The organism is Phycisphaerae bacterium, assembly GCA_028714855.1.
Lineage (GTDB): Bacteria > Planctomycetota > Phycisphaerae > Sedimentisphaerales > Anaerobacaceae > CAIYOL01.
This window is the reverse complement of the sequence record JAQTLP010000001.1, coordinates 1-57671: the sequence shown is the minus strand read 5'-3', so window position 1 is coordinate 57671 and position 57671 is coordinate 1. Positions and strand designations below refer to the sequence as shown.

Genomic DNA, 57671 nt, shown 5'->3' with positions numbered 1-57671 from the left:
CGAGGTTAACACCTATGACCGGCACATTGACCTGACTGAGCTGCCTGGCAGCAGAGGTAATACTCCCATCTCCGCCGAAGACAACCGCAAAATCAACTTCTTTCAAAATATCAACGGTGCACTGGTCTATACCGCAGGTGGCAACGATATCGGCTTTACCTTTGGCGAAATCGAGAAATTCCGCAACCACTTCGGTAACATGGCCCTTCTTCGGGTCGCTGAAAATCACCAATTTTGGCAAGCCGCTCTTCGCCATTTTAAGATTATCCTTTCCCACGTTATTGCCGAGGCTATTATCGGGCCGAGCGCAATATTTCTTTCGCCGTCAGCACTATTTTATCGGCATTTATCCCCCCCTGCATAAGTTGAGTATTGCGGGAATCATGCCTTAAAAATGCCCTGGGCATACCAAGAGTCACAATCGGTTTTTTAATCGGACATGGCAAAGAAGCAACAGCCGCCTCAAGCACGGCTGAGCCGAAGCCGCAGGCAAGACCGTGGTCTTCCAGCGTTATTATACCTTTGTGGCGTTTGAGCAAGGAAATAATTTTATCATCGAGCGGGGCGGCGAACCGTGCGTTTATCACATCGACACCAATGCCATCCTGCCCAAGCAGCTGAGCCGCCTGGAGGGCATTGGTAAGGACGCTTCCGTATGCGACAATTGCAATAGCCGATTTGGCGCTGCTTTTGACAACGACGCTCCTACCCAATTCAAAGGGCACGGCACAAGCAGACAAATCAAACTCGCTCGACGGAACAAGGTCTCTAGGGTACCTCAAACAGACCGGTTTATTTTCCGCCAGAGCAAATTCAAGAGCGAGTTTCACTTCGGCCTCATCAGCAGGAGCTACCAGGACCATATTCGGCATCATTCTCAAAAATCCGATGTCCATCAGGCCATGGTGCGTTGGACCGTCGGAGCCGACGACACCAGCCCTGTCGATACAAAAAACAACCGGCAGGTTCTGCAGCGACACTTCCTGGAATATCTGGTCGAAACTTCGCTGCAGGAAAGTCGAATAGATACAAACGAAAGGTTTCAGGCCGCTCTTGGCAAGTCCTGCTGCAATATCTACCGCGACACCTTCAGCAATTCCGACATCGTAGAACCTGTCGGGGAATTTTTTTTGAAATTCGGTCAGTCCCGTTCCGTCGCACATTGCGGAGGTTATGGCGACAACTCTTTTGTCCTTTTCAGCCAGTTCGGTCATGTCCCGACCAAAAACATCGGTAAAGCTGCTCCTGACGCCGGCGGAGGTTTCCACGGCGTTTCCATTCATCTTGAAGGGCCCAGTCGAATGAAACTTCCTCGGGTCATCATCGGCAGGAGCGAAACCTTTGCCCTTCTTTGTATAAACATGCAGAATCGCAGGGTGATTCGAATGCAGCAAAGCCCTGAACAACTGTATAAGCGATTCGATGTCGTGGCCGTCAACGGGACCAAAATAAGGGATGTTCAGGCTCTCGAACATCTGACTGGCAGGGAAGACCATACGAATACCCTTCTTAATTCTCTCAATCGCATCCTCAACGGTTTTACCGATAGCAGGCATATGTTCGAGGATATTTTTGGTGGTTTTTCGCAAATCCTCGTATGTCTGGCTAAGGCGGACTTTGGAGAAGTATTTTGCCACCGCCCCCTGCGTAGCATCGATTGCCATGGAGTTATCGTTGAGGACTATAAGCAATTGCCTCTTTACCAGGCCGAGATTATTCAGCGCCTCGAAAGAAAGGCCGTTCACAATACTGGCATCTCCGACCAGCGCAACGATTTTATCGTTTTTTCCGGTTCGAACCTGCCCCATTGCCATTCCAATTGCCGTTGCTACCGAGGTCCCTGCATGACCGACGGCAAACTGGTCATAAATACTTTCATCCGGATTTGGAAAGCCGCTTACGCCGTCGCGTTTACGAAGCTTGGCGAAATCAGCCTTTCGGCCGGTTATGATTTTGTGTGTATAACACTGATGGCCGACATCCCAAAGCAGCTTATCGGTTTTGAAATCGAAGACATAATGCAGGGCCAGCGTCAGTTCCACAACGCCGAGATTACTGGCGAGATGTCCGCCTGTTTCACTCACCGAGGCAAGCATAAAGCGGCGTATTTCCTCCGCCAGAAGCTTGAGCTGAGGCGGAGACAACTTTTTCAAGTCATCAGGGCCGTCCATTTGTTCTAATAAGTTAGCCATTAAAAATTCTTCCGATTATCTCGTTCTTTCCAACAGGGCGATTGCGAGATTTCTGAGGGTGTCGGCTTTTTGGCCGAATGGTTCAAGCACTGCTGCCGCTTCATCGGCCAATTTTCCCCCGAGCTGTTTTGACTTTTCCATTCCGATGACGGCCGGATATGTTACCTTGCCCGCTTTAACATCTTTACCGGCAGTCTTACCCAAATGTTCGCTCGAAGCACAAACATCAAGTATGTCGTCTGCTATCTGAAAGCCCAGGCCGATCTTAAGGCCGTATTCACAAAGGCGGTTAAAGTCACTATCCTTTGCCTGTCCACAAATGGCTCCCATAGCAGCGGCGCAACGGAACATCTTGGCGGTCTTGTTGGTATGGATATATTCCAGAATTTCTTCGCCGCCTCGGCCGTTTTCAGCTTTGAGGTCGGCCATTTGACCGGCAATCATACCGGCAGGACCTGCCGCCTTCGCCAATTCGCCAATCAATCTGACCGCGATAGCTGCGTCGTCAATTTCTTTCGCCAAAATCTCAAAGGCAAGCGTCAAAAGGGCGTCGCCTGTAAGAACAGCCGTCGCCTCATCAAAGGCCTTATGACAGGTCGGAAGCCCCCGGCGAATGTCGTCGTCATCCATCGCCGGCAAATCATCGTGGACAAGGGAGTAAGTATGCACCATCTCGACCGCCGCCGCTGCAATTTCGGCATTGCGATTTACCTCGCCGCTGATAAGCTCACAACACCAGAGAACCAGCGCCGAACGCACCCGCTTGCCGCCGGCTTCGAGCGTGTATTTGATTGCCTCTTTTAAATCACCGCTAATACCCGTCTGCCCGGCAACAAGGCGGGACAGCGTATCATTTACAAATTGCGCTTTCTCGCTCAACCGGGCATTAAAATCGTTATTGACAATCTTGTTCACAGGCATATGCGGTTCAATGAAAGCTATAATTTTGCGTTTTTGACCTAAACTTCGTATTATACCCGTTATTGACGGATTTTCACAGTAAATTATGAATACCAGCAGTTTGTTAATAATAGGCGTTACCGCATCAGGCAAAGGACGATTGGCCTTTGACTTGGCTGAAAACCTGGGTGCTGAAATAATCAGTATCGACTCGATGAAGGTCTATCGGCGGATGGATATCGGCACAGCCAAGCCGCCCCGACAGGCGCAGGAACGAGTCAAATACCACCTCATCGATGTGGTTGAACCAAGTGAAGATTTCAACGTCGGGAAATTTCTCGATTTGGCCTACGACGCGGCTGAGCAGATAAAAAACCGCAAAAAGAGAATAATCGCGGTCGGAGGAACCGCCCTTTATATAAAGGCCCTGCTGTATGGCCTGTTCGAAGGGCCGGGAAGCGATAAGCAAATACGTGCCGAACTGCAGATCGAAGCAGAAGCCGGAGGTTTGGAAGAACTGCACCTGCAATTAGCCGAAATCGATCCTGTCACCGCCGAGCGCATCGGCCGCAGGGACCGCAAACGTATAATTCGCGCCTTGGAAGTTTACAAGCTCACCGGAAAACCAATTTCGAGTTTCCAGCAGCAATTCGACGCAGAAAAACCTTTGCACGACTGGACGATAATCGGGCTGCGAAGGGAAAAAAGCGTTGAAAACAGCCGGATAAACCTGCGGGCAAAAAAAATAATCGAAGCAGGCCTTGTCGATGAGGTCAAAGCACTGCTGGCCGAAGAAAAACCCTTAAGCCAGCAGGCCGGATGCGCAATCGGCTACGCTGAGATAATTGACCACCTGAACGGTAAGATAAGTTTAGAGGATGCCGCGGAGCTGATAAAGAAAAACACGCGGCGTTTCGCCAAGAACCAGCGGACGTGGTTTAAGACCTTTAAAAACGTTCACTGGCTCGATATTGACCCTGATGAACAACCGGAAAAAATTCTCAGCCGAACAAAAGCAATAATAGATGGCAAATAATAATCGATATGATTCTGCTTAGACGGCCTGGAGTTGCCGCTGGGCCTGCAGGAACGCGGCGGTATCACTTAAAACAAGCTGTTTTAACAGGCCGGCCGGGACCGAAGTCATACCCATATTGAATATTTTTTCCTCAACCATCGAGGCAATCGTTCTGGCAGTTTCCCTGGAAACATCGTAGTCGGTTACGAGGTCATTGACTATTTTAGACTTGTCCCAGCGGCTCCGGCGCGGCGATTGCTGAACTCCGTAGAGCATTTCGGCATCGGCGAGCTGCTTAATATCAACCAAAACAACCTCGGTTCTGGAACGTTTAAGCTTGCGGTTTAAATGATGCTCGCTTATCGCAACCGCGGCGCCTTCATACTCTGTGGCGGTCAAAACCGCCTTGATTATCGAGAGGATTTCGCTGCTGGCTACGGTGCGATGGGTTTTCCCGCGATAAAGATAATAAGTTACCACATCCGCAAGCTGCTCGGCGACGTATATATCGGCCTGCCCATCGCAAGCGAGAGCATTGCTGAGAGTGCCGATGACCTTTGTGTGCAGATATTCTTCGACGCTGCTATCGGCCTTTACAACTTTAAGCCGCACGTTCATCCCCACCATTTGCCTCCTTGCAAAAATTTAATGATGGCTCAACTATCCTGGTAATTTTTATCTCTCAGGCATCAAAAAGCTTCGGCTGGCCGCTATACTCGGCCCGCTGAATGGCCTGACTTACTTCTTGAATCAGTTCACCTGCATCTTCAAAGTCCCTGTAGACACTTGCAAAGCGAATATATGCGACTTTGTCAACTCCCTGCAGGTGCTTCATCACGCTTTCACCGACAAAAGCCGACGATACTTCCTTGTCGGAATTCTTAAATATATCTTCCTCAACTTTGTCGGCTATCTGCTGAATCTGTTCAACAGAGACGGGTCTTTTGTAACAGGCCTTCTGCAAACCTCCGACGATTTTATCTCTGTCGTAAGGGACACGGGAGCCGTCCTTTTTGACCACACAGAGCTTAAAACTCTCACCTATTTTTTCATAGGTAGTAAAACGCTTTTTGCACGCCAGGCACTGACGCCGGCGCCTGATTACTCTGCCGGTATCGCTTGAACGCGAATCAACAACCCTATCGTGATCTTCCTTGCAAAAGGGACATCTCACGAACTAAGCCCGCCTCGAAAAATTTAACAAAAGCCATTTATAATTTATCAAAACAACACTACCTATCGCCTGCCTCTAAATTGTAACCCCAACATATAGTATGTCAAAGAAAATCTCGCAAAACTTTGTAAATAGTCAAAATGGGGGGTTGTTAAATCTTATTTTTGACGTTCTCAATCTACGGCAGGACAAACACTAAGGGAAAAAGTTTAAAAAAACTCACAGCTTTTTTTTGCTGATGATTTTTTTAAAAAAAGGTCTCTGCACCAGGGGCGCAGAGACCCAACTCGGAAAGAAACTTATATGGCCCCCCCAAAAAAATTTTCTCCTCACCCCTTGCATACCGCAAGAGAGTTTGTTTGCGTTCCTGCCTTGATGTTTATTCGCCGATTTTCCTCCGCAGCGGCAGGATAATTAAGCCAGGCTGATGATACAGAGTATCACTGAGCGGTCGTAACCCGGGAAAAACCGAAGTTAAACTTACATCGCTCCCTTTATCTGCCTGACCTCAATTAAAGTCTAATATAAAAATCGCAGATGGCCAAATGAAGATGCTCGTTTTTCTGAATCTTTATGAACAGCCCGATAAAGTTCGCAGGAACATCCGGTTTGTGCACCGGCACGCTCCGCATCCTATCGGGCAAGGCGTGACGAGTCGGGGTCTTTTGCCAATTTCTCCCTGGCCTCTTTTGTCATCATTTCAAAAGCAGGATGCGTGCTTTGCCAGGCGCGCCCGCCAAACGGACTTTGCCGCATCTTTTCCACTTCTTTGCCGGCATCCTTGAAATAGCTGCCGTAGATATGCAGTGAATCACTTATATCAACGTATCTGCCCACAGTTACCTGTCGATTGATTTTCGCGGAAATCTTCCCGGCAATTATTCTCTGGAGGTCGGTAAGAGCATAGACGTTCATAAACCAGGCCTTGTAAAGGTCCCTGCTTCGCCAGTGCGTATTCATATTGAGTGACATTGTGCCGTCGCAATCTATCAGCCGGCACCAGATTCTTTGCAGGCATGGCGGATGGCCCGTCTCCGTATCAACGCTCGGCATCCACGTTATCGCCTGTGCCCTTCGGGTGTGACTGACTTCGGAAAGTGCATCGATAATATATTGAATCTGGTCGATTTTTTCTGATGCCCCGCCTCGCGGATTTTCCATAGAGCAATAGGCAAACAGCCGCTGATGATAGGTATATGTCCACTTGCCGGCGGCAACGTCAACCCAATGGTCATGAATACCGTCGACAACTTCCTGTCGATATGTCTCGAGCTCAGCGGGACCGCCGGGAAAATTCTTATGGATTCTCGGCTCAGCGAAGGGGTTGGTTATGGTAACTATAACGGTCGCGTCTTTGCTGGGCGGGTCATCGGGTTTGTCGTACTGTGTTTTGACTTCAAGACCGTTGTCCCATACCGCCAGGACGGCTTTCTCCCACGCCTGCGGCAAACAATCAGCGGTGATTGAAATTACCGGCACACAACCGGCTGTCGTAATCGATGCCATTTAAGGAGATTCCTCCTCAATGGTACTATTGTAAAGTTCGGTTCCCGGTCTTTGTTTGTTAAATTCGCTTATATCCAGTTCTTGTTGTGATATCTTGTACCGCTCCCGAAACCGTTCCGGCATATCAATGAGCATTTTTTTTGCGTTATATGCATACCAACTGTCGGGCCATTTACTGATAATCTGCCGGCAGCTTTGGACCATAAGCATGTAACCCGTCTGCGGCAGTCGTCCCATACTGCGGCCTGACACGGCCACGTTCAGGAGCCGTTCGGCCTCTACCTTGTCTATCTCGGAAAGCGGACTGAAGTATAACTTGGCCGGTTCCGCAGATGGCTTAGCCGCAGGTGACCGGATGGGCTGATTTCGCTCCGGAACCTGCTGCTTTACATGCTCCTCCGCGGGCTTTTGGGCCGATTGCTCCGGCAGCTTAGGCGGCGATGAAAATTCCTCTTTATCTTTTTCGACCTGCTCGTAGAAGGTCTTCGGCCTGGCCTCCGGCTCATTTGCCGGTTCCGCAACTGTTTCTTTAGTTAAAGACTGAGGCCTTTCGGAAGACGAAAAAACACCTATCAGGACAATCACAACCGCAATGACAACCGCAATAGCCGCGATTTTCAACCAGAATGTATTCATCTGACCTACCCCTTTCTAATTGATAGTTGATAGCTGATTTCTTATAATCAATTATAGCGTCTGACCAGCTTCTATCAATAATCAATCATAAGAAGCCGGTAATAAATTTTATGTTCACAGGGATTATAAAGACAATTTGCACGGTAAAGTCGGCTTACACAGCCGGCGGCGGAATGCGTCTGGCCGTAGATTTGGGCAAACTGGCTGACGAGTGCAAACTCGGCGACAGTATAGCCGTAAACGGCGTCTGCCTGACTATTGCCCAACTGCGGGGCAGTCTCGCAGAGTTCGATATCAGCAGCGAAACACTGACAAAATCAACGCTTGGCAGGCTGAAATCTTCTTCGCCTGTAAATGTGGAGCTTGCTATGAAGGCAGCCGACCGGTTCGGCGGGCATTTCGTCCTCGGTCACGTCGATGGTATTGCAGCGATTAAGGCAATCAGCCGGCAGGGACAATTTGCCGATATAAAATTCGCAGCCGGTCCCGGCCTGCTCGCCCAAATGGTGGTCAAAGGTTCGGTCGCCGTTGACGGGATAAGTTTGACGATAGCAAATATGGACGCAGATAGTTTCAGCGTCTCGATAATACCTGAGACGCTGAAGCAAACTACGCTGGGACAGGCGAAAGCCGGCGATACGGTAAATATCGAAACCGACATAATAACTAAAACAATAAACAAGCAGCTTGAAAAGATTTTGCCGCAGAAACAATCGCTGACAACCGAAAGATTAAAAGAGCTGGGCTTTTAAGACGCTATACAAAAAGATGAACAAAAACAACAGCAACAATTCGATACGTGAGCAGATGGTCATCGGCATAACGATGGGCGAACCGGCCGGTATCGGTCCTGAGGTCGTTGTAAAGGCGCTGGCCAGGCCCGAGATAAGAAAAGCAGCGAGGTTTATCATATTCGGTATGAATGAGCAGCTTTGCTACGCAGCGGACAAAGCTGAAATAGAGCCGTTCTGGGACAGGTTCCAGCACGAAAAAATCAGCAGAGATTATCCGCATAAAGTCGTAGTGGCCGATTACGACGAACATCCGTTTCCGTCCTGGATTAAAGGTCCCAGCACGGTCGGCGGCGAAGCATCAATACATTTTTGCCTGGATGCTATCGAGGCGGCCAAAGCCGGTATAATCGATGCGATAGTAACAGCGCCGATCAGCAAGGCAAGCTGGAAATCAGCCGGCGCTAAATGGCCCGGCCATACCGAAATGCTGGCGGACAAGTGCAAAGCGCCGCGAAAGGCAATGATGTTTGTCGCCGGCCCACTAAAGGTAGCCCTCGCAACAATTCATAGAGCGCTGTTTGAAGTCCGGCATGAGTTCACAATCGGCCGAGTCTTTGAACCAATAGATTTATTGAATATCGCATTGAAGGAATACTTCGATATCGAAAACCCTAAAATTGGCGTTGCCGCCCTGAATCCCCACGCGGGTGAGGATGGACAATTCGGAGATGAAGAGCAGCGAATAATATCGCCCGCAATTTTGCTTGCGCAGGAACAGGGGATAAATTGTCAAGGCCCCTTTCCCTCTGATACACTATTCCTGCGAGCAACACGCGGCGAGTTCGACGCCGTCGTTGCGATGTATCACGACCAGGGAATGATACCCGTAAAACTTCTTGCATTCGAGGATGCGGTCAATATCACTCTCGGCCTGCCTATAATCAGGACATCGCCTGCCCACGGAACAGCTTTCGACATCGTTGGCAGGAATGTCGCCGACCCTTCGAGTATGGCCGCTGCCGTAACCACTGCTATTCAAATGGCAACGGTCAAAAAGGCACACCATCCGGTGCAGACCCCAGGCTTCGCCGAAAGACGAGCAAAGGCCGTCCCAGATGCAGACTAAACAGCAAATCATGCAGTTGCTCGCATCGGCAGGCGCCGAGCCGAACAAACGGCTCGGCCAGAATTTCCTCATCGACTTGAACCTGATGCGCCTGCTGGTAGACTCTGCCAATATTGATAATGGCGACATTGTTCTCGAAGTCGGCTGCGGCACGGGCTCGCTGACGCAGGCCCTGGCCGAGCGTGCCGGCAGGGTCATCGCCGTCGAACTGGATGAAACACTGGCCGAAATCGCCGCAGGAGAACTGACTAATGCCGGTAATGTCGAGGTTATCAATACCGATATTCTCGAAAATAAGAACACCATCAACCCGAATGTAAGTGACGCTATCGAAAAGGCCCGTAAAAATCGGCCGGGCAAATTTCTTTTGGTTTCGAACCTGCCTTACAGTATTGCTTCGCCCTTGATGATGAATCTGATAACAGGCTCGATAGTTGCAGATGCTATGTATGTTACGATTCAAAAAGAGGTCGCCGAACGAATGACAGCCGGGCCAAACGACAGGCACTACGGCACGTTGAGCATACACATGGCTGCGACAGGCGATGTGAAAACAGAAAGAAGTTTAAGTCCTTCGGTCTTTTGGCCCCAGCCGCAGGTCAATTCAGCAATGATAAGCTTTGTCCGCAAAACCGAAAAGGTCAGCCGGATTCAGAATATGGAGCTTCTCGGCGAGGTGATAAATCTCTTTATGCAGCATCGGCGAAAAATGGTAAAGGCCTGCACTAAATTTGCAGCCGGTGAGCTCACGGGAATAGACAATTGGCCCGAAATTTTTGAGAAGTGCGGCATAGACCCGCACAATCGACCTGAACAGCTTAGACCTGAAGATTTTATCGCTATCTCAAACCTGTGCAGCAAATCTTAGATGGCCGCTGATTTGTGCCGGTGACTGTGGCACTCGATATTGACTGCAACCGGCAGCGAAGCGATATGACAGGGGGCGGTTTCGATTAGACAAGCCAGTGCTGTGGTATCTCCGCCGAGGCCCTGCGGCCCGAGGCCGAGCGCGTTAATCCTGGAAAGTAAATCCGCCTCAAGCTGGGCATAAAATTCGTCACCATTTCTTTGCTGAAGATTTCGCAGCAGCGCTTTTTTGCTAAGCAGGCAGCTTAGCTCAAAATTGCCGCCGATTCCCACGCCGACAACAAGCGGCGGGCAGGCATCAGCGCCGGCCTGCTTTACAACATCGACAATCCATTCGATTATTTCTTCTCTGCCTGCTGTCGGATTGAACATCTTGAACCGGCTTTTGTTCTCACAACCACCGCCCTTTGCGATGACGGTTATCTTCAACTTATCACCCGGGACGATTGAGTAATGAATTACAGCAGGCGTATTTGAGCCGGTGTTTTTGCGTTTATTCAGCGGGTCGGCGACTACACTGCTTCTCATAAACCCATTTTTGTAACCTGCCGCGACGCCGGCGTTAATCGCATCGGATAATGTCCGTCCGCCATCTGCCTTAACAAACACCTCGCAGCCCTGCTCGACGAAAACAACCGCAAGCCCAGTGTCCTGGCAAAGCGGTATCTTTTCGTCCTTTGCTACGCGGGCGTTCTCGATAAGCTGTTTTAATATCTTCACTGCCGTTGGATTGGATTCCTTCTTTGCCGCATCTTCGAGAGCAGCCAGAACATCCGGCGGAAGCTCGTAGCCGCTTGCTATGCAAAGAGATTCGACTGTATCGGCTATTTTTTTAAATTCGATATTTCGCATAATCATCGGCCGCCAGCCCTCTTAAGGGCTTTCCCCTTTGGGTTTTTAACCGTGTCCGCTGTGGTAAACTCAAAGGTTTTATAGGTTGTATTGCCGAGGTCATCAGAGACCCTTACAGCGATTACATGTTCGCCGGCGCCCAATTGTTCGATAGTAATAGTGAAATCCTCTTCGGTAGTATCATAGACCAAATCGTCCGGCACAGCGCTTATCCACTCGGCGTTACTGTCGAGGGTGTAATCCACCTTGCCGATTGCGCTTAGCTGGTCTGATGTTTGCATCCTCAGCACTACGGCTCTTTCGCCGCTTTCAATAGAATACTTTTTAATAACCGGCCCGGTGTTATCAACAACCACCGGCTTAGTTATTCTACTGCCTGTTAATTTAGTTGCTGTGGTATTGCTTCTCTCGTCGCTTGCGGTCACTCTGAGTTCATAGCGTCCATCCTCAACTGTTCTGCCGTCCCATTCGAAGCTGTCTGTCTCCACCTCTTTTTTTAGCTCAATCCAGTTCTCTCTTCCGACTTTTCGAAAATCTATTTTGTAAATCAGCTTGTCGCCGTTATCGTCCTTGGTGTCATAGCTGATTTTCAACATACCCTTTTTGTCCGCTGATTCGATTCTCTCGGTGCTGACCGACTCGACTCTCGGCGCCAGATTTGGAACAGTATCAGCAACAGCAATCTCTCTTACAAGCGGACTCTTTCGGCTGTCTTCGGTTTGCAAAACGAGCTTATATTGACAGAACCTGCCGAGCGGGCATTTCATCTGCACCGGCCCGTTGACTTCGGCCGGGGCAGTCCAGCTTGAAAAAGTCGGGTCGTTAACATCCTTGACGTTTCCGCTGCGGCAGGCAGCCATAACTTTGCAGCCCTGCGGAATGTCGGCGTCGATTTGTAGCTTTCCCCAGTCGGCCGGCTGGCCTGCATCTACAGGGCCGGAAGTGTACGTTCCCTCGCGAGCAAATGCCCTGCCCAGCCTTATCAGCTTCGCAGGATTTGCCGTCCCGAGATAAACGTCATCGCCGGTTACGGCTATAGCGGCTATTTGCGATGCGTACTCATCCTTATAAATAATTGCCCTCTGTTCCAAGGCAGGGTCAACGGTAAAAGTCTTGCCGTCGTTTCCTGTCCCGATAAGCAGCTTCTGCTCCTGTTCTGCCATGCAAAAAAGGACTGCGGTCTCCGTAAATATATCTGTCACGTAACCATCTTTGCTTATCTTGTATATGCAACTGGCTTCGGCGGGTTTAGACGGTCGCGAAGCAGATATTCCCCACTGCGGCAGCTCTTCGTTGACGTCTTCCTTCGTATTCGCAATTTCAAGTTTCACCCCATCTTCGGTTTCAGGAACGCTTTCCTGCAGTTCTACTTCGACCTCTGGGCGACCGGCCGAAGGCTGTTGTGCTGGCTCAACCGGAGGCTGAACTATCTCAGCCGATGTTGCCGCTGCATATAAATTGCCGTCTGAGGCAAATAGAAGCGAGGCAATCTCCGTCTGGTCGCTGTCGTACAAAACAGTCGCTGTCTTATCGCGGGGGTTTATCTTATAAACAAGTCCGCGGCAGTCACTGCCTGCGTAAATAAAATTGTCCTTTCCGATTGCCAGCGAAAGTATGTTTTTGTCGCGGCTTTGATAAAGAAGTTGCGGTTCTCTGCCGAAAGAATCAAGCCGGTAGATTTTCCCCTCCGGCCCGGTGCCAAGATAAATATTACCGGTGCCGTCAACAGCTATCGCGAATATATACTTGGCGTCGTTCGGCTCGAAGATTACTTTGAGCTCCTTCATTTTGTCCGTTTCGAAACGGTACAGCACGCATTTGTCGCCGCTTACAGCGGCCAAAAGCCTGCCGGCCATATCGGTCGCCATTGCAAAAACATGCTTGTTCGCCAAATACTGCTGTGCCTCAACAATCTCGCCGTCAAGTTTAGTTAAGTCATTCGGCTCATTACCAGCTGGTTTCGTGTTCTCCGATTCCGGCGGATAAATTTTTGTCAGCTTGCCGAGGCTGTACTTGTAAATACCGCCGTTAGGACTTGTGCCGAGGTAAACGGTTCCTCCGCTTACAACTATGCTGTTTATCGACCACGGTTCCGAAGCGCTCTTTTTCGCATTTGTGTCCTCGAACTTCTCAACTATTACTTCGGCAGCCCGGCCAAGCTGAAGCGTTCCTTCTGAGCCGACCACAACATCTTTCGTCCGGCCTTTCGACAAATCCTCACTGCTGCTGTGCCGTGTGACTTTACTGGTAACCGCCCAGCAATCTGCTTGTGCCAAATGACACAAAAGAAAAAAACCAAAAACACAAAACCATAGCACTTGTGTTCTTGTGCTCTTGTGCTCTTTTTTGACTTTCATCTTCACTCCTATTATTCTTCCACCGTTATCTGCATAACTTTTTCATCGATAATAACTGTGCCTGTCGCCAAACTCTCTTCGAGCCAGCGCGGGTGCGGCTGGCTTCTCAATGTCCTTTTGACATCCTGCATGAGCAATACCTTAGTGGCCGGCAAATCAGGAAGCTCGGCCCCCTCTACCGCAATACCGGCAGCCGGCAGTACCAGGAGACAATACAATTTATCTCTGCCGATAGTAAGAAGATTATTCATAGCCTCAACAAGAGTATCCATATTCTGGGGAATAAATTTATACGGCGCAGTTTTCATAAGAAATTCCTGATAACCGCGGCCGCCGCATACAATCAAATCATATTTGCCCGGCGCCAGGTCGCGGGGTATTTTCAGGGTGCGGCGGTATTCTTTCTTTTCTGCCAAGAAAGATTCCACAACCACACTTACATCCAGATCCTGTCCAGCTTTTACCCTCGAAGCCGACAAATTGACCGACCATATTCTCGAAGTGACATTTTTCGGAACTATGCGAATATCAAAATTAATCGATTTTATGTCAACCTTCTTATACGGATTGTTCAAAAGCACCGTAACAGAGCCAATGCCTTCTTCCAGTATCTCCTCCAAGCCAGCACCAGTTGAGACGTTTTCAAAAACAACGGGAGCGGTTCCATCTACGTCAATAACTACCTTATACTCAACCGTATGGTCCGGCGGTAAACTGCCGACCATAAGGACCGCACCGGCCACAGCCGAGCGAAGCACCAGCGGAGTCAGCAGCTGATTGTCAGCGATACGGCAGTTATACACCCGCTTCTTGGCGTCATTGTACCGGTCCACCGTTATCACCAACGGTATCGTTTTGGCTTGTGCGCCGATTCGCCCGCAGACCGTCGTCGATTCATCTGTCGTCAGAGCGCCGACAATTTCGATGGGGCTGGCGAACTTGAAAGAACGCATCACGCTCGATGCTATCGTATGCACCTGGCCGGTGGCCATCGGCAAATCAATCTCACCGATATCGAGAAATCCGTGTCCAAAAGCATACACCTTATCGCCTGAAACTTCGGTTACCGTCCCAATCGCCGCCATTGTTATATCACCGCTTACAAGCGGAACTGCAAGACAGGCCCCCGGCGCCAACTTGACGTCGTTTGGCTGCCAAACGTTTTTTACTGCGTTTGATGTCCCTGCGCCAGAAACACCGGAAACAGCTGCAAGCCCGAAAGGTTCAATTGAGGCGTTTAGCTGCTCGCAAACTTCAGCAGGCAAACCGGAGGTAACCAGCGGACAAACCAAAGACGTCAGGCCGCCGCGGCTGTTTTTTGCCGGAAGACGGCTGGTTGTAATCTGCCTGTTAATTTCAGCAAAATCAATCGGCCTGGAAAAATCAAATGTGAAAGCAGGCTCCCGAATATCCCTTGCAGCTCCTGCCGCCCTAGGCTTGCCCGCCGGATTCCTCTGGTATCCGGCCCTGAGAATTTCTCTAATCGGTGTCACACGGTAAAGCGGGTCCTTGCTGAAAAAGTACGAGTATGCCAGCGCCCCGGCCATGCGCCCGTCAATATAAACCGGCGAGCCGCTGCAGCCCCACACCGGACCGCTGTGGATAAAACGCTCATCTGTCCCCTGGACCAAAATCGCATCTTTGCCAGGCTCTACATCGCGGACTACGCTCAAAACCTCCAGGCCGAACTTTTCTATCTCTGCCCCCTTATATACGGTGAGGCAATACGCCTCCATTCCGGGGCGAATTTCATCGACGCTTATATATTTTGTCGGGTCCCAGGAGCCCTCTACCGTGTTTTGGGGCTTTGGTTTATCCGGCTGCTCTCTGGCTAAGCAGAATGAACAGAGCAAAACCAGCAGGGAAAATAAAAAAAAACCTGCCTTCGGTTTTGCGAAAATTCTGAACATTTATGACCTTTCAATCGATTATTAATTAGAATTTTAGTCGCCTGAAAGGGCCATTGCAAGATAAAACAATTTTTGCTATAATGCCGGCTCGAGTCTATAATTGAATGTTATGGACGCTAATCTATTTCAGAACAGGATAGGAAGAACAAATGAAGGCCGAACATCGTCACGAACTAAAAACTAACGAATTAGCCGAGTGGTTAATAAACTTCCCGCAATGGGTGAAGAAAAATGCCACAACGATTATTTACGCTTCGGTAATCATCGTTGTGGCCGCAGGAATATACTTCTGGAAGGTATATGAAAAAAGAGTAGTGGCTAACCGTGAGCAGCTCGAGTTTACAAACTTCGTATCTCAGATAGCGCAGGGCAAAACTCAAATCATTCAGGCCCAGGCTCAGGGCATAGATACTGCTTATGCCCTCATTCAGGCCGCCGATAATCTCCAAAACATCGCCCAAAATGCAAGAAATGAGCAGATGGCTGCTTTGTCGCTGATTAAAGAAGCAGAAACACGACGGATGGAACTGCACTACCGCTTCGGCAACATTAGCAGACAGGACCTGGAAGCTCAGATAAACCGGGCAAAAGACACTTACACCAAAGCCATCGAGAAATCTTCGGCTAATCCTTCGTTGATGGCGATGGCTAAATTAGGCGTGGGATTGTGCGAAGAAGAACTCGGGTATTACGGGCAAGCAGAGCAAATTTACAGCGAAATAACCGCAAACCCCGACTTTGAAGGCACCATCGCCGCCGCCCAGGCAAAGCAGCGGCTGCTTACGATGTTAGATTACCAGCAGCAGGTGGTCTTCTTGCCTGCCCCGAAACAGCCCGTCGAATTTATACAGCCGGAGATTAAACTTGTATCGCCCGAAGGCATCCAAACTCAAGGTGGCACACTCGAGGCCCAAGACCTCAATGCGCCAACACAATAATACGAGCCAGGCGAGATGCAGGATGCAAATACTGACAGCAGCCGCTTAACACTCCACGTTGGAAACTCCGTCAGAGAACGACGCATTGATAAATACCTCCACAGACGGTTCAGCAACTTCAGCCGTGTTATGCTCCAGGAGATAATCAAAGCAGGCGGCGTCAAAGTCAATGGCAAACCAGTCAAGCCCAGCTTTCAAATAAGCCCCGCAGATATAATCGAGCTGACCCTGCCTGAGCTGCCGAGCAAAGATATTTTGGCTCAGGATATCCCGCTGAATATCATTTATGAAGACGACGACATAATCGTGCTCAATAAGCCCCACGATATGATTGTTCACCCCGCCCGCGGCAACACTTACGGAACGTTGGTAAACGCCCTCGTCTTTCACTCCGATAAGCTGTCGAGCGGGTTGGGCGAGTTCCGCCCGGGCATAGTGCACCGCCTCGACAAAAACACAACCGGAGTTATGGTCGTCGCTAAAAACGACATCGCTCAGTGGAAAATCGCAAAACAATTCGAACAGCGCAAGACCAGGAAAAGCTACCTCGCTATCGTTCACGGCACACCTGACTTGACAGCCGACAGGATAAATGCGCCGCTTGGCGTCAACCCGAAAATAAGAGAAAAATATGCAGTTCGGCCTGAAACCGGCAAGGAAGCCGTCACTTTTTACGAAGTCATCGAGAGCTTTCGCGGCTTTTCTCTATTGAAGCTGACCCCCAAGACTGGTCGAACGCATCAAATACGCGTTCATCTGTCCCACATTAAACATCCGATTGTGGCAGATGATATGTACGGCGGCAAGCTTGTCTATCCATGGCAATTGGCTGATAGCGAACCAGCCGTGCAGGAACCGATTATAAGCAGGGTTGCCCTTCACGCCTCGACGCTTGAATTCATGCACCCAACAACCAAAAAATTAGTAAAATTCGAAGCCCCTCTGCCCGAGGATATGCAGAACGCTCTCGTTCTGCTGCGAAAATATCGAAAAATCTGACAAAGACAAACATACAACCCATAGATTCGGCTGTTTTTACTTCTGCGGCAGTTTTGCGAGGTCGGCATCGGAGCCGGCTATTATCAGGATGTCACCAGCATAGATAATGGTCTCGGGCATAGGAACATTGATTATTTCATCCTTAGCTCTTTTGGCCCATTCGTGCTCGCCGCGTTTTATGGCCACGAGGTTCACGTTGTACTTCTGCCTCAACTGCAGGTCGAGCAGGCTCTTGTTGTGGAAGCTGGCAGGAGCTTCTATTCGAGCCAGACTGTAACCAGGTGCAAAATCTATCTTCTCCTCAATGTGCGGTGCGATAAGTTTATACGCCCATCGCTGGGCCGACTCAATCTCTGGATAAATAACCTCAGTAGCGCCTATCTTGGACAGGACTTGACCGGCAGTTGCGGTCTCCGCACGCGCATATATATTCTTAATGCCCATCTGCTTGATGTTGACTACAGTCAGAATAGCGGCCTCAAAGCCCTGACCTGTGCCCTGACCTATGCTTATTACGGCAACATCAACCTTATCAATACCCTGGGCCTTAAGAGCGTCCTCATCGGTGCTGTCGAGCCGAACAGCGTGACCTACCTGGTCTGCAATCAGCTCCACCACTTCTCTATTCTTGTCAATAGCAATGACCTCTGCCCCGCTCAACGCTAAAGCGGTAGCCAGCTTCTGTCCGAACCGTCCCAGACCTATTACGGCAAATCGCATATCCTAACTCCTGTTCATCCGACAATTATTGCTTCGTCCGGATAGTTATACCGAACCGGTTTAATGTTAAATGCAATCGCTGCCAGCAGCGTCAAAGGTCCTAACCTGCCGAAAAACATCACAACTATTATAATCAGTTTTCCTGCGGTTGTCAAAGAAGGTGTTATGCCTGTTGACAAACCGACGGTCCCCAGCGCAGAACCGGTCTCGAACATAATATCCAGCATAGTGAAGTTGTTTGCCCTTTCGGTAATACTCAGCGCCAGTACGGTTGTAAACAAAACGGCAACGAAAAACAGCGTAACAGTAATAGCCCTGTAAACAGTAACCGTACGAATCGAGCGATTAAACATCTCAATTTCCTGGCGCCTTCGCAGGACGGCAACAGCAGCCATCATTATCACACACAGCGTTACCGTCTTGATTCCGCCGGCGGTCCCGCCCGGCGAACCTCCAACGAACATAAGCAAAATCAGGATACACTTGCTTGCCGGTGCCAGCGCCTTGATATCAACGGTATTAAAACCGGCGGTCCTGGCTGTTATCGATTGAAAGAACGCACCACGCACACCGATGTTCGCGGTGGTCCCGCCCTGACCGGCATAGTGCTCAAATAGAAGCAGAGATAACATCCCGAAAACTATCAGGAACAAAGTTGCTGTAAGAACAATCTTGGTTTGCAGCATCATCCTCTTTGGCGATTCCTTCGGAAGGTAATATCGTCTGTAGAACAATTTCCCCAAAAATCTCTTTATTCTGTCAGCTGCAATGTGAATCAGGTCGTAAAGAACAATAAAGCCGAGGCCGCCCAAGATTATAAGCGGACAAATAATGACATATACGCCCCAGCACTTATTATAACTGACGAAACTGTCACTGAACAGGCTAAGGCCGGAATTACAAAAAGCGCTGATGGAATGAAATATGCTGAAGAACCACTGCTGTTGGATACTGGTGACTTTGCCGGGGATATTATCCCACATCCAAAAAAGCCCGACCGCGCCGGCTGCTTCGATAACTATTGCCGCGATAAAGATAAAAATTATCATATTGCTTATCCGGCCGACCGTGCTGGCGCTTAGCAAATCCTGCATCGCTGCTGATTCGCGCAGACTCAGTGCCTGGCCCAGCAACAGCCCGAATATTACACCAAACATTAATATGCCCAGGCCGCCGAGCTGAATTAGCGATAAAATCACCACCTTGCCCATCAAACTAAAATCTTTCCCGATGTCCTTTACGACAAGGCCGGTAATACATGTTGCGCTGGTCGCCGTGAATAGAGCATCAACCGCACTAACGTTTTCAGCAGTGGATGCCTTTGGCAGCATCAGCAGGCCTGCCCCGGATATTATCAAAATCAGGAAACTTGCAATTAATGTCTGGGCAGGGCTCCTGCCGGATGCAGCAAGCCTGACACCGGTCCTGCAAACCTTGATGACTACCTGTAAGACAAGATAAATCCCTACCGACCAGCGCCGAACCATGAAGGGCTCAATCTCTCCAAACCAGCGACCTGACCCCAAAACTGCTGCCGCGAGCGCAAGCAGAAGAGGAACCTCATACCAGTTTGCCCTCCAGAATTCCCTTTTCGAAACCGAATTAAACAGCCTAACAATCTTCTCAATTACGAACACAAAAAGCAAAGTCGCCTGAACGACATATAAAATCCTCACCGGGAATATCGGCTTATCAAAACCAAACAGCCATACAAACGTCGCCGCCACCGCCGCCGCTGCGAAACTGTTAACGCCGATTAAAACCTTTTCCAGCCGGTTGTTTTTGTAATGCATCTGCATAAATTAACACAGGTGTTTTACACTCTTTCTTCGCTAAATTCCAATAAATTATCACCGATGTTTAAGCCACATCCGCCAGCCCCAGCGAGTCGCCAAACTTCGCCAGCAGCGCCTGGCGAATATTTTTATGCTCCGGCTTCGTCAAAGCATGGTCTTCGGCGGCCAGCTCGAATGCATTTTTCCTCGCCATAGTCAACAGCTCATAATCATCTATGATGTTTGCGATTTTCAAATCCGGCAGACCGTGCTGCCGCGTACTGAACAGCTCTCCAGGCCCGCGCAGACGCAAGTCGTGCTCGGCTATCTCGAAGCCGTCGTTGCTTCTGGTCATTATTTCGAGTCTGCTCTCTGCCGCTTCCCTGTCCGTCTCGGCAAAAAGAAAACAATAGGATTTGGACTCTCCTCTCCCGATGCGTCCTCTTAATTGATGCAGCTGCGCCAAACCAAACCTGTCGGCCCCCTCGATGACCATTATCGTCGCATTCGGAACATCCATACCGACCTCTACAACGATAGTCGTAACCAGCGCGTTGATTTTGCCTTTCCTGAAGTCCGCCATAATCCGCTGCTTTTTTGCGGATGGCATCCGTCCGTGCAGAAGCTCTACCGTAAATTCCGGGAAAACTTTTTGAGAAAGATTTCTCCACTCGTCGGTCGCGGCTGCAACCAAGGCGTTCTCCTCGGTATTGGCAATCCGAGGATAAACAAAATACGCCTGCTTTTTCGCTTTCAATCGCTCCCGGATGAACTCGTATGCCTTCCGCCTTTCCTGAGGCTGGACCCGGCGTGTAATGACCTCACCTCTGCCCGGCGGTGAATGTTTTATAATAGAAACGTCCAAGTCGCCGAAAACTGTCATCGCCAGCGTCCGAGGGATAGGCGTCGCAGTCATAACAAGGCAATGCGGCGTCGAACGCTTTCGCAGCAGCAGCCGCTGATGAACGCCGAACTTGTGCTGCTCATCGATGACCGCCAGTCCCAGTTTCGCAAACTCTATGTCCTTCTGCAGCAGCGCCACTGTCCCCACGACGATATCTACCTTGCCGTTGCTTATCCGCTCCAAAATCTCTTTTCTTTCTTTCCCCGTTAGCCCTCCCGTTATCAAAACCCTTTTTACGTTGCTGCCCTTTAAATATCTCTCGATACTCAAAAAATGCTGATTGGCCAAAATCTCCGTAGGAGCCATAATCGCCGCTTGTGTCTTATTGGCAACCGCCAGCAGGGCCGCATAAAGAGCCACCACCGTTTTACCCGACCCCACATCACCCTGCAGAAGGCGGTTCATCGGCTGAAGTCTCGCCATATCGGCAGTGATTTCCGTTATCGCGCCGTTTTGGTCCTCGGTAAGCAAAAATGGAAAGCGTTTCCTGATTCGGCTGTCGATTTTCTCTGTGCATTTCATCGGCATCGCCGTCGCGAAATGCTGCCATTTATACCGCCGCACCGCTAATCCCGCCTGCATCAGAAACAACTCATCATATTTTAACCTGCGTTTCGCCTGTGCCAGTTTCTCCTCATCGCCCGGCTGATGTATCCATCGGAATGCGTCCTTCCTGCCGATTAGGTTTGTATCTTTTAAAAAACCCGGTTCATAAAACTCCGGCGCAAATTCATCCATGTTATCAAGCAAAGGGGTGATTATCCGCTTGATTTGTCTGCTGCTCAACCCGGCCGAAGCTGGGTACACCCCGCCGCTGAAAGATTCAGCCGACACAGAGTCTTCCTCGTCGAGTATCATAAATTTTGGATTGGTCATTTGCAGCTGATGCTTGTACAAACTCACCTTGCCCGAGACCATCATCATCGCCCCGGGTTTTAACTGGTCTCGCAGATACCCGCCGTGAAACCAGACAATCCTGCACACGCCTGTCTCGTCCGCCAGTATAGCCTCTAAAATAGGCGGCCTGCGGTAGCCCCGGTAATCTGTCGATTCGACCTGCCCGACTATGGTGACTGTCTGCCCTTCCTGTATTTGATTTATCTTTATCGGCTCGGATACAAAAGCCCAGTCCCTCGGAAAATACTCCAGCAAATCGCCGGCCGTCTTAACGCCGAGCTGCGCAAAGGTCTTCGCTCTCGCCGGCCCGACGCCTTTTAAGAACTGCACCGGCATCGATAAATCAATCTTGTCTTTTTGTTTTTCATTTAACGATTGCATCTTGGAAACAGAAAATTAATCCTCCGCCTCGTCAAAGCCGTATTTGCCGAGCAGCTTAACAAACCGGCAGTCACAAGCCACTCCGCAGGTGATTTTACCTTTTTTCTTTTCGCAGACCCTCAACTCCTGAATCCCTAAGTAACCGACAGGCCCGACTATAACGCCGCCCTCCGCAAGCTGTTCTATCAAAGGTTGCGGCATTTTCGGCACCGCCGCGGTAATGATGATGCGGTCAAAACTCCTCTGCTCGGGCCACCCGCAGCTGCCGTCACCTATACAAAATTCGACATTGCCGATACCTAATCTGCCCAAAACTGCCTGGGCTGACTCGGACAGTTCAGCGAACCTCTCTATCGTATAGACTTTTTTTGCCAGCTTGCTCAAAATAGCGGTTTGATACCCGCTGCCGGTGCCAATCTCGAGCACCTCGCAAAAATTATTCAGCCGCAGCTCCTGCGTCATCAACGCGACAATATACGGCTGAGAAATGGTCTGGCCCAGTCCAACAGGCAAAGGACTATCGGCATACGCCTGCGATTGATATGCCGCCGGCACAAATTCCTCCCGCCGAACTTCCTTCATCACTTTTAGAACGCCGGGGTCGGTTATGCCGCGGCCTGTCAGGTCCAGTTTGAGCATCTGTTCACGTGCCTTGGCGAATCTATCTTTGCTCTCCTGGCTGTTCATAGTGAAAGTATCGCTTTTTAAAGGCTGTTTTGCAAACAATTTCAGATGCCGATTAATCCATTGCTATCGCCGCGCAGGATAGTACAATACCGTATTATCGCAATGAATAAATGACTTTCAAAAAAACTTTTAACATCAGCGACAGCAGAGTATTTAATGCCGATTAATCTGAATCTACCCAAAAAGCCTGGCCTCTTTGTGACCGGTACCGACACCGGCGTAGGAAAAACCCTAATAGCCGGCGCCATCGCTAAAATTCTCATCGGCAAAGGATTAAAGGTCGGCGTATTCAAACCGATTGCCACCGGCTGCAAACACAAATGGGACGGCCTTATAAGCAGTGATACCGAGTTCCTTTTCCATTGTGCAAATAGCAATCTGTCTCTGTCGACAATAACACCCGTCGGCTACCGCACGCCGGCGGCGCCCATTGTCAGCGCAGCTCGCGAACACCGCGCAATTGATTTCGACAAAATCGCTGCTGCTTACAAAGATATATGCCAAAACAGTAACGTAGTTTTAGTCGAAGGCATCGGAGGCGCGCGCGTGCCCTTGACCGAAGAGTTCGACCTGCTGGATTTGGCCGTCGAATTCGCCCTGCCGGTGGTGATAGTCGCCAGACCAACTCTCGGCACTATAAACCACACGCTTATGACTATCGACTGCATCCGTGCCGCAGAATTGAAAATCGCCGGCACAATCGTCAATGGCTACAACGCTGTCGAATCAACCGCAGCCGAAGACACCGCGCCAGATGTAATCGCAAAATGCAGCGGTGTAAATGTCCTTGCTGTCGTCCCATTCGATGAAACCGTCAATATCGAAAAACCCAGTTTAGGAGAAGTCATTCTCCCTTCTCTTGCAGCCTGCGATTGGAAAGGGTTAGCTGGCCTGTGAATAATATAAAAAGCTGGTTTTCACCACGCCTTGGGGTATCATATTAATGGCTTTTATGACCGATTTAGATTGCTGTTTTTTGAAAGTTATACTATGGCAGGCCAGCCGGAACTAAGACGTTATCTCGTAAATGTCGATTCTGCCGCGACTCACCAGCTTTTCACTGATTGCCTAGTGGTTGGTGCAGGCATCGCCGGCCTTCGCGCTGCCATCGAAGCGGCTCAGCGATGCAGCGTCATCATCCTCTGCAAAGACTCCCTGCAGGAAAGCAACACATGGAAGGCACAGGGCGGCATCGCTGCGGTGCTTAACAAAACAGATACCTTCGAATCACATATAACCGATACGCTTAATACAGGCTGCGGCCTGTGTAATGAAGAAATAGTCGATTCGGTTGTTCGGCAGGGACCGGAATTAATCCGGCAGCTAATTAACTGGGGCGCAAAATTTGATTTTACCGATGGTCTCATTGCCGCTACACGAGAAGGTGGACACTCTCAAGCCCGTATCGCTCACGCCCACGGCGATGAAACAGGACGCATCATCGCGGAAACCCTCATAAATAAGGTCAGGGAAAATCCGAATATAAAAATAATAGAAAACTTTTACGCAATCGACTTAATCACAAATGATGAAAACCAGTGTCTGGGAATCATCGGCTGCGACAATCGCGGCCCGCAGATAATCTGGGCCGCAAACACTATTCTTTCCACGGGCGGTGCTGGTATGCTCTACCGCGAAACTACCAACCCCGCTATTGCAACCGCCGACGGCATCGCTATGGCTTACCGCGCGGGTGCCGTTCTGCAGGACCTCGAATTTATGCAGTTCCACCCGACGACCCTCTATATCGCCGGCGCCTCGCGTGCCCTCATCACAGAAGCCCTCCGCGGCGAAGGGGCAATCCTTATAGATTGTAACGGCTCGGCCTTTATGAAGGAATATGACGACGCCGCAGAACTCGCCCCGCGGGACATCGTCAGCAGGGCCATCCTCTCACAGATGCTTAAAACCAACTCCACTCACGTCTATCTCGACGTCCGCCATCTCGATAAAAAACATTTCACAAAAAGGTTTCCTACGATTAGCGAATTGTGCGAAAGTTTTGACATAGACGTCAGCTGCGATTTGATTCCAGTCCGCCCCAGCGCTCACTATATTATTGGCGGCATAAAAACCGATGCGCAGGCAAGAACAAACATCGCAAATCTTTACGCCTGCGGCGAGGTCGCCTCCACAGGCCTGCACGGCGCTAATCGGCTCGGCAGCAACTCCCTGCCCGAAGGATTGGTCTTCGGAAAAATAGCGGGAACAGCCGCTTGTGAAAACATAAAAATTGATATCTCTAACGTCAAACACCCGCTGATAAAATATCAGATTCCGCTTTCAGACCGCTCTCGCCTGGATACCGCCGACATCAGAAACTCGCTCAGGGCACTTATGTGGCGAAACGTCGGAATCATAAGAAAAGCCCAGCCGCTCAAAGAGGCCCAGGAAATTATCAAATTCTGGAACCGTTATGTGATGGACAAAGTCTTCGATGCGCCCCCCGGCTGGGAATGTCAGAATATGCTCACCGTCTGCCTCCTGATGGCCCGAGCCGCCGAATCAAGGCAGGAAAGCAGGGGCGTCCACTTCAGAAGCGATTTCCCGAAAATCGACGATGTTCACTTCAAAAAACATTTCGAAATTAGGCGGGCGAAATAATCGATATTTTGGTATAATATCTGCACCCGTGCTGAACAAAGTAATAAATAGAAAATAATAAATAAAAAGAGCGGGTCGGGCGGTCGCTCCGCACCACAAGTGCGGGGAGGAAAGTCCGAGCAGGACAGGGCGCGGTGGTGGCTAACGGCCACCCGGGGCAACCCGAGGGATAGTGCCACAGAAAATACACAGCCGAAAGGCAATGGTGAAATGGTGCGGTAAGAGCGCACCGCGCTGCTGGTGACAGCAGCGGCAGGGTAAACCCCACCGCCTGCAAGACCAAGTTTGCCGGTGCCCGGCCCGGGCAATACCGGCGGGTAGGTCGCTTGAGCCGGCTGGCAACAGCCGGCCTTAGATAAATGACCGTCTAAAACAAAACTCGGCTTACTGACCCGCTCTTTTTATTCGATTATTTATCGCGGACTGATTATCCTAATCGGCATTTGACCCAAGACCCTTATAGGAGGTTCGACACAAGTGATTAAAAAATGCTATTGGAAAATCTTATTGGCCGTGCTGTCCATGGCATACAACGTACAGGCAAAACCTAAGGTTGTCGACTGGACAATTCTTTCAGATACACCACTTAATGTGGCAGGATTGTTTATTGATAAAGACAACAAAACCTTCGTGAAAGCGGCGGGGCATTCCCTCTGGATAAATAACAATCAAGTGAAGATAGACCAATACGGTTATTTTATAAATGGATTCGTAAAATACGGCACAGTTCATCTGGTCTTTCGACCAGACGAACAAAATATAAATATTTGTTCTATTGTAAAAGATATCGCTCTTGAAGAGCACATAGTAATCGAAGATTTCCCCGCAGGGACAGTAGTTTTGGGCGAGGAACAAGTCGTTTATGTTCCGGGAGAGAGTGATGCTTATTACCTATTAGGTTATCGCAAGCAGACATCATCGAATCCTGTCGAGGCTATGAAATTTTGGATATCAGGCGGGCATGGCATCCTTTATGACAAACCTCTTTTGGCAGAGATACGAGGCCAGAAGTTACTTAGCTACGAGATGCTTCGTTACGGCGGGAAGACAAATGAATCTTATCGTATTAAAGAGGTGCTGACAGGAAAGGACAAAATTCGCTTTTTTGGATTCAGGACACAGAAGCAAATTGGAAGCGGAAACTACCCCTACAATATCCCGGATGTTTTGTACTACACCGAGTGCAACACGAAAAAGAAAAAAGTAGTACGAACACAGGATATTTACGAAAAGAGTCCCTATTTTAACGAAGAGGGTAAGCTGAGGCAGAGCGCTTATTGGCACGTATCGGCAGATAATTTTAACGATGACCTGTTTCTCGTCTTCTCGTGGCATGATTACCATTCTGCCAAGAGAACAGATATCATAGAAATGAAAATGGAAAATATTAACACCCCCATTTATTACTCTCAAAACAACGGTAAGGGTTTTGGTAATGCTGAGATAATAGGCAAAGGTATTCTCCCATTAGCAAGAGCTGATTCTGTAGGGAATATTCATGTTATCTGGGTTGATAGTAATGGCAATGTTGTTCATAAGGTAAAAAAAGATGACAAATGGAGTAACGAGCAATTTATATTAAATGGGGTAGATGCGGAAGACGTATGGGAGGGTATGTGTCAGGGTGAGTGGTTTTTGCAAAATATGTACGCAGAATTTGATAGCGACGATAATCTCAATCTGGTCTTTACATCGAACCGGAAATTGGTGTTAGCGAAAGTTAAGCTCGATTGAAATCCGTTTCTGTGTTCCCTGTGGCTTAAAAAATCAGCGCAATCAGCGATTAAAAAATCTTTGCGCAGCAGTTCCACAATTTTTATTTTTGATTTTTAATCTTTGATTTTTCCTTCGCTATTCTTCCAGAGCGAACGGGTCTTCGCCCGACCATATGTAGTTGTCCAGCTTGACTTTGACACACACGATATCGTCATAAACGCACATCACGATTTTGCCTCCGCCGAGCGTGAGATGGTCGAACTTCAAACCACTGTCCAGGTCGTTCATTCTCGATGTCAGCACAGGTGATTCGTCCAATTGCAGCAAAACAGTTCCCAGTGTCTGATTGATAAGCATCCCGCAAATGCCTACCTTTTTATTGTCCTCGGCAACCTCGGCTATGTCCTTCCGCATGTTCTCTGAGACCTGCTTGAGAATTGCGATTTGCCTTGCGTCTTCGTTGGCGTACGGCTCATTAAGCACTTTCGAGTCCAATACCATTTCAGTCTTAAACACAAGCCTTTTCCTCGGCCAGACAAGCAGGCTCTCTGTCTTCTCGTCTATCACGAAAAAGCTCTTGCGGCTCGCGGTTGTCTCGTTCTCGTCGAAAGCAATAAGATTGAACCACATCTTGTAGCCTTTTTTATTTGTTCCCTGCAAAGCAATAATATTTTTGGTCTGACTAACCAGCCCCTCCTCAGGTTCCTCCTGAGTTTCCTCGTCAGGTTCGGTAATAATGGCAAGCACATCGGCAGAGGTGCTTTCCTTCAGCGTCGTCTCGTGGTAAGCGGCGGAAAGTGTCCTGTCGCCGGGAGATTCGACATCCCACTCCTCGGGAACAGAACAGCCGCACAATACACAACAGCCCAATACTGCTAATATTTTTGCAACTCTCACAGCATTTCTCCTTAAATTAGTCTGGTTATTTATTGAGAGCTTCTGGAACATAAACTGAAAACTTAGACTTCCTTCGAATTTATCCACTTCATCATTTTACGTAATTTTCTGCCGACCGTCTCGAGCTGGCAGTCATGGTCTGCTTCGTATAGCTGATTAAACTTCTTCAATCCAGTCTTATATTCGTTTACCCATTCCTTGGCGAATTCTCCGGACGTAATCTCCGACAGTATCTTTTTCATTTCTGCTTTTGTCTTGTCGGTGACAATCCTCGGCCCGCGGGTCAGGTCGCCGTATTCAGCCGTGTTGGATATGCTGTATCTCATATAGCTCATCCCGCCCTGATACATAAGGTCGACTATCAGCTTGACCTCATGCATACACTCGAAGTAGGCGATTTCCGGCTGATAACCCGCCTCGACCAATGTCTGGAAACCTGCTTTAATAAGCGACGTAAGCCCGCCGCATAGAACGCACTGCTCCCCGAACAGATCTGTTTCGGTTTCTTCCTGATATGTGGTTTCGATAACGCCTGCCCGTGCGCCGCCGATTCCGTTTGCCCAGGCAAGAGCAATCTGTTTGGCGTCGCCGGTCGCGTCCTGCTGAACCGCTATCAGGTTGGGAACGCCGCCGCCTTTTTCGAACTCGCTGCGGACCAGATGTCCCGGCCCCTTCGGCGCAATCATCACAACATTAACGTCTTTCGGCGGAGTGATATACTTAAAATGAATATTAAACCCGTGACAAAAACCGAGCGTTTGCCCTGCCTTCAGATTCGGCGCAATATGCTCAGTGTAAACCTTCGCCTGAACTTCATCGGGAAGCGTTACAATAATCAGTGCTGCCCCTTTAATCGCCGTCTTTATATCAGTCGGATTAAAACCGTGTTTCTGTGCGAGTTTATAATTATCGGTTCCTGTCAGCTCAGCCACCGCCACCTCAATTCCGCTGTCTCGCAGATTCAAACTGTGTGCGTGCCCCTGGCTGCCGTAACCGATGACCGCAACCTTCTTGCCCTTTAACGCGTCTATTGGCGCATCCTTTTCGTAATAAATCTTTAATGCCATAACTCAAAATCTCCTTGTTTTCTAAATGAAGATTGCCGCTTCACCACTCTTTATAAAGGTGAACCACCACATTATATTAAAAGTCGTTTTTCAAGCAAGATATTTTACACTTTAATCGCCGCAGCAGCATAAACAATAAACCTTTATAGGACGTAGTCCTGCAAAAACACCCGTTTATTGGCCCGCAGGCCGGAAATTCCACGTTCTATGTTAAATAGCCCCCGTTTTAAGCCGAATAAAGACTCAGCCACTCCGTAAATATGTCGTAACAGGGACTAAAAAATGGCAAAAGGAAAAAACGTACTTACAACGGGCGACGTCGCCAAAATTTGCAATGTCGCTCCGCGAACGGTCTCAAAGTGGTTCGATAGCGGCCAGTTAAAGGGCTACCGAATACCGGGCAGCAAAGACCGCAGGATACCCGTGGGCGAGTTGGCTCGCTTTATGAAAGCGAATAATATGCCCGCGACGATGCTGCCGGCCGGAAAAATCCGCGTCCTCATAGCCGACAGCGACAACGATGCGGCCTCGGCCCTGGCCGATACTTTGCGGACAAAAGCCGATTACGAGGTGCAAATCGCCAGGAATAATTTCGAGGTCGGCGTAATCGCCCAAAAATTCGTCCCGCACGTCTTATTGGTAAGCCTTTTAGCTGAAGATATAGACGCAACAGACATCTGCAAAAGTATACGAAGCAACGAGGAATTGCAGACCGTCAAAGTCATAGCACTCGCAAAACAATTAAGCGACTCCGAGTCCGCTGCTTTACTGCATAAAGGTTTCGATGGCCGTATATCAAACCCTGCCGATATTGATAAGGTGGTAAAGGAAATCGAAGAAGCAACCGCGATTATCTATTAGAAACCGCAGGCAGATAACTGCCAATCACCGGTTATTTCCCCTTTTTTTGCAGCATCCGGCTCTGCAGTCTTATTAACTCCTCGGCACTGACCGTTCTTTCACGCAAATTACCGAATAGCACTTTATACTCGCTATCGGAAACCTTCCACTGCATCAGTATCGCATCGCTGTCTCGCGGGTCAACGCTGTCCCCGTAATACACAACGTCCTTGCCTAACTGAGCAAGATATTCGTATCTTGACTTGGCTGTTGCCAAAACATTATTCCTGTCGGCGTCAATACCGCTGAAACAATATTGCAGCAGCAGCTTGCTGTTTTGATATATGCCGGCATTTTCCTGGTTTCGCCCACCGAAGAAATTAGCAAACAAAATCATCGTGAGGATTATCGCCGCCGCTGCCGCTAATTTGCTTATCCTTAAATCTACAATAATATTGACAGTATCTATCCCGCCTTTATGCGCCGAAAGCTGCTGCGGAATTTGATGCTTTATATTTTCAGCAAGATAAGAAGGGGCTCGTCCTGTTGTCGCGTCCGCCAGTTCGTTCAATAATTTTTCCAGTTTTTCTTCTTTCATAATAGCTCTCCGTTTTCAGAGCCCATCTGTCTTTTCAGTTTTTTTAACGCCCTGTTCAGCCTGCTTTTGAAAGTGCCGCACCTTACGCCCGCAGCGTCGGCTGCTTCGACTATAGTCAGGTGCTGCATATAATGCAAAATAACTGCCTGCCTCAATTTTCTAGGCAGTTCCGCAACGGCGTTCTTCAGATGGCCGATCTCTTCCAAATGTCCGGTCTTGTCGCACTCAGGCTCACTGCCGTCCGGAACATCTATCTCTTCGATACTGACCGCTTTGCTGACCCTGTGCCCGCGCCAGTGCAGATTCGAAAGATTACCCGCAATTCTATACATCCAGCTGTTTAATGTCTTCCCGCTTCTTAACTGTCCTATATGCTGCCACGCCGCAATAAAACTTTCCTGCGTCAGGTCCTCACTGACCTGCTGGCTGTGGCCAAGCCGCCTGAAAAACACATAAAGCTGCTCGTAGTATATATCAACAAGCTCGGCCGCGGCTGCACGATTGCCCGCTCTTAGCCGGGCGGCAAGAGAGTTGCGACTTTGCTCCGTTTTGTCGGACGAGTCCGAGTACTCCATACTGCTCCCAGGGCCTCTCTGCCATCTTATAAGATGCGCAAAATAGCCCTTATGTTCCGTAAATTCTGCTTTTTTTCGCTATTTTCGGGCTGCTTCCGCCCAAAAAAGGCATTATAACCTAAATCTGATTTCACTGCAATGGTTTGAAAAGCAGGCCGGCTTCCCAAAAACCCCTATTCGGCCTTCTTTTTTGGGGTCAATAGAGCAAATATCAGGATAGCCAGGAGGACCACCGCTGATATATTTTTAACCGCCGCCGGAAGCATCCAGCCGTGGTAGTGGCCGACAACTTCTGATTTAATGCCGCCGACAATATAATCGAGCGCAATGCCGCTTAGCAGAGAACAGCCCGCGATTGTAACCAGATAGATGATTGCCGTTGTCCTGCCCAAAACTTTCCATATGGTCGCGAAAGATGCCGCGTTGGTGGCAGGTCCCGTCATTAGAAATACCAGCGCCGCTCCTGGCGTCAGCCCCTTCATTATCAGCGCCGCCGCTATCGGCACCGATGCAGTCGCACAAACATACATAGGTGTCCCCAAAGCCATCATAATCAGCATCGCGAATATCCCTGTCCCCAGCTTCTCGGCGAAGAAATCCTCCGGCACAAGAACCGAGATAAAAGCCGCGATAACAAGGCCAATAAGCATTGCCCCGCCGATGTCCCTCGGCAAAGTAACAAAAGCAAACTTTAATCCTCTGGCGATTTTCCTGTTCTCGGCCCCGCCGCAACATTCGTCCGTGCATTTTGGAGGCGCCGGCTCGCCTCCCTTTGGCGCCGGATTGAATAAATCCACAAAAACGCCGCCGACGATGCCCGACACAAAAGCCGCGACAGGCCTGAAAATCGCGAAGACCGGCCCGAGCAGACTGAATGTAACAAAGATACTGTCAACGCCCGTCTGTGGCGTCGATATTAAAAACGCGATGGTCGAACCTTTGCCCGCCCCGTGCTTGTGCAGTGACATCGAAACCGGAATCACCCCGCACGAGCACAATGGCAGCGGCACCCCGAACAGCGACGCCTTCAAAACAGGCCAAATCCCTCTCCCGCCTAAGTGCCTCTCCACCAGCTTCTGCGACACCAGCATAGACAAAATCCCCGCCGCGAGAAAGCCGAACAATAGATAAGGCGACATCTCCGTTATCGTCCCCCAGAAATCAGTCAATATGGATACGATAAATTCCTTCATATTAACTACTACGTTCCCCAAAAACCGAAGTGCTAAAATCCGGCGACCGTTATTTTCTCAATGCCTGTGCCAAATCGCCTATCAAATCATCGACATTTTCGATTCCGACCGCAAGCCGGAAAAGGGTATCGGTTATGCCCAGCTTATACCGCTGCTTCCGCGAATAATCGTAATAGCTCACCAGTGCCGGATGAGTTATCAGCGTCTCAACCCCGCCTAAGCTCGGCCCGATATAGCACAGTTTCAATGCGTCCAAAAATCGCTTTGCGTCGCCGATGGTCCCCTTTATCTCGAAAGTAACAACTCCGCCGCCGCCGGTCATCTGCTCGACCGCTACCTTATAATGACGATGGCTTTTCAAAAAAGGATAATAAACTTTTTTCACACGCGGATGGCCTTCGAGAAACTCCGCGATTTTCAATGCCGTCGCGTTTTGCCTTTCCACCCGCAGCGGAAACGTCTTAAGCCCCCGCAAAAGAAGATAACAGCAGTGCGGGTCTATCAAACCGCCCATAGACTTGTGCAGGTCGCGTATCCTCTCGACTAATTTTTCCTTTCCGAGCACCGCTCCTGCCAGAATGTCGTTATGCCCCGCCAGATACTTCGTCGCGCTCTGCAGAACAAGGTCTATCCCGAATTCCAAAGGCCTTTGATTAAAAGGCGTGGCAAATGTGCTGTCTATAAGCGTCAGAACATTATGCTTCCTCGCAATCTTTTTAAGTTTCACAAGGTCGAAGATATTCAGATAAGGATTCGTCGGCGACTCTGAAAATATAAGCCTCGTGTTCTTCTTTATCGCTTTTTCGAGAACATCATATTTCCCGAACGGAACAATCGTGCACCCGATGCCGAACTGCTTCAGGTAACTCTTGCAAAACTCCAGCGTTTTTTTATAGCTGTCGTCGGTAATAACAATGTGGTCACCCGACTTCACCAGCGTAAGAATGGTCGTGGTTATCGCGCTCATCCCTGATGTAAAGACAACACAGTCCTCCGCACCTTCGAGGTCCGCCAGCCGCCTCTCGGCGATTTGCGCCGTCGGATTGCCGTACCTGCCGTACTCGAAATGCTCCATCCCCTTCTTGGTAAAGTTCTCGATGTGCTTGCTGTCCTTGAACGTAAACGTCGAGGTCTGCACAATCGGAGTCATCAGCGAATCCGCGTATTTCCTTCTCGGCTCTCCAGAGTGAATCGCCCTCGTCGCAAGAGACCATCTGCCGGCTTCATCTTTTGTTTTACCAATCTTCTTAGCCATTACTTTTCCCCTAATCTTAAAAAATGCCGCTTCAAACGATAGCATTCTTTACGATGTGAGTCAATCCAAAACAGAGTTTTCACTTTTCGGGAAAATACTCCCTCAGTATCTCGCTTGCGACCGGCGGACACCCCGGAACGAATCGCCCTTTTCTTTTATGACGAATTGTACAATTGCCGACACACAGCGTCCCCTCCGGCAGATGCTTGTGGCCTTTGCCAATCGCGATAACTATGTCCTTCCCGCCCGGCATCTTGTCCCGCAGCTCTTTTCCGTATCGATTCAAAAACATCAATAACGTCGATTGACACGCGCTGCACGATTGCACGTCCAAAATTGTAAACCCCGGAAACGCGACCGACAGCTTGTCCGGTGCCCGCGCAAACGGGTTTTTGGCTTTTTCCCATCCCTCAGGCGACACTCGAATCGCGTCCGTATCGATTACGCCGTAACCCCTCTCTGCCCCAATCCGCAAATGCGGTATCTCGCTGGCATGTATCCCCATCAGTTCGCACGCGATTGAATCCGCCGCGAAAGCATCTACGCCGACGACAACAACACCAAGTTTCTTAGGCGTCCCTGCGCTCGGCCCTAATCCTTCCATCCCGATTGTCCCGTCAATAATAGATAAATGCGGACGCAAAACCGATGACATATCCGCTATCGCCGTATCCAGCGACCTCTCCTTGTGCCCCGCGAGCTGCGGCAGCATATGAAGGTCCACCTTCGAACGCTTCCACAAACACCCCTTCATATTCTTCACCGATAGTGACACCCCCGTATGCATGTGCGTCTTCATCACCGGAATCGAAACTATAATTTCGTTCTCCGCGACCTCCCTGCACAGCTTCAGCTTTCTGATCGTGACCCCGTCCGGTATTCCAATGGGTACACTCTTGCGGGCGTCCATATCTATCAATGGGCAATTCCGCACCTCTGCTATCGCTTTAATCCCGCAGTTCTCGAACGCCTCCGCCATCTTAACGCCCGTTATTGGGCTTTCACCTATGGCAACCTCGGCCCCTGCCTCCCTGAATGCGTCTATCGCCGCCGCCACTACCTCTGGATGTGCGGTAATGCCTTTCCCCGCCTCGACATTTCTCCCTGCGTTTGGCTTTAATAGAACTCGTTTGCCTTTGGCCGGCGTCAAATCTATATTCGCAAGCGCCTTCCGTGTATTCTTATAAGGCCCCTCTCCAGACGCCCAGAAAACCTCCGGCCTCGATGCGTCATCTTCAAAAACCCTGTGAGATAAATTGCTTTCGGTACCGATGTATTCACCCTTTTATTTTTTGCAAACTATAATCACGTTCCTTCGCCATAAATAATACTGCCAAAACCCCCCAATGTTCAACCATTAACTTTTGTCATTGCGAGCGCAGCGAAGCAATCTCAAAAATATTTAGCCCCCAAATTTATTTGGGGGTTCTCTTAAATACCTTTCCCACTCTTCACACCTTTCTAACCTTCCCTAATCAACTGCTCTACTGTTCTACTTCTCAACTTTCTCGCGAAGCGCCCCCAACCTCGAAAACTCCGAGACAATTGGCGAAAGACTTAATCGCCAATTGTAAGTGCCATCGCCTGTCCTCGATTGCTGCTTACTTGGTCTTCTATCGGGGGCCAGAACGCTTTCGGTGAGCTAACTTGAAAAACCTAGTTCGAGAGAATTATAGTTTTTAAACCTTCCACCCGCTAAACCCCCGCCAAAAAATCCATGTTAATTTAGGCGGCCTGCACCCAAAAATTCCTCTTCTCCTCATCTACTCATCACCCCATCTACCCATCTACTTTTTGTCTCACTTTGCAGCATTTTTGCGCACATTCACAGCGCTTTTCCGTACATTTGTAGCACTTTTCTGTACATTTTTACCAATTTACAGCAATTTTTACCTTGCCCAAACCACCCATTTTAATCATTTTAACATCGCCGCCAAATCCTCATCAACGTTTCCAATCGGGTTTATTCTCTTTACTATCTGCGGCAGGTCTTCACACACCATGCCTTGACAAACTGTCTCTTCTTGCGGATAATCCACGCTTTTATTGGTCTTGTGCGGAAAACATCTGACAGTACCGCGCAAAATCATGTAGAAAAACAGCTTTCGGTAAACATCTTAACCGCTGAATCGTAGCGTTATATGTCGCCGAACCGAAGGAAACGTGAATGAAAGTTGACCTTGCTGAGACAAAAAAAATAATCGAGCGCTATCGCAGTGAAAAAGGCGCGTTAATCCCGCTGCTGCAGGATATACAGGCCGTTTACGGATATGTTCCCGCTGAATCCATAGAATTAATATCAAAAGAGCTGTCTATTTATCCCGTAAAGATTTACGGAATATTGACATTTTACACCCAGTTCTATCTCGCTCCGCGGGGCAAACACACAATCAAGGCTTGTCAGGGCACCGCCTGCCACGTTATGGGCGGCAAGGCTATCCTCGACCACCTGTCGGATAAATTGGGAATAGACGTGGACGGAATCACGCCGGACAATATGTTTTCTCTGGAAAGAGTCGCCTGCCTCGGATGCTGCGGCATGGCGCCAGTCATTGTAATCGACGGCGACTTCCACGGAAGGTGCACGATTCAAAAGATAGATGAGCTTCTGGATAACTACAGGTCAGGCAAAGCTAAATAAATGAAAACCAAAATACTTATATGTATGGGTACGAGTGGGCTTTCAGCCGGCGCTGAAAAGGTGGAAAGCATTTTTAAAAGCGAGCTGAAGCGGCACAAATTAACCGACAAGTGCGAGATTGTAAGGACCGGCGACAGGGGCCTGTTTAGAGACGTATTGGTGGATATTATCACGCCGGAGCTCGGCAGGGTCACTTATGAATATATCAAGCCCTCCGATGTGCCCGAACTCGTTGAAAAGCACCTCGTTTCAGGCGAACCGGTAAAAAAACTGCTTGCTGGAAAAGATTACGAGCAGTTCTTCGCCGGCCAGATGCGAATCGTTCTTTCGAATTGCGGCGAGATTGACCCCGAGAATATCGATGACTATTTATCGCACGGCGGCTACAGCGCGCTGAAAAAAGTGCTTGGCATGGCCCCGGAAAAAGTTATTGAAGAGATTAAAAAATCCGGCCTGCGGGGCAGGGGCGGGGCAGGCTTTCCTACAGGGCGGAAGTGGGAATTGTGCAGGGCCGTCAAGAGTAATGAAAAATATGTAATCTGCAACGCCGACGAAGGCGACCCCGGCGCTTTTATGGACCGCAGCGTATTGGAAGGAGACCCGCATTCCGTAATTGAGGGAATGATTATCGCCGGTTACGCCATAGGCGCAAGCCACGGATACGTTTACTGCCGGGCGGAATATCCGCTGGCGGTGCAAAGAATAAACAAGGCCATCTCGCAGGCCAAAGAAAAATCGCTTTTAGGCAAATCCGTTCTCGGCAGCACCTTTTCTTTCGACATTCGTATAAAAGAAGGAGCCGGTGCATTTGTATGCGGCGAGGAAACCGCCCTTATTGCCTCTATAGAAGGCAATCGTGGAATGCCGAGGCCCAGGCCGCCTTTCCCTGTAGAAAAAGGACTATGGGATAAGCCGACGGTCATCAATAACGTGGAAACTTTGGCTGCCATCAGGCATCTAGTTACAAAAGGGGCCGGGTGGTTTGCCGCTATCGGAACAGAAAAGAGCAAAGGCACCAAGGTTTTCGCCCTGGCGGGAAAGGTAAAAAATACTGGTCTGGTGGAGGTTCCGATGGGGACAACTATACGAGAGCTTATATTCGGCCCGGGCGGCGGAATGGTAAGTAAGAGGCTCGGATTAAAAGCCGTCCAGATAGGCGGACCTTCGGGCGGGTGTCTGCCCGAAAGTCTTTTGGATACGCCTATCGATTACGAATCCATTACGCAGACCGGCGCAATTATGGGTTCGGGCGGAATGATTGTGATGGATGAGCGCGCCTGTATGGTTGATATGGCGAAATTTTTTATAAATTTCACGGTGGCCGAATCCTGCGGAAAATGCGTCCCCTGCAGGGTGGGATTAAAAAGAATGCTCGAAGTCATTGATGCTATCACCGAAGGCAAAGGCCGCGAGGAGCACATTAAGTTCCTGCAGGAAATGAGCGGAACTATAAAAAGTACTGCGCTCTGCGGGCTTGGCAATACTGCCCCCAATCCGGTACTGACGACCCTGAAATACTTCAGGGATGAGTACGAAGCACATGTGAAAGACAGGATTTGTCCATCCCACGCGTGTTCGGAACTTTTGAAATACGAGGTCATTGAAAGCAAGTGTGTTAAATGCGGGCAATGCTACAAGGCCTGTCCCGTTGATGCAATCCGGTGGCGAAAGAAAGAATACGCAGTAATTGACAAAGACAAATGTATAAAATGCAAGGCTTGTTTTAATGCCTGCGAGTTTATGGCCATACAATGATTAAATTAAATATCAATGGCAGAAAGATAGAAACGCAAGCCGGAAAAACAGTGCTCGAAGCGGCGCTGGATGCCGGCATTTATATACCCAATTTATGTTATCATCCCGACATTCCCCCAATAGGTTCCTGCCGCCTGTGCATCGTAAAAATTGATGGTGTCCCCGGTTTTCCTATCGCCTGTGCCACGCAGGTCAAAGATGGAATGGTCGTGCATACCGACTCCGAGCAGATTCAGGAGTTCAGGACAAATATCGTCTGGCTGATGCTCAGCGAGATTGGAGCGGACGTAGAAAAACCCTCTCAGCTGAAAAAGGTCGTCGAATGGATAGGAGTAAAAGAAGTGCTCCGCGGATATGTCCCTCATTCGAGAAACCTCCCCGTGGTCTCGGACGAGCCTTTATTTGTCAGGGACATGAATAAATGTATCCTGTGCGGACGCTGCATCAAAATCTGTCAGGAAATCAGGGGTGTCGGCGCGATTGGATTCGTAAACCGCGGCATAAATACGATTGTCGGAACGGGCAGCGATTCATCTATCAGGGACGCCGATTGCAAATTCTGCGGCGCCTGCATCGAAGTATGTCCCACAGGCGCGCTGGCCGACAAAGAAACCTTCGAAGAACAGGAACGCGAGAAAAAGCTTCTCCCTTGCAAAGACGCCTGCCCAGCGCACGTGGATATTCCGCGATATGTAAGATTTATCGCCGAAGGCAGGTTTCAGGATGCCGTGGAGGTCATAAGAGAAAAAGCCCCGTTCCCGTACGTATTGGGCTGCGTATGTACCCACCCATGCGAAGACGCCTGCCGCAGGTGCGATGTAAATGAGCCGGTGGCCATAAGGGCGCTGAAAAGATTCGTTGCCGAGCAGGATTCGAACGCCTGGCAGAAGAAAGTCACAATCGCGCCGCAAACGGGCAAAAAAGTCGCCATCGTAGGTTCCGGCCCCGCCGGATTGACCGCTGCGTGGTTCCTGCGAAAACAGGGACACTCGGTGACTGTTTTTGAATCCCTCCCCGAGCCGGGCGGAATGCTCAGGACTGGAATCCCAAGATATCGTCTGCCGGAAAAAGTCCTGAATCAGGAAATCAAATATATTGAGAATATCGGCGTAGAAATAAAAACAAATACGAAAGTAGAATCGCTCGACCACCTGTTCGAGCAGGGTTTCGATGCCGTTTTCCTGGCTATTGGTGCCCATCAGGATATGAAAATGGGGATTCCCGGAGAAGATGACCCGCGGGTGCTGGACAGCGTGTCCTTCTTAAGGGATGTAAATGCAGGGGGCAAGGTTGACATCGCCGGCAAAGTGGCTGTCGTCGGCGGAGGCAACGCCGCCATTGATGCAGCCAGGACCGCCCTCAGGGCTGGCGCGGAAAAAGTTACCATCCTCTATCGGCGGACCCGCCAGGAAATGCCAGCGGCCCACGAAGAGGTCGAAGATGCGATAAGCGAAGGCGTAAACATCGATTTTCTTGTGGCGCCTCAAAGGGTGCTGCCTGAAAAGAACAAATTAAAATTAGAATGCATCAAAATGAAGCTGGGCGAGCCTGACGCCAGTGGAAGAAGAAAACCTGTCCCCATCGAGAACAGTAATTTCACAATCGAACTCGACAGGATAATAACAGCTATCGGCCAAAAACCCGCTGTGCCGGAGAAATTCAATCTCGGCGCGAACAAGTGGGGATATACCCTCGCAGACGAAGAGACTCTCGCCTGTTCGAGAAAAGGTGTCTTTTCAGGAGGCGATATGGCAAGCGGGCCTGCCTCTGTAATTGAAGCGATTCAAGCCGGCAGAAAAGCAGCGATTTCCATAGACAAATACCTCGGAGGCAAAGGCCAAATCGACCAGAAGTACGCACCCGACGAGCCGGAAAATCCCAAACTGGGAAGGGACGAAGGTTTTGCCGATAAGCCAAGAGCTAAAATGACTGCCCTCGCCGCTGACAAAAGAATAAATGACTTTTGTCAGGTAGAATGTGGTTTTGATAAAGAAACCGCTATGGAAGAAGCGAAGCGGTGTCTGAGATGCCGGCTAAGACTGCAAATTTCCAAAGCACCTTTCCCTCCCACAAAGTAATTATCGCAACAAAAACGGCTGCGAGGACAAATCCTCGCAGCCGTTAATTCTACATATTTTTGCAAATCAACTTCTGTTTACCGTTTACTGCGAAGCAGACTCAAAGCGCCAAACCCAAGCAGACAAATCGTCGCCGGCTCGGGGACAAGCACTACACCAAGCGTGCTGCCGCTGCCAATTCCGCTCGCATCGCCAGTAAAAGTGTACGCCAAAACCTCACAGTCAAGATTGCCGTCAAATACTTCTACATTATTCACAGGCGGGTCATTGATAAACGGCCTGTATGTTCCTGTGGGAACTACCACAAGTGCGTTTCCAACTATATCGCCGGCAAGTACCGTCTGATGCCACGCCGTGAGAGTCCACTTGATATCAGAGCCGCCGACAGTTTCGGCCAGACCGTCGTATTCATAAATAGTCAGTCCGCCTGCAAGATTGATATTGAAAACGTAACATTCAGGGTCGCTGTAGTTCAGCGTCCAGGTACCATCGGTATGGTTATCGGGGAAGGCCGCATTGGCCGGATAGAGGTAGGTGTTGATATTGGCAATATCACTATCGAGTATACCAGCCTGATACTCCATGTTGATCTGGAAATTATCTGTTATTGCATACCCAGATACATCCTCCCAAACAGTTGTCCAACCACCAAGTGTCAGACCTGTTGAGGCAACATAGAACGTCTCGTCCCTGACCGTAGCTGCGCCGCTCCAGTCTGCTTGCGCAACATCACTAACTCCTAAAATCATTACTACCAAACAAATTGTAATTAACTTTTTCATCCCATCTCCTCCAAAAATGTTAAATAAACTTAATGCGTTAATAAAATAGATCAGCAGTGACAGTCGATTTTGCGGGAAATAAAGGGGGAAACGCTCATCCTTTGAGTACTGAATTCACCCTCTCCATCCTTCTTCTCGTCACTCTCACTCTTCCTTCCTTTGCCGGCCCAAAAAACGAACCTGCCTAACGGCCTAAAACCCTACTCCGCCTCGCTTAAATTGTCAAGCAAAATGGCAAGCTTTCTAACCTTTTTGGAACCTATTCTTAAAAATCCCCATTTTTTACCTAAAAACACGGTAAGCTTCATAAAAAGTCGAGCAACCTGTGAAATTCGCATACGCCGGAGGCATACACCAAAACCAGGCAGAAAAAACCCCAAAAGCTGAATTTCAGCGCTGTCCCAACCACATCTATATCTGTCCAGCCCCGCCGGCTGATAAAACCGCTATTATCACCGCAACAGAACACACCCAGTTTCTTATTCTCATTTTCTGTGCCCTTAACATATTTGACATATTGCCCATGCTTTGGTATCATTCCCCGTTCACAGCTTTTGACGATACCAAAACAAACAAATTCAGAATTCAATACCAATATTAAATTAGAGGTTCGAAGGCGGTGATGATGAAGCTCAAGCCGTTCAAGGCGTTCAGGTTTGATGCGGTAGCGGTCGGCGATGTGGGTAGCTGTATTTCCCCTCCCTATGATGTCATAAGCCCTGCCCAGCAGCAGGCGCTCTATGAAAAAAGCGAATACAATATCGTGCGCATAATCAAAGGAAAAACATCTCCTTCTGATAACGCCGACAACAACCAATACACAAGGGCCGCAAACTACCTCAACGACTGGATAAAAAAAGGTGCCCTGAAACAGGACCCGGCCGAGACAATCTACGCATACGTTCAGGATTTCCAACTCGCCGGCGTCAAATACAGCCGACCCAGCTTCATCGCTTTGGCCCGCCTCGAGGAATTCGCCCCTAAAGGCTCCATTTACCCGCACGAACAAACTCTCAATGCGCCAAAAACCGACCGGCTTAGTCTTAAAAGAGCTACCGCCTCAGACTTCGGCATGCCCTTTATGCTCTATGAAGACAAACAAAAAATCGCAGACAAAATTATTGAAAAAGCCTCTGCCCAAAAACCGCTTATAGACTTCCTGGATGAGCAAGACGTCCGGCATCGTATTTTTGCTGTAACCGACAAAAAAGACATCGACGCAATCACTAAAATGATGCTCGATAAGAGCAGCATTATTGCCGACGGCCATCACCGTTACGAAACGGCTCTTATCTACTCCAAAGAATCTTCCAACCCCGCGGCCGCTTACCGGATGCTCGCATTCACAAATACCGAAAACGAGGGCGTGGTCGTCCTCGCCACCCACCGCATTGTCAGCAATCTCGAAAATTTCGACGCTGTAAAGTTAATTGCCTCGCTCAAAGAAAACTTCGAAATCACCAAGTATAAATTTGACGCTCGCTCAGGCGACAAGGCTGCCGCCAGACAAAAAATGCTCGCGCAAATGAAGACCGAATACGACAACGACAAGACCGCTTTCGGAATTTACGCCGGAGGCGCCTTCCGCGTGGCAGTCCTGAAAAATAAACAGGCAATGGACTCGGTTGCGCCGAATATGAGCGTCCACTGGAGGTCGCTCGATGTTTCCGTGCTGCACAAGCTCATACTCGAAAAATTATTAGGCATCGGCGAAAAACAGCTTGCGGATGGCTCCCGGTTAGAATATATAAAAGACACTGATACCGCGATTGACGAATCAATCGCCAAAGTTGATTCGGGGCAGAAACAGGCGGCCTTCTTTACAAACCCGGTAAAAATGCAGCAGATAAAACTGGTTACCGCCGCCGGTGAAAAAATGCCCCAGAAATCAACCTATTTTTATCCGAAAATCTTTTCAGGTTTGACTATTAACAAATTATAACCCTCTTTCTATAGGAGAAGTTTATGGTAGATTGGAAAAACCCGCCGAGATTGTTCATACCAGGCCCCGTAAAAGTCAATGACGATGTTTTGCAGCAGCTAGCCCGCCCGACACTGGGCCACCGTGGCAAAGAATACGCCCAGCTGCATTCCGGCACGGTCGATATGCTCAAAAAAATCCTCTTCACTAAACAGAATATCTTCCTGTCCACGTCTTCCGCTTCCGGTATTTGGGAGGCGTCCATCCGCAACTGCGTGGATTTTAACGAGACCGTCCTGTGCTCCTGCTGCGGCGCATTCAGCGATAAATGGGCCGATGTAGTTAGAAGCTGCGGCAGAAAAGCCGATGAAATAAAGGTCGAGTGGGGAAAACCCGTCACGCCGGAAATGATTGATGAGAAACTGGCGACCGGAAAATACGCCGCCGTTACCCTTATGTATAACGAAACAAGCACGGGTCTGATGAATCCCCTTTATGAAGTCAGCAAAATGATGAAGGAAAAATATCCGGATGTCCTCGTATTTGTGGACGCCGTCAGCGCGATGGTAGGCCTGCCTTTACATTTCGATGAGCTCGGCTGGGACGTGGCCTTCGCATCGGTCCAGAAAGCCTTTGCCATTCCGCCGGGACTTGCTGTGGCAGTCGTCAGTAATCGGGCGCTGGAAAAAAGCAAGAAAGTCCCTCAAAGAGGGTATTACTTCGACTTCCAGAGCTTTGCAAAGTCGGCTGAAAAAAATCAGACCCCTACCACCCCGGCTATCCCGCATATTATGGCCCTGAACTATCAGTGCGAAAAGCTGCTCGCCGAAGGTATGGAAAATGTATGGAAAAGGCACAAAGAAATGGGTGACTTCACCAGAAGCTGGGCAAAGAAAAATTTCGCCCTTTTCTGCGAGGAAGAATACGCATCTAACACCCTCACAACGGTAAAAAATACCAAAGGAATCGTTGTGGCTGATATTATAAGTGCCGTCCAGAAAAAGCATAATACCGCCTTCGGAAACGGCTACGGCGACCTCAAGGAAAAGACCTTCAGAATCGCACATATGGGTGATATTACCCTCGACGATGTTAAAGAATTGGTCGGCTGGATTGACGAAGAGCTTGGCTAACGCCATAACCGATTTAACCATCAATAGTTAGGCGAAAAATCACCGGCGCGAACCTGTACGGCAGTAAAACCGTATAGGCTATATCCGTCTAAATTACTGTTTATGGTGAAATGTCAAAATATTTAGAATGTCGGGAGACCAATATGAAAACGATTAATCTCGAGCAGAACAAAGCTTTGTCACTCTATCTAATTTCAGCTTCTCTTATGCTTTTACTCCTCGTTCCGCTCTCGGCTTCTGCTCAGGACCCAAACAGCATCGATACCCTGCGCCAGATGGGTAAGGCCTTCGCTAAAATCTCCGAAAAGACCTCGCCAGCCGTCGTCGGAATAAAAGCCAGCCAAACCATCACACAGCAAATGCCGGACTGGCAATTCAGCGACCCCTTTGATGACGACTTGTTTGAACGTTTCTTCGGCCGTCCATCACCCCGCCAGCGCCAACGCGCCCCCCAGGCCCCTCAAACGCGAAAATTCCAACAAATGGCACAGGGCTCAGGTTTTATTGTCTCCTCTGACGGCTACATACTGACAAACAATCACCTCGTCGGAGAAGCCGAAAAAGTTATGGTCAAACAGGGAAACAACCAGGAGGTCGAGGCGAAAGTTATTGGAACAGATCCAGATTCAGATGTCGCTGTCATAAAAATCGACGGCAATGACCTGCCGTTTCTCGAAATGGCCGACTCCGACAAGCTTGAAGTCGGCGAATGGGTCCTCGCTATCGGAAATCCTTTTGGACTATCGCATACCGTAACCGCAGGCATCGTTAGCGCTAAAGGCAGAAGCGGCTTCCGTCTCGCCGAGTATGAAGATTACATCCAGACCGACGCCGCCATAAACCCGGGAAACTCCGGCGGACCTCTGCTCAATCTTGATGGAAAGGTAGTAGGAATTAATACCGCTATAATCAGCCCGGGCGGCCGCAGCTACTGGGCAGGCAACGTGGGTATCGGTTTTGCCATCCCTATCAATATGGCTAAATCCATTTATAAACAGCTCGTTGAAACCGGCAAAGTCGCCCGCGGCTTCCTTGGCGTCAGCATCCAGGACCTGACTGCCGAAAACGCTCCCTTCTTCGACCTGAAAAAAGACACCAAAGGTGTGCTCGTTCCGGAGGTTTCAAAGGATTCCGCTGCCGAAAAAGCCGGACTAAAGCCAGGCGATGTCATTACCGAGCTTAACGGCAAACCCGTCGAATCAGCAAGAGAATTGCAGGGCCGAGTCTCAGCGATAAAACCAGACACTGATGTGGAATTAACCATACTGCGGGACGGAAAGAAAGAAACTCTGACTGCCAAACTCGGCGAACGTCCGGCAAAGGGACAAGACGCAAAAGGCGGCTCGGAAACTCTTGAAAAATTAGGTCTTGCCGTCCAGGACCTTACCGATGATTTGGCAAAGCAATACGGCTACGAAAGCCTCACTGGAGTTATTGTCACGCAGGTCGAATCAGGGTCAATCGCTCAACTTGCCGGCATCTCGACCGGAGCGCTTATTATGGAAGTCAACAAAAAGCCCGTTGAAGACACGAAATCCTTCAAGCAGGCAATAGAAGATGCCGCTAAAGAAGACGCCGTCCTTCTCCGGATAAGACAGGGACAAGCCACAATGTTCGTTGTGCTTAAACTGCCCAAAGAAAAACAGTAAGTTGCTCTTGTAAGTTTTCCCTTAAACACAAAAAGCCCCGCTCCCGTGCGGGGCTTTTGTTTTAAAGAATATAAATATATTGCCACGCCGAAAATGCAGCGTTAAACTCATAGGTTATGTTCGCCAGGATTTTGTCTTTTTATACAAAGTATTTCGCTGCTTGGGTCATTTTGTTTGGAGCAGTAGCCTACTTCTTCCCTGCGCCTTTCATTGCTTTAAAAAGCTATAACAACCACTTTTTTGCCCTGACAATGTTCGGAATCGGCGCCGTGCTGCAGCTTGAGGATTTCAAGCGAATAGCCAAAAGACCGCTCATCGTCCTCATCGGCACCTGCGCGCAGTTTACTATTATGCCCTTAGGCGCTTTCGTCCTCGCCAAAATTTTCGCCTTCCCGCCCGAAATTGCGGTCGGCTTAGTCCTTACCGGCTCAGCCCCAGGTGCAATGTCAAGCAACGTTATGAGCTACATCGCCAAGGCGGATGTTGCCTATTCGGTCTCGCTGACAACCGTATCCACTTTGCTCTGTCCTTTATTAACGCCGGGCCTGACTTTTCTTTTGGCCCGCTCACAAGTGCCCGTCCCTTTTCTGGATATGGTTCTCAACGTGATTTACATGGTTATTCTGCCCTTGTTTGTCGGCTTCGGCGTCAGACATTTTCTAAAAGAAAAAATGGAAAAGCTCCTGCCGGTCTTCCCCGCCATATCGGTAACCTTCATAATATTTATCTGCTCGCTCGTCATCGCCTTAAATAGAGACTACCTGCCGAAGGTAACAGGCCTGATTCTCGCAGCAGCAATAATACTGAACGTGTACGGAATGCTCACTGGTTACGGGGTGGGCGCCGTCTTTCGTATGAATAAAAACAGAAAACGAACGCTATCCATCGAAATCGGTATGCAAAACGCCGGCTTGGGCTCGGCCCTGGCGCTCAAACATTTCAATGAAAAAGTGGCGATACCCGCCGCCATTTTTGTCTTTATCTGTATTATTACCGCCTCCGTAATGGCCGAAATCTGGCAAAAAACCGCCGATGACCCGGCAGCGCAATAAGCAAAATAAATACCTTATATTAGCCTCCGGCTATTGCTTCATAGCAGTAAAAGTGCTATAATCCCGCTTTATTCACTAATTTGTGGCTTTAACGGGCAGTCGTTTACCTTGGCTGCCCCTTATTATGTGTGCGAAATAGGAGTCTGAAAACATGGCTTGTAATGTAGCTATTGCCGGAGTGACTGGCGCTGTCGGACAGGAATTCCTGAAAATCCTCGAACAGCGGAATTTCCCCTTTACCTCTCTGAAAGTCCTCGCAAGCAGCCGCTCGGCAGGCAAAAAAATCGAATTCAAAGGCAAAGAATACGTCGTCGAGGAAATGACCAAAAACAGCTTCGACCGTATCGATATCGCTCTGTTCAGTGCCGGCGGAGACAGAAGCAAAGAATTCGCCCCAATAGCCGCCCGGGCTGGCGCAGTCGTTGTCGATAACTCCTCCGCCTTCAGAATGGACCCAGACGTCCCTCTGGTCGTACCCGAAATCAACCCGCAGAAAATCGCTGAGCATAAGGGCATCATCGCTAATCCGAACTGCTCGACCATCATCGGAATAGTCCCCGTCTGGCCGTTGCACAAGGCAAACCCCGTCAAAAGAATGGTCGTCAGCACCTACCAGGCTGCCAGCGGAGCGGGTATGTCGGCGATGCTCGAATTGGAAAACCAGTCTCGCGAAATTCTCGCCGGCAAACCGCCGACCATGAAGATTTTCCCGTACCAGATAGCGTTCAACTGCTTTAGCCATAATTCCTCTCTCGAGCCCAACGGCTACAATCAGGAAGAAATGAAAATGGTCAATGAGACCAGGAAAATATTCGACTGCCCCGACATCGCCATCACCTGCACCTGCGTTCGAATCCCGGTCTTGCGAGCCCATTGCGAGAGCATCAATCTTGAATTTACTGACCCCATAACCCCCGACCAGGTCAGGGATCTCCTGAGCACCGCGCCGGGCGTCTCGGTATTGGACGACCGCAAAAACAACCGCTTCCCGATGCCAATCGACGCCACCGACAAGGACAATATCTTCGTCGGCCGAATCCGTCAGGATGAATCCATTCCTGAAAACCGCGGCATTAATCTCTGGGTCGCAGGCGACCAGCTCCGAAAAGGGGCTGCCCTGAACGCTGTCCAAATCGCCGAAAAATTGCTATAATCATCTGCGATGGCGCCTCGCAATATAAAACTGACTCTAAGCTACGATGGTCTCAATTATTCCGGTTGGCAGAATCAGCCGGGCAAAAACACCATCCAGGGTCTGCTCCAGCAATCGCTCGGCGATTTGACCGGCACATTCATAAAAATAAATGGCTGCAGCAGAACTGATGCAGGCGTCAGCGCGCTCGGACAGGTTGCTAATTTCCTCATCGATTCGCCCATACCGACCGGAAATTTCGTCAATGCGCTCAATCACCGCCTCCCGCGGGATATCGTCGTTACCGAAGCCGTTGAAGTCGACAAGGATTTTGACGCCTCCGGCTCAGCTAAGTGCAAGCTGTACCGCTATACAATCTTTACCGGCAAAAACCGAAACGTCCTTAAAACCCGCAATTGCTGGCACAGGCCCAACCCTCTCGATATTGCCGCGATGGATGCCGCCGCTAAAATGCTGCTCGGCACAAAAGACTTCAAATCCTTCGCCTCCGCCGCCGACAAGCGCGACAACTCCGTTCGCACCGTAATGCGATGCGAGGTTGCGCAGGAAGACAAATGGGTTTATATAGATATCGAAGCCGATAGATTTCTGTATAATATGGTCAGAAATATCGTCGGCACCCTCGTCGAAGTAGGCAGGGGCAAATGGAAACCTGAAAAAATAACCGAAATTCTCGACGCGAAAGACCGCAAGGCCGCCGGACCCCTCGCCCCGGCCAGCGGCTTATGCCTTATGTGGATTAAATACTAAATGAAGATAGTTCATATAATCACAAGGCTCATATTAGGTGGCGCGCAGGAAAATACGCTGATTACCTGCAAGCTGCTCGCCCAGCGTGGCCATGATGTCACCCTAATCACAGGCCCTGCTTTGGGCCCTGAAGGCGAGCTCTTCGAACAAACCAGAAACCAAAGCTATAAAACAATCGTGATAGATTCGTTGCGCCGCCAGATTAACCCGTTTCACGATGTCCCTGCCTATATGGCTATAAAAAAACTCCTGAAAGAAATCCAGCCCGATATCGTCCACACCCACTCCGCCAAGGCAGGTATCCTCGGCCGCTTCGCAGCGCACCGCTTACGCAATACGAAAATCGTCCACACAATCCACGGCCTCGCTTTTCACCCGTATCAAAATGATCTGATAAATAAATTCTACATCGCCGTCGAAAAATCAGCCGCCAAACGCACCGATTTCTTCATCAGCGTCGCCAACGCGATGACCGCGCAGGCCTTCGCCGCTGGCATCGGCCGACCCGAACAGTTTACCACTGCCTATTCAGCTATCGAAGAGGACGATTTCCTCCAGCCAGTCTCTGAAAAACTCAGAAGAGTATTCCGCCTTAAATACGGTATCGCCGAAGATGCCGTCGTCCTTGTCACCATCGCGCGACTGTTTATGCTCAAAGGCCACGACTATATTATCGAATCAGCTAAAACCCTCTCGCAAAAATACAAAAACGCCGTCTGGCTCTTCGTCGGCGACGGCAACCTGTCAGAACGCTACAAAGAACAAGTTCGCCAGTTAGGCCTTTCTGAAAAAATCAAATTCACAGGCCTTCTCCCCCCGCACCAAATCCCCCTCGCCATCGCCTCCTCGGATATCCTCGTCCACTGCTCTCTGCGGGAAGGCCTTGCCCGCACGCTGCCTCAGGCGCTTGCTTCAGGCAAACCCGCCGTCTCTTTCGACGTCGACGGCGCTCGCGAAGTCGTGAATGAAAACACAGGCCGCCTCATCGAACCGAAAAATGTCGAGCAATTAACAAACGCCTGTGCGGAATTGATAAAAGATAAAAATCTGAGAGACTCGCTCGGCAAAGCCGGCCGCGAATCCGTAAAAGAAAAATTCGCTCCAAACACTATGGTCAACACCATCGAATCCGTCTATCGAAAACTGCTGAAGGAAAAAGCGATATGAAAAGCTTTAGAAAAGAATTGTGGTTTAACACAAAAACAAGACGCCAGCTTATTAACATTACGCCGCAGGTCGAACAGTGCCTCGAAGAAAGCGGCATCAAAGACGGCCTGTGCCTCGTCAACGCCATGCACATCACCGCAAGCGTATTCATCAACGATGATGAGCCCGGCCTGCATCACGACTTCGAATCCTGGCTTGAAAAACTCGCCCCCGAAAAACCCTATTCGCAATATCAGCACAATGGCGCCGAAGACAACGCCGACGCCCATCTAAAAAGGACAATTATGGGCAGAGACATCGTCGCCGCCGTAACTAATGGAAAGCTCGATTTCGGCCCCTGGGAGCAAATCTTCTACGGCGAATTCGACGGCAAACGCAAAAAACGTGCGCTGGTAAAAATCATCGGCCAATAATATGTTGATGGAAACTCACAATAAATAGTCGATTATTTCTTCTTGTTTTTAAAAAGTTCTTCCAAACCTTTATTTATCAGCTCTTCCACCGGCAGCTCCTGTTGCGGCTGTGTCTGGCCGGCCTGTGGCTGCCCCTCACGTCCGCTGCTGAGCAGTTGCTGCTGAAGAATCAGCTGCGCCATTTTGATAGCGTCTATTTCGGGTTTATCCTTTGTACCCTTCAATGCAATGCCGCCCAGCCCCGGCAAAGTCATTGTTATATTCATCTTATTGCCAGGCCCCATTTGACCGCCGAATATCAGCGACATATCGCCAAGATCTATCTGCATTTTGTCATAGCTAAGAACGCCATGCCTCATTACAAACTGGCTTGGACGCAGTGCCATGCCGCTGCTCATGTCCCTTTTAAGTGCTATTGCCAATACCTGCAGCAGAGGCGATTGCAGGTTAAGGTTCATTATCGAAATGGTCGCGTCGATCCTCGTATCGTTTTCCGTACCGCCGCTAAGAGGGATCGCCAGCTCACGACATTCTAAATTGGCAACACCCTGAGCATTGCGAGAGTTTGCAAATATCGGATTTACATTCTTGAGCAGCGCCGCCGCCACACGGTCATTGATCTGCACATCCTTTACAATATTCATTGGTTGCGTGATCATCAAGAGCGTGGGCTTTTGACTGAAATCCGCGTTTGCGCCAAAATTAAGCGTGCCGTTGTTTGCGGTTGCTGAAAACGGCGGGATCATCAACTTGCCTTTGTCGATATTTACGGCCATTTCCGTTGCGCCGATTTGCAGACCCATATATTCAGCGCTGTCAAAACCGAGCTTGGCCGAACCAGTCATATTGGCAAGCATTTTGTCAGGGTCGTTCGTCGGCCACTGCGAATTGAATGTTATTGTGTCCTTGCGTTTGCCGCTCATTTGCAGGCCGGCGGGCAGAAAAGGAGCTGCAATTGTGCTGACCGCCGCCCAATCGTATTCGCACTCGGCCCGGCTTTCCACTTTCGTTTTCTCGCCTTCATTTGTCTTGCTGAACGCCCCGCGAACTTTTATCTGGTCGCTCTCTATCTGAAACTTCTTAACGATTATAGTTTTCTCCGCCGAATCTGCCTCCGCGTCAAAAACCGCTGAGACCTCTCTTTGCTCAAAAGGCGCCTTCCCTGGATAATTGACCCTCAAATTCTTAATCTGAATCCCCTCTGTCGTAACGAAATATTTGTCATTCTTCGAACGAACCGCTGCTTGACCTCCGGCAATTCCCGATAACTGCATCTCTCTCGGAAAATCCGCCAGCAAAACCGCAAACGGCTGCGCCTTTTGCAAATCGATATCCTTTGCGGAAACGTCAAGCTTCATCTCTCCCTTATTTTCTTTCCCTAACGGCAGAATAGTATCCTTTATATTTACCTCGCCCAGGCTCGCCTTTGCTTTTACAAAATCAACATCGAGAATATTTTCCTTGCGCTCGACCGCAGCGGAAAAATCTATCGCCGCCGCCGGCTCAAAGGCGCTCACCCCTTCCGCCGAGCTTAGCCGAAAATTCTTAACCGTCGATGAACCCGCTGCCGAAATTTTGTCTTCCTTGACAGCCACTTCACCTTGCCCGGAAAGCTCGCCTGCTATTCCGTATCCTTTGGTATCCACGAATTGCCCTAACTCCGCCTGTAATCTCGCCAAATCAATATCACCGTGATACCTGAACGCCTGTGTTGTGCCGCTGCAATTGACTTTGGCAAACGCCGAAGACAAATCTAATTTGTCGAATTTCACCCCGTCCTTTTCCGATGTTATTTCCGCCTCTACCCGCACCGGCTGCGACAAAGCTATTGCCTTCCCGCCGACCATCCCCGCCAGTCCTTCAAGATTTGACTGCCCCTTTATTTTCCTTTCTCCGTCTTCCATCAGCGTTTCAATGTCACCACTTAACACCCCGGAAGTTACATTTGTCCCCTCCTTAAGCTTAAGCACCCCCGGCATCTGGGCTGAAAGCTGCGCCATATCTACTTCAAAACGTCCGCTCAAGCTCGAATCTGTCTTCAAAAACTCATCCAGCGAACCTGCCGTCGTGGGGATAACGCCGTGTCCCTCTGCCGCAAGCCAGTCCGATTTAATATCGAAGCTCTCTATATTTATCATGTCCTTGGCTCGCGCCAACTTCACGTTTACGCCCAATTGACTTGTCTTAATTCGCCCGCCCGTCAATTTAACGGTGTTGACGTCTAAATCTTTCCCATTAATCTCCGCTTTCATCTTTTCAAGCTGACCATTGCTGATTTCGCCCGCTATATTGCCGGAAATGTTTCCCTCGGCCTCGACATCTATCCCGCCCATCGCAAAAAGCAGCGACAAAGACCCGAGCTCCAAATCATTGACCTCGACGGTAACTTCTCCGCTGGTCCCTTCCCATCGCCACCCTCGCCCGGGAACTATGCGCCCGTTTGCGGCAATCTTCGATTCTCTGCCGCCGTCAACAACAGTCATATCTACATCGAAATCCGTTTGCTCTCTCGGCCCCTGCAAATTTAACCGCGAGTTTATCTGTGAAAGCTCAACCGTCTCTGACTTTGCATCTGTCACTTTCAAGTCGCCATCCTTGACAATCATCTCGACTCTTTTGATTGGCAGACCAGCCGACCGCGACTTCTCTTCCTGTTTGGGACGCTGCGGCTTTTGCACCTGAGGACGGGCAAGATTCACTTCTACCCTCGGCTCTAATACCTCTGTCTTACCCAGCGACAAACCCCCGGTCAAAATAGAGCCGTAATGCGGCTTCGTTGTGATTTGCTTGACCCGAACGGAAATCCGCCCCGCGCTGTCGTCAAAGCCTATGTCCGTGACCATTACCCCGCTCCACCAGCCCATTGTAAGACCGGCAAAATCCATCTTTCCGTCAATCGAGCTGTTGATTCTGGCCAATATCATCTTCCGCCCCTTCTCCGATGACACAAACCACGGCAACGCAAGAACAGCAAGCACGATAACGAAAACTGCAAGTGCCGCTGCCCGCCTGAGTATCTTTTTCTTTGTTTTCTTCTTTGGCTCCGATTTGACGGCTTCTTCTGCGCTCATCTGCTTATTCCCCAAAAGTATTTTGTCCCCGCACAAAAATATAAGATGTAAAAATGCAGGATGCTCCCGCCTGATGCGGCTCTCGGAATTAATCGAGCATTATCTCGTCCGATTTGTGTTTGACTACCGAATCAACTTTGTCGATGCACTCTTTGGTGATATCGTCCATTTGCTTCTTGCCGTGCTGCAGGTCGTCTTCGGTAATGGTCTTGTCTTTCTGCTGCTTTTCGAGATGCTTGATTGCGTCTCTACGGATATTGCGAACGCTGATCTTCGCCTGCTCGCCCATCTGCTTGACCTGTGTAACAAGGTCCCTTCTTCTCTCCTCGTTAAGAGGCGGAATAGCCAGCCTTATCAGCCCTCTGTCCACAATAGGTGCAAGGCTCAAATCGCTGTTCTTGATTGCCTTTTCTATCTCCTTGACCGAACCCGGGTCGAATGGCTTAATCAAAATCATATCGTGCTGCGGTGTCGACAAAGCAGCTATTGTTTTAATCGGGGTCGGCGTCCCGTAATAATCGGCCCTTATATTCTCAACCAGACCCGTCGAAGCCCTGCCGGTCCGAACGGCTTTTAACTCGTCGGCCAAAACCTCGATCGCTTTGTTCATCTTGGATTTGTTTTCCTCGACAATTCCTTTAGTAGGCATCTTCCACACCTCGCATCTTAGATCAAGTCTTCCGGATCCCGATTTACGAACCGATACAGGTGCCAACCTGCTCGCCGCAAATGGCCTTCGTTATATTGCCCTCTTTGAAAATATTCAGAACAACTATCGATATATCGTTGTCCATACAGAGACTTATCGCCGAGTGGTCCATCACTCGCAAATTTTTCTTCAGCACGTCAGTGTAAGATAATTTCTTAAACAGCTTCGCCTTCGGATTTTTCACAGGGTCGTCGCTGAAGACGCCGTCAACCTTGGTCGCCTTAATCAGCACATCCGCCTCAAGCTCCGATGCCCTCAAAGCCGCGCACGTATCGGTCGTAAAAAATGGGTTTCCGGTTCCGCCGGCTAATATCGCTACTCTTCCCTGCTCGAGATGATGAAGCGCGCGTCTTCGGATAAACGGCTCACACATCGCCGCAACTTCTATAGCGCTGAGCACCCTCGTTGGCTGTCCCAGCTTTTCAAGCGTCTCCTGCAGTGCGCAGGCGTTTATAATTGTGGCAAGCATCCCCATATAATCTGCCGTGTTTCTCGGTATGCCGCTGACCTCTGAAAAGCTCTCTCCTCGCAGAAAGTTGCCCGCCCCGACTACAACTGCCACCTCTGGCCCGATTTTGCAAATCTCCGCGATTCTCTTGGCGATTGACTCCAGCGCGTCCCCGTCTATCCCGAATTCCCCCTGCTTGCAAAAGCTTTGGCCCGAAAGCTTCAACAACACCCGTTTATATTTGCTCTTGCCCATCTTCTAAACGCTATACGCCGTCCGTGGTCTGTCCGTTATCCGATTTCAAACCGCACAAATCTCTTTATCTTCGCCGTTCCGCCCGATTGTTTGGCCGCCTCTTCCAAAACCGCTGCTACGGTCTTACTGTCGTCTTTGACAAACTGCTGCGCAACAAGGCAGTTCTCGGCAAAGAATTTATTCATCTTGCCTTCGACAATTTTATCGATGATATTCGCGGGCTTGTTCTTAATCTGCTCGGCGAAAATGGATTTCTCCCTTTCGATTGTCTCTGCGCTGATGCCGCTCTTGTCCAGTGACAGCGGCTTCGTCGCGGTAACATGCATCGCTATATCTGCCCCCGTCTGCTTCATCGCGGCTCCGGATGCTGTTTTCTCGTCGCCGGTCTCTATCTGCACCATCGTGCCGACCTTGCCGTTGAAGTGTATGTACGTGCTTATAAGCCCGGGACCTTCGAGCTTGTATTTCGCAAAATCGCCGACCGTAATTTTCTCCCCCGTCTTACTGACTATCTCGGTCACAATATCGCTGAGCTTCTTGCCGCCGACAGATGTCCCCAAAAGATTCTCCACCCCTTCGTCCGCCGGGCATGCCAGGGCGTAATCGCCCAGCGCCGCCGCGGCCGCCGCAAAATCATCGCTCTTGGTCACAAAATCCGTCTCACAACATAGTGTCGCCATCGCTGAGACCTTGCCGTCATTGCTGGCCTTGCCGACAACTAATCCTTCCGTTGTCTCCCGCTCGGCACGCTTCGCCAGCGTCGCAAGACCTTTCTTTCTCAGTATATCTATCGCCTTTTCTATGTCCCCGTTCGATTCCTCGAGGGCCTTCTTGCAGTCCATCATCCCCTGACCGCTCATCTTACGCAGTTTAACTACCGTTGCAGCTGAAATTTCCGCCATCTTTAAAAACTCCCGTGCTTTTGACTTGTGCACTTATACTCTTGTGCTCTTATTCTGACTGCCCGGACTCTGCCTGTTCCTTCGGTGCTTGCTCCGGCGACTGGCTCGCTTCACCGGCTGAAACAGGTGCTGCCTCTGCCGCATCCGCGCGGGCCAGCGCAGGCCTTCTCGAACGTGCTCGCTTCGGATGTGGCCCGGCCTCTGGCCTCGTTGAAACCATCGTCTTGCCGATTGCCACTGCGTCCGCAAGCTCGTTTAGTATCAAATCTATCGCCCGCATCGAATCGTCGTTCGCCGGAATCGCAACGTCAACCGTATCAGGGTTCGCGTCTGTATCGATAACTCCTATTGTTGTAACGCCAAGCTTCTTGGCTTCGTGCAGGGCAAGGTATTCCTTCGTCGCATCGACCACCACAACCGCGCCGGGCAGTCTCGTCATATCGCGGATGCCGCCCAGGTTGCTTCTCAGCTTCCGCAGCTCGCGCTTCAGCCGCGATGCCATCTTCTTGCTTTCCGCTTCAAGCGTCCCGTCTTCCTGCATAGCTTCTAATTGCTGCAGTTTTTGAAGTTGAGACCGGATTGTCCGAAAGTTTGTAAGCGTCCCCCCAAGCCATCGCTCGGACACAAAGTGCATCCCGCACTTGCCCGCAGCGCCTTCGACGACCTTTTGGGCCTGACGCTTCGTCCCAACAAATACAACGTCCTTCCCGGAAGATACTATCTCGGCGAGCAGCTTCTTGGCTATCAGTATCCCAGCCAAAGTCTTCTTAACATCTATAATATGGATATTGCCGCGCTTGGCAAAAATAAATGGGGCCATCTTCGGGTTCCATCGGCTCACCCCATGCCCGAAATGCACCCCTGCGTTTATCAGTTCACGTGCCAGCTCTTTTGCCACAAAATACCTCCAAACTCTTCTTTTCTTGATTACTCTGCCTTCTCAAAGGCAGTCGAACAACGGAAATTAACGTAAATGGCTCTCTGTGTCAAGAGTTTTTGCTAAATTCCAATATTTAGCTCTTCCGCAAAAACCGCCCGAAATACCCAAAAATCGTAGGTTCCCCCCTTTTTTCAACACCTAATCGCCGAAAAGACCTCAGACCGCTTCGATTGTGGATGGCGGCTTGGCAGCTATATTATATGTAACGCTCACGACCCCGGGCACATCACGGATAATCTCCTCCGATAGTCTTTCGAGCATTTCGAAAGGCAGCCGTGTCGGCGTTGCAGTCCTCGCATCGACGCTGTCCCAGCACCGTACCTCTATCTGCTGACCAAAATCACGCTTGCCGTCCCGCATACCCGTCACGCGGTCTTTATGCAATATCGCCATATATTGAAATGCGCCGCTGTCTCCGAGCAGCCGCTCGACAACAACCGTCGCCGCGCGCACCGTCTCAATTCGCTCGCGGGTCACCTCGCCTATCACCCTCGCCGCAAGTGCCGGCCCGGGAAACGGAATCCTCGCGAATAGTTCCAACGGCAGTCCCAGCGCCTGCCCGACTTTTCTCACGCCGTCCTTGCGAAGCTGAATTAATGGCTCAATAATCCGGTAGCCGAACGCCTCCTGCGGGTCAATCCCTAATTGCTCGAAGACGTTGTGCTGCCGTTTTACCCCCGCTACCGTCTCGTCGACGTCCGTCAGAATTGTCCCCTGCAGAAGATACTTCGCCTCGTTTCCCCTGACAATCCGTCCGAATACGCTTTTGTAGAATGTCTGTGTAATGGCTTCCCGTTTCTCTTCCGGGTCGTCGATTTCCTTCAGCGCCGTAAAGAACTCCTTGCGTGCATCGACCACTTCCACCTTAACGCCGAGCTTTCGGAAAAATCCAACCACCTGTTCGCTCTCCCCGGCTCGCATCAGCCCGTTTTCGATAAAGACTGTTTTCAGACGTTCGCCCAGCGCACGATGCCCCAGCATTGTAACCGTTGATGAATCTACCCCTCCCGATAGCGCGTTGATGGCTGTTCCCTTCCCAACGGCCTCTTTAATCTCTTTGACCTTCTCTCCAATGAAGCTTTTTACATCGAGTTTCTCTTTGGTAATTTCCGTAATCATCCTGCGTCCTCCTTGTTTATCTGACTAATCTTTTTCACTGATTCACTTTCCGCATAATATAAAAAAACAAGCCCCGCTTTGCCAGAACTTTTCTTTTCCATTCTCCCAAACCGCGAAAACATCAATGCAATTGACGCGAAGTGTCATCCCGACCAAAGTGGAGGGGCCTATTATAAACATCCCCCGCAATTTATTGCGGATTCCTTATTGTTTAGCCCCTTCCTCGCATACTCCCTTTTTTTAACTGCGACGCTTTGCGTCGCTTCCGTATTGGTTAGCCCCCAGCTCCCAACTTTTTGCATCTAAGCGGTTTTGGCGACATGGTCAAGTCTCCATAAATGGTAAAGAATCATTTTTCCTCGGACCCAAAGTCTGACCCTAAATAGTGTTCTGACCCAATGGGGCAACGGCTTCA

Annotated in this window: 51 protein-coding genes and 1 other RNA gene (1 of these 52 running past the window's edge); 22 read left to right on the top strand and 30 right to left on the bottom strand. The window is 49.7% G+C overall.

All coding sequences use genetic code 11. The features are described 5' to 3' along the window. The 3 genes in view from PHG53_00260 to PHG53_00250 are tightly spaced (at most 37 nt apart) and all read right to left on the bottom strand, a layout consistent with a single transcriptional unit that may run on beyond the window. A protein-coding gene (locus tag PHG53_00260) for an NAD(+)/NADH kinase (GenBank protein MDD5380059.1) crosses the window boundary here: on the bottom strand, nucleotides 1–256 show its 5' end (the start). The gene continues 617 nt to the left of window position 1, outside the view; only the first 256 of its 873 coding nucleotides appear in the window; its start codon is at nucleotides 254–256; the stop codon falls past the left edge of the window. 37 nt (nucleotides 257–293) lie between these two features. Then, nucleotides 294–2192 carry a 1-deoxy-D-xylulose-5-phosphate synthase gene (gene dxs, locus PHG53_00255; protein ID MDD5380058.1) on the bottom strand — a complete coding sequence of 633 codons (1899 nt, stop codon included), beginning with the start codon at nucleotides 2190–2192 and terminating at the stop codon, nucleotides 294–296. A gap of 15 nt (nucleotides 2193–2207) precedes the next feature. Continuing rightward, the gene (locus tag PHG53_00250; protein ID MDD5380057.1) at nucleotides 2208–3107 is read right to left on the bottom strand and encodes a polyprenyl synthetase family protein; all 900 of its coding nucleotides are present in this window, start codon (nucleotides 3105–3107) and stop codon (nucleotides 2208–2210) included. 91 nt (nucleotides 3108–3198) lie between these two features. On the opposite strand from PHG53_00250, the gene miaA reads away from it, so the two are divergent. Next, the gene (gene miaA, locus PHG53_00245) at nucleotides 3199–4128 is read left to right on the top strand and encodes a tRNA (adenosine(37)-N6)-dimethylallyltransferase MiaA (GenBank protein MDD5380056.1); all 930 of its coding nucleotides are present in this window, start codon (nucleotides 3199–3201) and stop codon (nucleotides 4126–4128) included. Nucleotides 4129–4146: 18 nt separating this feature from the next. Here the strand turns inward: miaA and PHG53_00240 are convergent, their stop codons facing one another. The 4 genes from PHG53_00240 to PHG53_00225 all read right to left on the bottom strand — a co-directional run bounded on the left by PHG53_00240 (nucleotide 4147) and on the right by PHG53_00225 (nucleotide 7426). Next, on the bottom strand, nucleotides 4147–4728 hold the full coding sequence (locus PHG53_00240; GenBank protein ID MDD5380055.1) for a hypothetical protein: 582 nt from the start codon (nucleotides 4726–4728) through the stop codon (nucleotides 4147–4149). A gap of 64 nt (nucleotides 4729–4792) precedes the next feature. Beyond that, nucleotides 4793–5284, bottom strand: a complete 492-nt coding sequence (nrdR, locus tag PHG53_00235) for a transcriptional regulator NrdR (GenBank protein MDD5380054.1) — start codon at nucleotides 5282–5284, stop codon at nucleotides 4793–4795. Between the two features lie 633 nt (nucleotides 5285–5917). After that, nucleotides 5918–6790, bottom strand: a complete 873-nt coding sequence (locus PHG53_00230) for a thymidylate synthase (protein ID MDD5380053.1) — start codon at nucleotides 6788–6790, stop codon at nucleotides 5918–5920. Continuing rightward, nucleotides 6791–7426: a hypothetical protein gene (locus tag PHG53_00225; GenBank protein ID MDD5380052.1), complete on the bottom strand. Its 636-nt coding sequence runs from the start codon at nucleotides 7424–7426 to the stop codon at nucleotides 6791–6793. It abuts the gene before it with no gap. A gap of 110 nt (nucleotides 7427–7536) precedes the next feature. Between PHG53_00225 and ribE the strand changes: the two genes are divergently transcribed. The 3 genes from ribE to rsmA are packed head-to-tail and all read left to right on the top strand — an operon-like array spanning nucleotide 7537 to nucleotide 10154. Then, complete coding sequence (gene ribE, locus PHG53_00220; GenBank protein MDD5380051.1) at nucleotides 7537–8178, top strand: riboflavin synthase; 642 nt, start codon at nucleotides 7537–7539, stop codon at nucleotides 8176–8178. 16 nt (nucleotides 8179–8194) lie between these two features. Then, a complete protein-coding gene (gene pdxA, locus PHG53_00215; GenBank protein ID MDD5380050.1) occupies nucleotides 8195–9286 on the top strand; it encodes a 4-hydroxythreonine-4-phosphate dehydrogenase PdxA in 1092 nt (363 codons plus the stop codon). After that, on the top strand, nucleotides 9276–10154 hold the full coding sequence (gene rsmA / locus PHG53_00210; GenBank protein ID MDD5380049.1) for a 16S rRNA (adenine(1518)-N(6)/adenine(1519)-N(6))-dimethyltransferase RsmA: 879 nt from the start codon (nucleotides 9276–9278) through the stop codon (nucleotides 10152–10154). The genes pdxA and rsmA overlap by 11 nt, the downstream gene beginning before the upstream one ends. Here rsmA and PHG53_00205 read toward each other — a convergent pair. The 3 genes from PHG53_00205 to PHG53_00195 are packed head-to-tail and all read right to left on the bottom strand — an operon-like array spanning nucleotide 10151 to nucleotide 15272. Next, nucleotides 10151–11005 (bottom strand): fumarate hydratase, encoded by an 855-nt coding sequence (locus PHG53_00205; GenBank protein MDD5380048.1) that lies wholly within the window; start codon nucleotides 11003–11005, stop codon nucleotides 10151–10153. The genes rsmA and PHG53_00205 overlap by 4 nt on opposite strands. Before the next feature lie 2 nt (nucleotides 11006–11007). Further along, a complete protein-coding gene (locus PHG53_00200) occupies nucleotides 11008–13362 on the bottom strand; it encodes a hypothetical protein (protein ID MDD5380047.1) in 2355 nt (784 codons plus the stop codon). An 11-nt stretch (nucleotides 13363–13373) separates the two neighbouring features. Next, nucleotides 13374–15272, bottom strand: a complete 1899-nt coding sequence (locus tag PHG53_00195; protein MDD5380046.1) for a SpoIVB peptidase S55 domain-containing protein — start codon at nucleotides 15270–15272, stop codon at nucleotides 13374–13376. Between the two features lie 149 nt (nucleotides 15273–15421). Between PHG53_00195 and PHG53_00190 the strand changes: the two genes are divergently transcribed. After that, entirely contained in the window at nucleotides 15422–16210 is a 789-nt protein-coding gene (locus PHG53_00190) for a hypothetical protein (GenBank protein MDD5380045.1), read from the top strand. 15 nt (nucleotides 16211–16225) lie between these two features. Further along, nucleotides 16226–17209, top strand: a complete 984-nt coding sequence (locus tag PHG53_00185; protein ID MDD5380044.1) for an RluA family pseudouridine synthase — start codon at nucleotides 16226–16228, stop codon at nucleotides 17207–17209. A 36-nt stretch (nucleotides 17210–17245) separates the two neighbouring features. Here PHG53_00185 and PHG53_00180 read toward each other — a convergent pair whose 3' ends face one another. From PHG53_00180 to PHG53_00165, 4 genes are all read right to left on the bottom strand, one after another. Further along, on the bottom strand, nucleotides 17246–17929 hold the full coding sequence (locus tag PHG53_00180) for a TrkA family potassium uptake protein (protein ID MDD5380043.1): 684 nt from the start codon (nucleotides 17927–17929) through the stop codon (nucleotides 17246–17248). A 14-nt stretch (nucleotides 17930–17943) separates the two neighbouring features. Beyond that, nucleotides 17944–19728, bottom strand: coding sequence for a potassium transporter TrkG (locus PHG53_00175; protein ID MDD5380042.1), 1785 nt, complete (start codon nucleotides 19726–19728; stop codon nucleotides 17944–17946). Between the two features lie 61 nt (nucleotides 19729–19789). Then, nucleotides 19790–21886, bottom strand: coding sequence for an ATP-dependent DNA helicase RecG (gene recG / locus PHG53_00170; protein ID MDD5380041.1), 2097 nt, complete (start codon nucleotides 21884–21886; stop codon nucleotides 19790–19792). A 15-nt stretch (nucleotides 21887–21901) separates the two neighbouring features. Next, nucleotides 21902–22573 (bottom strand): protein-L-isoaspartate(D-aspartate) O-methyltransferase, encoded by a 672-nt coding sequence (locus PHG53_00165; protein ID MDD5380040.1) that lies wholly within the window; start codon nucleotides 22571–22573, stop codon nucleotides 21902–21904. 156 nt (nucleotides 22574–22729) lie between these two features. Here PHG53_00165 and bioD point away from each other — a divergent pair, with 156 nt between their 5' ends. From bioD to PHG53_00145, 4 genes are all read left to right on the top strand, one after another. Beyond that, nucleotides 22730–23470 carry a dethiobiotin synthase gene (gene bioD / locus PHG53_00160; protein MDD5380039.1) on the top strand — a complete coding sequence of 247 codons (741 nt, stop codon included), beginning with the start codon at nucleotides 22730–22732 and terminating at the stop codon, nucleotides 23468–23470. A gap of 93 nt (nucleotides 23471–23563) precedes the next feature. After that, on the top strand, nucleotides 23564–25177 hold the full coding sequence (nadB, locus tag PHG53_00155; GenBank protein ID MDD5380038.1) for an L-aspartate oxidase: 1614 nt from the start codon (nucleotides 23564–23566) through the stop codon (nucleotides 25175–25177). Between the two features lie 67 nt (nucleotides 25178–25244). Beyond that, nucleotides 25245–25580, top strand: an RNA gene (gene rnpB, locus PHG53_00150) — RNase P RNA component class A. A gap of 74 nt (nucleotides 25581–25654) precedes the next feature. Then, nucleotides 25655–26911: a hypothetical protein gene (locus tag PHG53_00145; GenBank protein MDD5380037.1), complete on the top strand. Its 1257-nt coding sequence runs from the start codon at nucleotides 25655–25657 to the stop codon at nucleotides 26909–26911. A 117-nt stretch (nucleotides 26912–27028) separates the two neighbouring features. Here PHG53_00145 and PHG53_00140 read toward each other — a convergent pair whose 3' ends face one another. Beyond that, nucleotides 27029–27790, bottom strand: a complete 762-nt coding sequence (locus PHG53_00140) for a hypothetical protein (GenBank protein MDD5380036.1) — start codon at nucleotides 27788–27790, stop codon at nucleotides 27029–27031. Nucleotides 27791–27852: 62 nt separating this feature from the next. Beyond that, a complete protein-coding gene (gene ilvC, locus PHG53_00135; GenBank protein ID MDD5380035.1) occupies nucleotides 27853–28857 on the bottom strand; it encodes a ketol-acid reductoisomerase in 1005 nt (334 codons plus the stop codon). A gap of 282 nt (nucleotides 28858–29139) precedes the next feature. Between ilvC and PHG53_00130 the strand changes: the two genes are divergently transcribed. Continuing rightward, entirely contained in the window at nucleotides 29140–29718 is a 579-nt protein-coding gene (locus PHG53_00130) for a helix-turn-helix domain-containing protein (protein MDD5380034.1), read from the top strand. Between the two features lie 31 nt (nucleotides 29719–29749). Here PHG53_00130 and PHG53_00125 read toward each other — a convergent pair whose 3' ends face one another. The 6 genes from PHG53_00125 to PHG53_00100 all read right to left on the bottom strand — a co-directional run bounded on the left by PHG53_00125 (nucleotide 29750) and on the right by PHG53_00100 (nucleotide 35408). Beyond that, complete coding sequence (locus PHG53_00125) at nucleotides 29750–30295, bottom strand: hypothetical protein (protein MDD5380033.1); 546 nt, start codon at nucleotides 30293–30295, stop codon at nucleotides 29750–29752. Beyond that, nucleotides 30292–30870: an RNA polymerase sigma factor gene (locus PHG53_00120; protein ID MDD5380032.1), complete on the bottom strand. Its 579-nt coding sequence runs from the start codon at nucleotides 30868–30870 to the stop codon at nucleotides 30292–30294. The genes PHG53_00125 and PHG53_00120 overlap by 4 nt, the downstream gene beginning before the upstream one ends. A 173-nt stretch (nucleotides 30871–31043) precedes the next feature. After that, on the bottom strand, nucleotides 31044–32063 hold the full coding sequence (locus PHG53_00115; GenBank protein ID MDD5380031.1) for an SO_0444 family Cu/Zn efflux transporter: 1020 nt from the start codon (nucleotides 32061–32063) through the stop codon (nucleotides 31044–31046). Nucleotides 32064–32112: 49 nt separating this feature from the next. Next, nucleotides 32113–33318, bottom strand: a complete 1206-nt coding sequence (locus PHG53_00110; protein ID MDD5380030.1) for an aminotransferase class I/II-fold pyridoxal phosphate-dependent enzyme — start codon at nucleotides 33316–33318, stop codon at nucleotides 32113–32115. A 79-nt stretch (nucleotides 33319–33397) separates the two neighbouring features. Continuing rightward, the gene (locus PHG53_00105; protein MDD5380029.1) at nucleotides 33398–34468 is read right to left on the bottom strand and encodes a DUF362 domain-containing protein; all 1071 of its coding nucleotides are present in this window, start codon (nucleotides 34466–34468) and stop codon (nucleotides 33398–33400) included. Between the two features lie 766 nt (nucleotides 34469–35234). Further along, complete coding sequence (locus tag PHG53_00100) at nucleotides 35235–35408, bottom strand: hypothetical protein (protein ID MDD5380028.1); 174 nt, start codon at nucleotides 35406–35408, stop codon at nucleotides 35235–35237. Between the two features lie 77 nt (nucleotides 35409–35485). On the opposite strand from PHG53_00100, the gene nuoE reads away from it, so the two are divergent. From nuoE to PHG53_00085, 3 genes are read left to right on the top strand one after another with little or no spacing between them, the layout of a single operon-like run. Next, on the top strand, nucleotides 35486–35959 hold the full coding sequence (gene nuoE / locus PHG53_00095; GenBank protein MDD5380027.1) for an NADH-quinone oxidoreductase subunit NuoE: 474 nt from the start codon (nucleotides 35486–35488) through the stop codon (nucleotides 35957–35959). Beyond that, nucleotides 35960–37714 carry an NADH-ubiquinone oxidoreductase-F iron-sulfur binding region domain-containing protein gene (locus PHG53_00090; protein ID MDD5380026.1) on the top strand — a complete coding sequence of 585 codons (1755 nt, stop codon included), beginning with the start codon at nucleotides 35960–35962 and terminating at the stop codon, nucleotides 37712–37714. Continuing rightward, nucleotides 37711–39792: an FAD-dependent oxidoreductase gene (locus tag PHG53_00085; protein MDD5380025.1), complete on the top strand. Its 2082-nt coding sequence runs from the start codon at nucleotides 37711–37713 to the stop codon at nucleotides 39790–39792. The genes PHG53_00090 and PHG53_00085 overlap by 4 nt, the downstream gene beginning before the upstream one ends. A gap of 77 nt (nucleotides 39793–39869) precedes the next feature. On the opposite strand, the gene PHG53_00080 is transcribed toward PHG53_00085, so the two are convergent. Both PHG53_00080 and PHG53_00075 read right to left on the bottom strand, forming a co-directional pair. Then, nucleotides 39870–40574 (bottom strand): PEP-CTERM sorting domain-containing protein, encoded by a 705-nt coding sequence (locus PHG53_00080; protein ID MDD5380024.1) that lies wholly within the window; start codon nucleotides 40572–40574, stop codon nucleotides 39870–39872. A 304-nt stretch (nucleotides 40575–40878) separates the two neighbouring features. Continuing rightward, nucleotides 40879–41112: a hypothetical protein gene (locus PHG53_00075; protein MDD5380023.1), complete on the bottom strand. Its 234-nt coding sequence runs from the start codon at nucleotides 41110–41112 to the stop codon at nucleotides 40879–40881. 84 nt (nucleotides 41113–41196) lie between these two features. Here PHG53_00075 and PHG53_00070 point away from each other — a divergent pair, with 84 nt between their 5' ends. From PHG53_00070 to PHG53_00035, 8 genes are all read left to right on the top strand, one after another. Continuing rightward, nucleotides 41197–42516 carry a DUF1015 domain-containing protein gene (locus PHG53_00070; protein MDD5380022.1) on the top strand — a complete coding sequence of 440 codons (1320 nt, stop codon included), beginning with the start codon at nucleotides 41197–41199 and terminating at the stop codon, nucleotides 42514–42516. A 23-nt stretch (nucleotides 42517–42539) separates the two neighbouring features. Further along, entirely contained in the window at nucleotides 42540–43628 is a 1089-nt protein-coding gene (locus PHG53_00065; protein ID MDD5380021.1) for an alanine--glyoxylate aminotransferase family protein, read from the top strand. A gap of 143 nt (nucleotides 43629–43771) precedes the next feature. Continuing rightward, nucleotides 43772–45277 carry a DegQ family serine endoprotease gene (locus PHG53_00060; protein ID MDD5380020.1) on the top strand — a complete coding sequence of 502 codons (1506 nt, stop codon included), beginning with the start codon at nucleotides 43772–43774 and terminating at the stop codon, nucleotides 45275–45277. Nucleotides 45278–45393: 116 nt separating this feature from the next. Continuing rightward, the gene (locus tag PHG53_00055; GenBank protein MDD5380019.1) at nucleotides 45394–46329 is read left to right on the top strand and encodes a bile acid:sodium symporter family protein; all 936 of its coding nucleotides are present in this window, start codon (nucleotides 45394–45396) and stop codon (nucleotides 46327–46329) included. A gap of 151 nt (nucleotides 46330–46480) precedes the next feature. Then, complete coding sequence (locus tag PHG53_00050) at nucleotides 46481–47482, top strand: aspartate-semialdehyde dehydrogenase (GenBank protein ID MDD5380018.1); 1002 nt, start codon at nucleotides 46481–46483, stop codon at nucleotides 47480–47482. 9 nt (nucleotides 47483–47491) lie between these two features. Beyond that, nucleotides 47492–48232, top strand: a complete 741-nt coding sequence (gene truA, locus PHG53_00045) for a tRNA pseudouridine(38-40) synthase TruA (GenBank protein ID MDD5380017.1) — start codon at nucleotides 47492–47494, stop codon at nucleotides 48230–48232. Continuing rightward, nucleotides 48233–49399 (top strand): glycosyltransferase family 4 protein, encoded by a 1167-nt coding sequence (locus PHG53_00040; protein ID MDD5380016.1) that lies wholly within the window; start codon nucleotides 48233–48235, stop codon nucleotides 49397–49399. It abuts the gene before it with no gap. Further along, the gene (locus tag PHG53_00035) at nucleotides 49396–49812 is read left to right on the top strand and encodes a secondary thiamine-phosphate synthase enzyme YjbQ (GenBank protein ID MDD5380015.1); all 417 of its coding nucleotides are present in this window, start codon (nucleotides 49396–49398) and stop codon (nucleotides 49810–49812) included. Before PHG53_00040 ends, PHG53_00035 begins: the two co-directional genes overlap by 4 nt. A 32-nt stretch (nucleotides 49813–49844) precedes the next feature. Here PHG53_00035 and PHG53_00030 read toward each other — a convergent pair whose 3' ends face one another. The 6 genes from PHG53_00030 to PHG53_00005 form a co-directional block, all read right to left on the bottom strand. Further along, nucleotides 49845–52883: a hypothetical protein gene (locus PHG53_00030; GenBank protein MDD5380014.1), complete on the bottom strand. Its 3039-nt coding sequence runs from the start codon at nucleotides 52881–52883 to the stop codon at nucleotides 49845–49847. A gap of 88 nt (nucleotides 52884–52971) precedes the next feature. Then, on the bottom strand, nucleotides 52972–53532 hold the full coding sequence (frr, locus tag PHG53_00025) for a ribosome recycling factor (protein MDD5380013.1): 561 nt from the start codon (nucleotides 53530–53532) through the stop codon (nucleotides 52972–52974). Nucleotides 53533–53575: 43 nt separating this feature from the next. Continuing rightward, a complete protein-coding gene (pyrH, locus tag PHG53_00020; GenBank protein ID MDD5380012.1) occupies nucleotides 53576–54295 on the bottom strand; it encodes a UMP kinase in 720 nt (239 codons plus the stop codon). Nucleotides 54296–54330: 35 nt separating this feature from the next. Continuing rightward, on the bottom strand, nucleotides 54331–55197 hold the full coding sequence (tsf, locus tag PHG53_00015) for a translation elongation factor Ts (protein MDD5380011.1): 867 nt from the start codon (nucleotides 55195–55197) through the stop codon (nucleotides 54331–54333). A gap of 49 nt (nucleotides 55198–55246) precedes the next feature. Beyond that, complete coding sequence (gene rpsB / locus PHG53_00010; protein MDD5380010.1) at nucleotides 55247–56095, bottom strand: 30S ribosomal protein S2; 849 nt, start codon at nucleotides 56093–56095, stop codon at nucleotides 55247–55249. Between the two features lie 198 nt (nucleotides 56096–56293). Beyond that, on the bottom strand, nucleotides 56294–57256 hold the full coding sequence (locus tag PHG53_00005) for an ATP-binding protein (protein ID MDD5380009.1): 963 nt from the start codon (nucleotides 57254–57256) through the stop codon (nucleotides 56294–56296). Nucleotides 57257–57671: the final 415 nt, after the last annotated feature.

What these genes read in the sequence shown, in the direction of transcription:
- dxs (MDD5380058.1), bottom strand. Translation starts at nt 2,192, where the DNA reads ATGGCTAACTTATTAGAACAAATGGACGGCCCTGATGACTTGAAAAAG.
- miaA (MDD5380056.1), top strand. Translation starts at nt 3,199, where the DNA reads ATGAATACCAGCAGTTTGTTAATAATAGGCGTTACCGCATCAGGCAAA.
- PHG53_00240 (MDD5380055.1), bottom strand. Translation starts at nt 4,728, where the DNA reads ATGAACGTGCGGCTTAAAGTTGTAAAGGCCGATAGCAGCGTCGAAGAA.
- PHG53_00230 (MDD5380053.1), bottom strand. Translation starts at nt 6,790, where the DNA reads ATGGCATCGATTACGACAGCCGGTTGTGTGCCGGTAATTTCAATCACC.
- PHG53_00225 (MDD5380052.1), bottom strand. Translation starts at nt 7,426, where the DNA reads ATGAATACATTCTGGTTGAAAATCGCGGCTATTGCGGTTGTCATTGCG.
- ribE (MDD5380051.1), top strand. Translation starts at nt 7,537, where the DNA reads ATGTTCACAGGGATTATAAAGACAATTTGCACGGTAAAGTCGGCTTAC.
- pdxA (MDD5380050.1), top strand. Translation starts at nt 8,195, where the DNA reads ATGAACAAAAACAACAGCAACAATTCGATACGTGAGCAGATGGTCATC.
- rsmA (MDD5380049.1), top strand. Translation starts at nt 9,276, where the DNA reads ATGCAGACTAAACAGCAAATCATGCAGTTGCTCGCATCGGCAGGCGCC.
- PHG53_00205 (MDD5380048.1), bottom strand. Translation starts at nt 11,005, where the DNA reads ATGCGAAATATCGAATTTAAAAAAATAGCCGATACAGTCGAATCTCTT.
- PHG53_00200 (MDD5380047.1), bottom strand. Translation starts at nt 13,362, where the DNA reads ATGAAAGTCAAAAAAGAGCACAAGAGCACAAGAACACAAGTGCTATGG.
- PHG53_00195 (MDD5380046.1), bottom strand. Translation starts at nt 15,272, where the DNA reads ATGTTCAGAATTTTCGCAAAACCGAAGGCAGGTTTTTTTTTATTTTCC.
- PHG53_00190 (MDD5380045.1), top strand. Translation starts at nt 15,422, where the DNA reads ATGAAGGCCGAACATCGTCACGAACTAAAAACTAACGAATTAGCCGAG.
- PHG53_00185 (MDD5380044.1), top strand. Translation starts at nt 16,226, where the DNA reads ATGCAGGATGCAAATACTGACAGCAGCCGCTTAACACTCCACGTTGGA.
- PHG53_00180 (MDD5380043.1), bottom strand. Translation starts at nt 17,929, where the DNA reads ATGCGATTTGCCGTAATAGGTCTGGGACGGTTCGGACAGAAGCTGGCT.
- PHG53_00175 (MDD5380042.1), bottom strand. Translation starts at nt 19,728, where the DNA reads ATGCAGATGCATTACAAAAACAACCGGCTGGAAAAGGTTTTAATCGGC.
- recG (MDD5380041.1), bottom strand. Translation starts at nt 21,886, where the DNA reads ATGCAATCGTTAAATGAAAAACAAAAAGACAAGATTGATTTATCGATG.
- PHG53_00165 (MDD5380040.1), bottom strand. Translation starts at nt 22,573, where the DNA reads ATGAACAGCCAGGAGAGCAAAGATAGATTCGCCAAGGCACGTGAACAG.
- bioD (MDD5380039.1), top strand. Translation starts at nt 22,730, where the DNA reads ATGCCGATTAATCTGAATCTACCCAAAAAGCCTGGCCTCTTTGTGACC.
- nadB (MDD5380038.1), top strand. Translation starts at nt 23,564, where the DNA reads ATGGCAGGCCAGCCGGAACTAAGACGTTATCTCGTAAATGTCGATTCT.
- ilvC (MDD5380035.1), bottom strand. Translation starts at nt 28,857, where the DNA reads ATGGCATTAAAGATTTATTACGAAAAGGATGCGCCAATAGACGCGTTA.
- PHG53_00130 (MDD5380034.1), top strand. Translation starts at nt 29,140, where the DNA reads ATGGCAAAAGGAAAAAACGTACTTACAACGGGCGACGTCGCCAAAATT.
- PHG53_00125 (MDD5380033.1), bottom strand. Translation starts at nt 30,295, where the DNA reads ATGAAAGAAGAAAAACTGGAAAAATTATTGAACGAACTGGCGGACGCG.
- PHG53_00120 (MDD5380032.1), bottom strand. Translation starts at nt 30,870, where the DNA reads ATGGAGTACTCGGACTCGTCCGACAAAACGGAGCAAAGTCGCAACTCT.
- PHG53_00115 (MDD5380031.1), bottom strand. Translation starts at nt 32,063, where the DNA reads ATGAAGGAATTTATCGTATCCATATTGACTGATTTCTGGGGGACGATA.
- PHG53_00110 (MDD5380030.1), bottom strand. Translation starts at nt 33,318, where the DNA reads ATGGCTAAGAAGATTGGTAAAACAAAAGATGAAGCCGGCAGATGGTCT.
- PHG53_00100 (MDD5380028.1), bottom strand. Translation starts at nt 35,408, where the DNA reads ATGATTTTGCGCGGTACTGTCAGATGTTTTCCGCACAAGACCAATAAA.
- nuoE (MDD5380027.1), top strand. Translation starts at nt 35,486, where the DNA reads ATGAAAGTTGACCTTGCTGAGACAAAAAAAATAATCGAGCGCTATCGC.
- PHG53_00090 (MDD5380026.1), top strand. Translation starts at nt 35,960, where the DNA reads ATGAAAACCAAAATACTTATATGTATGGGTACGAGTGGGCTTTCAGCC.
- PHG53_00085 (MDD5380025.1), top strand. Translation starts at nt 37,711, where the DNA reads ATGATTAAATTAAATATCAATGGCAGAAAGATAGAAACGCAAGCCGGA.
- PHG53_00080 (MDD5380024.1), bottom strand. Translation starts at nt 40,574, where the DNA reads ATGAAAAAGTTAATTACAATTTGTTTGGTAGTAATGATTTTAGGAGTT.
- PHG53_00075 (MDD5380023.1), bottom strand. Translation starts at nt 41,112, where the DNA reads ATGATACCAAAGCATGGGCAATATGTCAAATATGTTAAGGGCACAGAA.
- PHG53_00070 (MDD5380022.1), top strand. Translation starts at nt 41,197, where the DNA reads ATGATGAAGCTCAAGCCGTTCAAGGCGTTCAGGTTTGATGCGGTAGCG.
- PHG53_00065 (MDD5380021.1), top strand. Translation starts at nt 42,540, where the DNA reads ATGGTAGATTGGAAAAACCCGCCGAGATTGTTCATACCAGGCCCCGTA.
- PHG53_00060 (MDD5380020.1), top strand. Translation starts at nt 43,772, where the DNA reads ATGAAAACGATTAATCTCGAGCAGAACAAAGCTTTGTCACTCTATCTA.
- PHG53_00055 (MDD5380019.1), top strand. Translation starts at nt 45,394, where the DNA reads ATGTTCGCCAGGATTTTGTCTTTTTATACAAAGTATTTCGCTGCTTGG.
- PHG53_00050 (MDD5380018.1), top strand. Translation starts at nt 46,481, where the DNA reads ATGGCTTGTAATGTAGCTATTGCCGGAGTGACTGGCGCTGTCGGACAG.
- truA (MDD5380017.1), top strand. Translation starts at nt 47,492, where the DNA reads ATGGCGCCTCGCAATATAAAACTGACTCTAAGCTACGATGGTCTCAAT.
- PHG53_00040 (MDD5380016.1), top strand. Translation starts at nt 48,233, where the DNA reads ATGAAGATAGTTCATATAATCACAAGGCTCATATTAGGTGGCGCGCAG.
- PHG53_00035 (MDD5380015.1), top strand. Translation starts at nt 49,396, where the DNA reads ATGAAAAGCTTTAGAAAAGAATTGTGGTTTAACACAAAAACAAGACGC.
- PHG53_00030 (MDD5380014.1), bottom strand. Translation starts at nt 52,883, where the DNA reads ATGAGCGCAGAAGAAGCCGTCAAATCGGAGCCAAAGAAGAAAACAAAG.
- frr (MDD5380013.1), bottom strand. Translation starts at nt 53,532, where the DNA reads ATGCCTACTAAAGGAATTGTCGAGGAAAACAAATCCAAGATGAACAAA.
- pyrH (MDD5380012.1), bottom strand. Translation starts at nt 54,295, where the DNA reads ATGGGCAAGAGCAAATATAAACGGGTGTTGTTGAAGCTTTCGGGCCAA.
- tsf (MDD5380011.1), bottom strand. Translation starts at nt 55,197, where the DNA reads ATGGCGGAAATTTCAGCTGCAACGGTAGTTAAACTGCGTAAGATGAGC.
- PHG53_00005 (MDD5380009.1), bottom strand. Translation starts at nt 57,256, where the DNA reads ATGATTACGGAAATTACCAAAGAGAAACTCGATGTAAAAAGCTTCATT.